General features: G+C 54.9%; 32 protein-coding genes and 1 tRNA gene. 15 read left to right on the top strand and 18 right to left on the bottom strand.

Going from position 1 to position 40,566, the window contains the following annotated elements:
* Nucleotides 1–511: 511 nt before the first annotated feature.
* Complete coding sequence (locus tag M0Q23_08955; protein ID MCK9528748.1) at nt 512–1,321, top strand: DUF4292 domain-containing protein; 810 nt, start codon at nt 512–514, stop codon at nt 1,319–1,321.
* A gap of 45 nt (nt 1,322–1,366) precedes the next feature.
* On the opposite strand, the gene ybgF is transcribed toward M0Q23_08955, so the two are convergent.
* The 6 genes from ybgF to tolQ form a co-directional block, all read right to left on the bottom strand.
* On the bottom strand, nt 1,367–2,146 hold the full coding sequence (gene ybgF, locus M0Q23_08950; GenBank protein MCK9528747.1) for a tol-pal system protein YbgF: 780 nt from the start codon (nt 2,144–2,146) through the stop codon (nt 1,367–1,369).
* Between the two features lie 24 nt (nt 2,147–2,170).
* Entirely contained in the window at nt 2,171–2,725 is a 555-nt protein-coding gene (gene pal / locus M0Q23_08945; GenBank protein ID MCK9528746.1) for a peptidoglycan-associated lipoprotein Pal, read from the bottom strand.
* A 106-nt stretch (nt 2,726–2,831) separates the two neighbouring features.
* Nucleotides 2,832–4,211 carry a Tol-Pal system beta propeller repeat protein TolB gene (tolB, locus tag M0Q23_08940; GenBank protein MCK9528745.1) on the bottom strand — a complete coding sequence of 460 codons (1,380 nt, stop codon included), beginning with the start codon at nt 4,209–4,211 and terminating at the stop codon, nt 2,832–2,834.
* Between the two features lie 413 nt (nt 4,212–4,624).
* Entirely contained in the window at nt 4,625–5,368 is a 744-nt protein-coding gene (locus M0Q23_08935; GenBank protein MCK9528744.1) for a TonB C-terminal domain-containing protein, read from the bottom strand.
* A gap of 3 nt (nt 5,369–5,371) precedes the next feature.
* Nucleotides 5,372–5,788, bottom strand: a complete 417-nt coding sequence (locus tag M0Q23_08930; GenBank protein ID MCK9528743.1) for a biopolymer transporter ExbD — start codon at nt 5,786–5,788, stop codon at nt 5,372–5,374.
* A 208-nt stretch (nt 5,789–5,996) separates the two neighbouring features.
* Nucleotides 5,997–6,671 carry a protein TolQ gene (tolQ, locus tag M0Q23_08925; GenBank protein ID MCK9528742.1) on the bottom strand — a complete coding sequence of 225 codons (675 nt, stop codon included), beginning with the start codon at nt 6,669–6,671 and terminating at the stop codon, nt 5,997–5,999.
* Nucleotides 6,672–7,629: 958 nt separating this feature from the next.
* On the opposite strand from tolQ, the gene M0Q23_08920 reads away from it, so the two are divergent.
* Nucleotides 7,630–9,291, top strand: a complete 1,662-nt coding sequence (locus M0Q23_08920; GenBank protein MCK9528741.1) for a peptide-binding protein — start codon at nt 7,630–7,632, stop codon at nt 9,289–9,291.
* Nucleotides 9,292–9,293: 2 nt separating this feature from the next.
* Here the strand turns inward: M0Q23_08920 and thrC are convergent, their stop codons facing one another.
* Nucleotides 9,294–10,697, bottom strand: a complete 1,404-nt coding sequence (gene thrC, locus M0Q23_08915; protein MCK9528740.1) for a threonine synthase — start codon at nt 10,695–10,697, stop codon at nt 9,294–9,296.
* A 727-nt stretch (nt 10,698–11,424) separates the two neighbouring features.
* Here thrC and selD point away from each other — a divergent pair.
* Nucleotides 11,425–12,375 carry a selenide, water dikinase SelD gene (gene selD, locus M0Q23_08910; GenBank protein ID MCK9528739.1) on the top strand — a complete coding sequence of 317 codons (951 nt, stop codon included), beginning with the start codon at nt 11,425–11,427 and terminating at the stop codon, nt 12,373–12,375.
* Between the two features lie 185 nt (nt 12,376–12,560).
* Here selD and M0Q23_08905 read toward each other — a convergent pair whose 3' ends face one another.
* The 9 genes from M0Q23_08905 to M0Q23_08865 all read right to left on the bottom strand — a co-directional run bounded on the left by M0Q23_08905 (nt 12,561) and on the right by M0Q23_08865 (nt 23,575).
* The gene (locus M0Q23_08905; protein ID MCK9528738.1) at nt 12,561–12,830 is read right to left on the bottom strand and encodes a zinc ribbon domain-containing protein; all 270 of its coding nucleotides are present in this window, start codon (nt 12,828–12,830) and stop codon (nt 12,561–12,563) included.
* A gap of 27 nt (nt 12,831–12,857) precedes the next feature.
* Nucleotides 12,858–13,403, bottom strand: coding sequence for a hypothetical protein (locus tag M0Q23_08900; protein MCK9528737.1), 546 nt, complete (start codon nt 13,401–13,403; stop codon nt 12,858–12,860).
* A gap of 598 nt (nt 13,404–14,001) precedes the next feature.
* On the bottom strand, nt 14,002–15,432 hold the full coding sequence (locus tag M0Q23_08895; protein MCK9528736.1) for an MCE family protein: 1,431 nt from the start codon (nt 15,430–15,432) through the stop codon (nt 14,002–14,004).
* Nucleotides 15,433–15,504: 72 nt separating this feature from the next.
* Nucleotides 15,505–16,251, bottom strand: coding sequence for an ABC transporter ATP-binding protein (locus M0Q23_08890; protein MCK9528735.1), 747 nt, complete (start codon nt 16,249–16,251; stop codon nt 15,505–15,507).
* 38 nt (nt 16,252–16,289) lie between these two features.
* Nucleotides 16,290–17,069, bottom strand: a complete 780-nt coding sequence (locus tag M0Q23_08885; GenBank protein MCK9528734.1) for an ABC transporter permease — start codon at nt 17,067–17,069, stop codon at nt 16,290–16,292.
* A gap of 36 nt (nt 17,070–17,105) precedes the next feature.
* Complete coding sequence (locus tag M0Q23_08880) at nt 17,106–18,185, bottom strand: D-alanine--D-alanine ligase (protein MCK9528733.1); 1,080 nt, start codon at nt 18,183–18,185, stop codon at nt 17,106–17,108.
* Between the two features lie 74 nt (nt 18,186–18,259).
* Nucleotides 18,260–19,333 (bottom strand): D-alanine--D-alanine ligase, encoded by a 1,074-nt coding sequence (locus tag M0Q23_08875; protein ID MCK9528732.1) that lies wholly within the window; start codon nt 19,331–19,333, stop codon nt 18,260–18,262.
* A 27-nt stretch (nt 19,334–19,360) separates the two neighbouring features.
* Nucleotides 19,361–21,319 carry an alanine racemase gene (alr, locus tag M0Q23_08870; GenBank protein MCK9528731.1) on the bottom strand — a complete coding sequence of 653 codons (1,959 nt, stop codon included), beginning with the start codon at nt 21,317–21,319 and terminating at the stop codon, nt 19,361–19,363.
* A gap of 12 nt (nt 21,320–21,331) precedes the next feature.
* Nucleotides 21,332–23,575: an adenylate/guanylate cyclase domain-containing protein gene (locus tag M0Q23_08865; GenBank protein MCK9528730.1), complete on the bottom strand. Its 2,244-nt coding sequence runs from the start codon at nt 23,573–23,575 to the stop codon at nt 21,332–21,334.
* Nucleotides 23,576–23,724: 149 nt separating this feature from the next.
* Here M0Q23_08865 and M0Q23_08860 point away from each other — a divergent pair.
* The 8 genes from M0Q23_08860 (at nt 23,725) to M0Q23_08825 (ending at nt 30,107) form a co-directional block, all read left to right on the top strand.
* A tRNA-Thr gene (locus M0Q23_08860) sits at nt 23,725–23,800 on the top strand.
* Nucleotides 23,801–24,556: 756 nt separating this feature from the next.
* Nucleotides 24,557–24,907: a hypothetical protein gene (locus M0Q23_08855; GenBank protein ID MCK9528729.1), complete on the top strand. Its 351-nt coding sequence runs from the start codon at nt 24,557–24,559 to the stop codon at nt 24,905–24,907.
* Between the two features lie 484 nt (nt 24,908–25,391).
* On the top strand, nt 25,392–26,126 hold the full coding sequence (locus tag M0Q23_08850; protein ID MCK9528728.1) for a hypothetical protein: 735 nt from the start codon (nt 25,392–25,394) through the stop codon (nt 26,124–26,126).
* A 357-nt stretch (nt 26,127–26,483) separates the two neighbouring features.
* Nucleotides 26,484–27,044, top strand: a complete 561-nt coding sequence (locus M0Q23_08845) for a hypothetical protein (GenBank protein MCK9528727.1) — start codon at nt 26,484–26,486, stop codon at nt 27,042–27,044.
* A 130-nt stretch (nt 27,045–27,174) separates the two neighbouring features.
* The gene (locus tag M0Q23_08840; protein MCK9528726.1) at nt 27,175–27,969 is read left to right on the top strand and encodes a PD-(D/E)XK nuclease family protein; all 795 of its coding nucleotides are present in this window, start codon (nt 27,175–27,177) and stop codon (nt 27,967–27,969) included.
* Nucleotides 27,970–28,257: 288 nt separating this feature from the next.
* A complete protein-coding gene (locus M0Q23_08835) occupies nt 28,258–28,467 on the top strand; it encodes a hypothetical protein (GenBank protein MCK9528725.1) in 210 nt (69 codons plus the stop codon).
* A 243-nt stretch (nt 28,468–28,710) separates the two neighbouring features.
* Nucleotides 28,711–29,436, top strand: a complete 726-nt coding sequence (locus M0Q23_08830; GenBank protein MCK9528724.1) for a hypothetical protein — start codon at nt 28,711–28,713, stop codon at nt 29,434–29,436.
* A 152-nt stretch (nt 29,437–29,588) separates the two neighbouring features.
* A complete protein-coding gene (locus M0Q23_08825) occupies nt 29,589–30,107 on the top strand; it encodes a DUF4339 domain-containing protein (GenBank protein ID MCK9528723.1) in 519 nt (172 codons plus the stop codon).
* A 751-nt stretch (nt 30,108–30,858) separates the two neighbouring features.
* Here the strand turns inward: M0Q23_08825 and M0Q23_08820 are convergent.
* Nucleotides 30,859–31,218, bottom strand: coding sequence for a transposase (locus tag M0Q23_08820; protein MCK9528722.1), 360 nt, complete (start codon nt 31,216–31,218; stop codon nt 30,859–30,861).
* Nucleotides 31,219–32,007: 789 nt separating this feature from the next.
* Here M0Q23_08820 and tkt point away from each other — a divergent pair.
* From tkt to M0Q23_08800, 4 genes are read left to right on the top strand one after another with little or no spacing between them, the layout of a single operon-like run.
* Nucleotides 32,008–34,092: a transketolase gene (gene tkt, locus M0Q23_08815; GenBank protein ID MCK9528721.1), complete on the top strand. Its 2,085-nt coding sequence runs from the start codon at nt 32,008–32,010 to the stop codon at nt 34,090–34,092.
* Nucleotides 34,089–35,786: a hypothetical protein gene (locus M0Q23_08810; GenBank protein ID MCK9528720.1), complete on the top strand. Its 1,698-nt coding sequence runs from the start codon at nt 34,089–34,091 to the stop codon at nt 35,784–35,786. The genes tkt and M0Q23_08810 overlap by 4 nt, the downstream gene beginning before the upstream one ends.
* Nucleotides 35,787–35,835: 49 nt before the next feature.
* Nucleotides 35,836–36,462 carry a hypothetical protein gene (locus M0Q23_08805; GenBank protein MCK9528719.1) on the top strand — a complete coding sequence of 209 codons (627 nt, stop codon included), beginning with the start codon at nt 35,836–35,838 and terminating at the stop codon, nt 36,460–36,462.
* A gap of 22 nt (nt 36,463–36,484) precedes the next feature.
* Nucleotides 36,485–38,914, top strand: a complete 2,430-nt coding sequence (locus tag M0Q23_08800) for a homocysteine S-methyltransferase family protein (GenBank protein MCK9528718.1) — start codon at nt 36,485–36,487, stop codon at nt 38,912–38,914.
* Between the two features lie 137 nt (nt 38,915–39,051).
* Here M0Q23_08800 and M0Q23_08795 read toward each other — a convergent pair whose 3' ends face one another.
* Nucleotides 39,052–40,356 carry a pyridoxal phosphate-dependent aminotransferase gene (locus M0Q23_08795; protein ID MCK9528717.1) on the bottom strand — a complete coding sequence of 435 codons (1,305 nt, stop codon included), beginning with the start codon at nt 40,354–40,356 and terminating at the stop codon, nt 39,052–39,054.
* Nucleotides 40,357–40,566: the final 210 nt, after the last annotated feature.

The following is a 40,566-nucleotide window of genomic DNA, read 5'->3' as shown; positions in this document are numbered from 1 at the left end:
ATTTCGAGGAGCGAAGCGACGAGAAATCCTGATGATGGCCGTTAGTGAAAGATTTCTCCCTTCGGTCGAAATGACAAAAATGGCTGGTATTCAAGCTTACCCCTTGTCATTTCGAGGAGCGCTTTAAGGTCCGTCATTTCGAGGAGCGTAGCAATTTTGTCATTTCGAGGAGCGAAGCGACGAGAAATCCATGTCCCGAGCACAGCGAGGGATCTTTCAGACTTCTCACATGCGTTCGAAGTGACCTTTAAAAATGTCATTTCGAGGAGCGCAAGCGACGAGAAATCTTTCCTTGATATCGAAGTGACACAATCGACAGGTTTTAAAGGTCACGGCTTCGTAAAAGGTACCGGAGGCATGACTTCCGGCATTGGAACCGGAGGCTGCGGCGCGCCCCATGGACGCCTCATTTTTCAGGATGCGCGCTTCCTGTACGCGGACATTCCTACACGGCCACCGCGTTCGATGGTTTCGGCGATTTGTATTACAGCGAACAGGTGATTGTCACGTGATGAAAAATCGATTGTTCACGGTACTGGCGGCGTTCATGACCGTGCTTCTCATGGGGTGCGCGGCCATTGAGCGGACACGGTACCACGAAGTTCCCCTTTCTGAAGAGCAGGCTGTTTTTTCCAGGGTTTTCAGAACCGACGTGACGGGCGCCGAAACCCTCCGGGGGATTGCCCTCTTCAGTCTCGAGCAGTCATCGGGCGGCAGGCATTCGCACCGGTTCGCGATGGCGGTGAGCCATCCCTCCGGTCTGAGGCTCGAGTCTGTACCGTCCTTCGGCATTCCGGTCTTTTTCCTGTCACTTTCCGGCGGCAGTTTTAAAGTCTATGTTCCGGGAAACAACAGATTCTACTTCGGCGACGCCACGCGGGACAATATCTGTTCTTTTTTGAACATACCTCTTGGGGCCGAGGAAATTACGTCCCTTCTGACCGGCATGCCCCCGATGGAACCGTCGCCGGAAGAGGGGCGCTACCCGGCTATCTACCGGAACGACAGGGGGGAGTACCGGATCGATCTTCGCTCTCCCGGCGGGGCGCTTCTTCAGTCACTGAGAATAAACGATGAACATGACATGACGGGGCTCGAGGTGTTCGGCGAGAATGGCAGGCGCCGCTACGAGGCATCCTTTTCACGACACCGGCGTATGGAAACCGGCTCATATCCGGGACATATTTCCGTGAGGATCGAAGACTTCCAGCCCACAGTCCTCGAGGTCGATCTGTCGGACATGACGGTCACCGCGGGTGAGGACCCTTCGTTTTTTGACCTGTATGCGCCTGCAGGGGTTGAGATAATCCGGATGAATTGAGGTAAGGTGGCGGGAGCTTCACTCCCGCCCTCCGAACACCTTGTGTCATTTGATTTCAAGAAGTTTTGCCCGGGCCGATTCCGCCGATGTGGTACCCGGGAAGTCCCGCACGACTCGCTGCAGGAGCAGCTTCGCGCTTGCCGTTTCCCCCAGTTTGTCAAATGACAGGGCCTGCTTCAACAAGGCATGGGATATCCTGCTGCCCTGGGGATAATCCTGAATCACCTTCTGGTACTCCAGGATAGCTTCTTCATATTTTCCTTCGAAATAGTAGCTTTCTCCGATCCAGAACCGGGCGTTACCGGAATACTCGGTATCAGGAAACAACTCGAGGAATTCACGAAAACCTTCTCGTGATTCCTTGTACTTACCGTCCTTGAACAACCCGTAGGCCCGGGCATACAATGCCTCGCTATCTCTCGGCCGATCGACGGCTGTAATCTCCGGAGCAACCTCGGGTACGGAAATATCGAGACGGCTTTCCAGCGCCTGCAGACGCACTTCCATGTGCTCCAGAGCACGCTGCAAATCCCCCCCTCCCAAAGAACCGGACTGCGCATGAGCCTGCAGAGTCTCCTGGGCTCCCCGCAGAATTTGAATTTCATCCCTCAACGTTATCAGATCGGCGCTCAGGTCCGCCTGGGTTTTTCTCATCCGGGCGATTTCATCCTGCGCTGACCGTTCCATGGCGACCAAGTTGTCCTGGACCGCCTTGATTTTCGTGTCGGCACTGCGGCTGACATGCCTCAAATCGTCCTGGGTGGCACACCCGACGACAAGCAGAACCAGGCATAGCACGACGATTGTCCTCAAAACGTTGTTCACTGATCAGGATGCTCCTTGTATCGCTTACCAGCCGGCGGGAGACACGTTGAACCGGCCACGCCTGTTCTTGGCCCAGGCCTCTTCGTTGCTTCTCGGGTCGAGCGGCCGCTCTTCACCATAACTGATAGTCTTCATTCTTTTTCCATCTACACCGAGGTTTGCGAGGTAGGTTTTTGCCGCATTGGCTCGACGCTCGCCCAGGGCAAGGTTGTATTCCGCAGTCCCCCGTTCATCACAATGCCCCTCGATGACGACATGAAAATTCCCGTTCTTCAAAAGCCATGCTCCCAGGTTGTCAAGAATGGCCCTCGCCTCCGGTTTCAGTGAATACTTGTCGAAATCAAAATAAATGTTTTTTGTCTTGAAGTCTTCCGCCTCGGCAATTAACGCTTCCCGAAGCAGCTTCGCCTTCTCTTCCTCTGAAAGCACAGGCTTCTCAGTCGGTGCAACCGTTTCCTCCGCCGGAACAGCCGTCTCCTTGACCACGCTTTCCTTGTATTTCGCACAGCCGCTCAAGGCGAAAACCAGAAAAAAAAGAACAAACGCTACAGTGTACCATCTCCGCCAGTCCCGCTTCATCCCACGCCTCCTCTGATACTGTTGATTTCATTATTGAAAGATTCGCAACCCTGAAGTGAATCGCGAATCTGACCACGTTTTAGCTCATGTCCGGTCTTCGATCATATCAATACATATCCAGGAAGGGAGACCAGGACGGGTTCTTTGCCGAAACACCCCCTCCCACGCTGCCGATAAAACGAAAGTTTAATCCATTCGAATTGATAATGCAAATACTTTCAGTGCCTCCCTGCCGCCTGGTAAAGACGATATACCGGCCGTCGGGAGACCAGGAGGGTCCCAGGCTTTCCTCCGACCCGTAAGTGAGCTGCGTGGGAGTTCCGCCGCGGGCACTTATGGTGAAGAGCTGAAACAGCCCGTCGGCGGCACCGACGTAAACGATGGTGTCGCCTGCCGGAGACCACTGGGGGGATGTGTTGTAGGAACCGTCGAAGGTTATGCGGCGCACGTTCTTGCCGTCGGCATCCATGACGAACAACTGGGGGGCTCCGGACCTGTTGGAGACAAACACAATTTCTGACTCGTCCGGGGACCACGAGGGAGAAACGTCTATGGCGGGTCCATGGGTAAGCTGCCGCACCGCCTTCGTCGTCAGGTCAAGCTCATAAACGTTGTTGTGACCGTCCTTGCTCAGAACCGTAAGTATTCTCTTCCCGTCATTGGACCAGTCTGAAGGCATGTTCAACCCGGGAAAGTTCGTCAGAACCGTTCGCTGCTTTGTTGCCAGGTTCAAAAGATATGAGTCGGAATTATTCCCTATGTAGGAGACGAACGAGAGCTTTCCGCCATCGGGCGACCACCGCGGAAGCAGGGTAAGCGCCTGATAGTCGGTTCTTTTCTCAAGACCGGAACCATCGAAGTTCACAGTATACAGTTCTGAAATATCCCCCTGTTTCGCCACGAAGGCGATCTTCGTGCCGAAGACGCCACGAAGGCCCGTCAGTGCAAGAATCACCTCGTCGGCGAACTTCATGACCATTGCCGTGCGGTCTTCCAGACCTCCCCAGTACTTCTTCCCGGTGATCAGGCTCCCCCTCACCACGTCAAAAAGTCTGAATTCCGCTGAAAGCCGGCGGCCATCAAATTCAAATCCGCCTTTCACGAGAAAGTCGGCACCGATTGAAAGCCAGTCCCCGAACCGTATTTCCGGCGCCGTGATTCCCGCCGTGGCGCGATCTTCAAGAAAGGCCGCCCGGTTGATCACCCTGAAGTATCCTGTCAAACCCAAGGCGTTTCCCATGTGGTCGGCAAACCAGAGGGCGTTTTCACCGGGATCCTCCCGGCCGTCAAGCACGGTGAAATCCTGAACGGCGATGGGAAATTTCTGAAAAGCCGGGGAGTCAATGTCTATATAAACCTTGCCCCACGCGGAGACACCGACGGAGAGCAGCAGTATGGCGAGGACGGCACCGATCGTACGGCACACTTTCATTGTTTTCCCTTTCTTGTCGAGACCTTCAGGTTTTGCCATTGCGAGGAGTGTCATGGCGGGGAATCTCCCCATGAGACCTTTAATCCTATCGATTGTGTCACTTCGACCTCTCCCCTGTCACTTCGAACGTTCCCCCGTTACTTCGAACGCTCCCCCGTCACTTCGAACGCATGTGAGAAGTCTGAAAGATCCCCCGCTGTGCTCGGGACAGGGATTTCTCGTCGCTTCGCTCCTCGAAATGACGGACCTTAGGATGCTCCTCGAACATAATCGCGACGCTCCTCGAAATGACAAGGAGAGGTTTGAATACCTGCCATTTTTGTCATTTCGACCGTAGGGAGAAATCTTTCACTAACGGCCATCATCAGGATTTCTCGTCGCTTCGCTCCTCGAAATGACAAAATCGCTTCGCTCCTCGAAATGGCGGACCTTGAGGCGTTCCTCGAAACGACAAAATGAAAGGTCTCCTATTGATACTCGGACGAATGAAACCGGATTCCCACGTCTATGTAAGGTTCGTTCAGCCACCCCGGAAGTGCCGGGAACGGGGACGCTTTCTGAACCGCCTTTTCCACCGATTCGTCGAAAAGACGGTTTCCCGACCGCCTTTCAAATGAAAACCGCTCCATCGTGCCGTCCCGACGGATGGTTACCGCCAGAACCGCCTCCAGCCGTTCCCCGGCGTGAACCACTTCCGGCAGGGCCCACTGTTCCTTTATTTTCACCCAGAGGGCGGAATAATAGGGACTCATGCGATCCTCCCGGGCACCGCTTTCCCGCGCGGGCGGCTGCGGTGTTCCCCGGGGAGATGGTGTTTCCGTTCCTTTCGCGGCGGCAAGCCGTTCCTCTATCTGCCGAATGGCATCATCGACCTGGGCAGGAGCTTCCCTCCGCTGAACCCTGATTCTCTCAATGGGCACCACGGGCGCGGCCTCGACAGTTCTTCTCGCGACCACCGAGGTATCCCGGGGTGTGACTCCGATGTCCTCGCTGAAGGGAATCCGGGCAGGCCGCGCGCCCGGATCGCTTGCAGGCATGCTCACCAGGTCGACGCTATAGGCCGGCCCGAAGGTGCGCTTTGGAGTGGGAAGCGACGGGGAAAAAAGGATAACGAACAAAATCAGGGCGTGCAGAAGGGCTGAAAGCACAATCATGCTGTTCAGGCCGGCACCGTCAGTGCGCTGTCTGTGCACCTGGTCAAGGAGGGGCATCCTTTATTCCTCCGGCGGATCCGTAATCATTCCGAGTCGATCCACCCCAGCCTTCCGCACCTCCGACATGACTTGAACCACAAATCCGTAGGGGACCGTTTTATCGGCCCGCATAAATATCTCCCGGTCGATCCTGGCGGCGAATATGTTTTCCAGCTTCGCGTTCAAGTCGTCCAGTGAAGCTTTATAACGATTGATATATATTTCCTGGTCCGCGTTTATCGTCAGTACCAGCTTTTCCTCACCCACATCGACGGTCCGCGCCGTCACCCTGGGAAGATTCACGTCGATGCCCATCTGGAGCATGGGTGCCGCCACCATGAATATGAGCAGCAGCACAAGAATCACATCCACCAGTGGCACAACGTTTATGTCCGCGAGGGGCTTCCTGCTCCCCCGCTGGTTTCTCGAATATTTCATGGCAACTCGTCCCTGACTGAATCACTCCACAAGACCCTTGAATCGCGGCATTCCGGTGAACATCGCGACGAGAAATCTTTTTTTACTATCGATATGTTGCAAGATTTCTCCCTGCGGTCGAAATGACAAAATCGATACGGTCTTTCCACGATGGTTGCGTCAGCAGCTCCGGATAGATACCGACGGCCCGGAGAATCGCTGCGAACCCTCAAACCTGTTGCCTTTTCCGAACATAATACCGTTCAATGATGTTAAGAAATTCGGCGGAAAAATTCTCCGTCTCCACGGTTATGGACCGTATCTTGCTCAAATAGTAATTGTAGAATACCACGGCGGGAATGGCGGCGGCAAGTCCCGCTGCCGTAGCGATGAGGGCTTCTGAAATACCGGGCGCGACGACGGCCAGCGTCGCGGCTCCCCGGACTCCGATGCCCTGGAAGGCATGCATGATCCCCCATACCGTTCCGAAGAGACCGATGAAGGGGCAGGCGCTTCCGGTCGTGGCGAGAAAAATCAAGTATTTTTCAAGCTTTGTAGACTCACTGTCGCAGGCCCTGTTCAGGGTCCGCTCTATATTGTCCATCCCGCGGAGTTCGAGAGAAGACGGCTCGTCATCACCGGAAGAGCCGGGGTTTGTTTCCCGCTTGAGGGCGGCTATTTTACTGAGTTCGGTGTATCCCGCCCCGAACACCTCCGCGATGGTCGAATGATGATACTTTTTCGACTCCGGAAAGATGGTCGAAAGCTTGTTGCTTCTCATATAGGCTTCGAGAAACAACTCGTTTTCCTTCCGTGTGCGCCGGATTATCCTGTACTTCATCAGTATGATGGCCCAGGAAATAACCGAGAACGCAAAAAGCAGCAGCAGCACAAACTGAACCATGGGTCCGGCATCAAAAACCATTTCAAGAACATTGCCATGAAAAGGCCTTCCAATGTCGGCCGCTGTAACGGCTAACACTTCACTCACTATATGTCTCCTTAAAACCGCTGAATTAAACAGGACCCTCTTGCGACGCCCTCCCGCATCGAACCTGTTTCGAGCTTTACGCGGTCGTCAAAGGTCGATTTGTAGTTCAAACAGTAAGTCCCGCCACGATCCGTTTTCCACGAATGGCGTTTCAACATACCGCATTCATTTGGGTTTTTGAAAATGACACTCCCGGATCATCTTGACGCGACCGCCAGCCTTCACTGTCCCGCGCAGGCGCCTTCCGCTTCCGGTATACGGTGTACAGTCTGAGACCTTTACACCTATCGATTGTGTCATTTCGACCGCTCCCCCGTCACTTCGAACGTTCCCCTGTCACTTCGAACACTTCCCTGTCACTTCGAACGCATGTGAGAAGTCTTAAAGATCCCTCGCTGTGCTCGGGGCATGGATTTCTCGTCGCTTCGCTCCTCGAAATGACAAAATTGCTCCGCTCCTCGAAATGACAAAATTGCTTCGCTCCTTGAAATGACGGACCTTAAGGCGCTCCTCGGACACAATCGCGATACTCCTCGAAATGATACAATAAAGGTCCCGGTCTCGATGGCTTCGTACAATGGTACCGGGGGCATGCCTCCGGCATTATAACCGGATGTCTGATCGCGCTCCGGCCCCCGTCACCGCGGCGTACTCCGAAGTACGCCTCATTCCTCAGAACGTTCACGCCGTACCTGCGAAGTTTTTTACAAAGCTGTCCTCTATCAGACGTTTTTCCACTTCTTACGAGGCCGCCGACCTTGGGAAGCTTTATATCACACGTTCCGGCATATGAAAAAGAAAATAACGACACCCGCCGGGGTATCTCTGAAGCACGTTGACTTCGCATCAGACTGTGCTATGAATCTTTCTTATGGGTTCCAGAGCCACAACAGCAAGAATTCTCAGCGTCGCGACCCTTCTCCTAGCGCTCCTCGCCTGGGGTTGCGACAGCCCCCGGGATAAGGAAATCGGCGACGGAGAAGGGACCGCCCTATCGGACGAGGCCCCCGCCTACGGCGACATCCTTGTAGAAGGATCCATCGGCGACGCCTCGAACCTCATACCGATTCTTTCATCGGACAGTACATCCCACGGCATCGCCCGGCTCGTTTTCAACGGGCTCGTCAAATATGACAAGGATATAACCATCTCAGGCGATCTGGCCCGTTCCTGGGATATTTCGGACGATGGTCTTGTCATCACCTTTCACCTGAGGGATGACGTGACCTGGCATGACGGCGAACCGTTCACGGCCCATGATGTTCTCTACACCTGGCAGGTAACCGTCGACCCGAAGACGCCCACGGCCTACGCGGGAGATTTTCTCAAGGTGACCCAGGCGGAGGTGCTTGACGATCACACCTTCCGTGTCACCTATGATGAGCCCTTCGCTCCGGCACTGGCAAGCTGGAGCGCCGTCATACTTCCCCGCCACCTGCTCGAGGGGCGGGACATAACCAGGAGTCCCCTGGGGCGCCACCCCGTCGGAACGGGTCCCTTCATGTTCAAAGAATGGGTGACCGGACAGAAAATCGTCCTTGTGGCCAATCCCGGCTATTTCGAGGGCAGACCCCGTGTCGACGGATATATCATGAGAATAATTCCGGACATGGCCACCATGTTCCTGGAATTACGTGCCCAGGGCATCGACGAGATGAACCTCACGCCGCTCCAGTTCACCCGGCAGACTGAAACACCTCTCTTCCGCAAAAACTACAACAAGTACCAGTACCTTTCTTTTGGCTACACCTACCTGGGCTATAACCACGAAAACCCCCTGTTCCAGGACCGGCGGGTGCGGCAGGCCCTCAGTTACGCCATCGATACACAAGAAATCATCCGGGGCGTTCTCCTCGGGCTGGGGCAGGAAGCGACGGGCCCTCTCAAGCCGGGCACCTGGGCCTACAACCCCGATGTGCGCCGCTATCGTTACAACCCGGAAAAGGCGTTGGAGCTGCTCGCCGAAGCGGGCTGGACCGATACGACGGGCGACGGCTTTCTCGACCGGGACGGCCGGCGGTTTTCCTTTGAAATCATCACAAACCAAGGCAACGAGGTGAGGGCCAAGTGCGCCGAAATCATTCAGCGACGACTCGCCGAAATCGGCATCGACGTCAAAATCAGAATCATTGAATGGGCCGCCTTCATCAACGAGTTCATCAACAGGAAGCGCTTCGACGCGACGATACTGGGCTGGAGTATCAGCATGGACCCCGACATGTATGACGTGTGGCATTCAAGCAAGACACGGCCCGGCGAACTTAATTTCATTTCCTTTGCCAATGACGAGGTGGATGAACTTCTCGAACGGGGGCGAAGCACCTTCGAGCAGGAACTCCGCAAGGCCTGTTATCACAGGATCCAGGAAATTATCGCCGAGGAGCAGCCCTACACCTTTCTCTTTGTCCCCCAGGCCCTCCCCATCATCCATGCCCGTTTCCGGGGTATCGAACCCGCCCCTATCGGAATCGGCCACAACTTCATAGAATGGTATGTTCCGCTTCCGGAACAGCGTTACGTCATGACTTTCTGAATTCAGGCGTCGAGATTCCGCAACAGGTACTCCCTGAAGGTTTGGTAATCGGTGGGCAGTTCGACCGGCTCGCCCCGTCGCTCATCGATGCCGGCCATGCTTTCGGGCATGTCCGGGACGATCCCCAGCAATTCAATTATTTCATCGGGGAACTTCGCCGGATGGGCCGTTTCAAGGGACAGGCAGAGTGGAAAATCCCCGTTCGTTTCAAGCCAAGTCTCGAGTCCGCGCCAGCCTACTGCGCCGTGAGGCTCGAGTATCGTTCCGTAACGTTCGTAGACGGTCCTGATCGTATCCCGGGTCACAGCGTCGGATACGCCGACCGAAAAAATGGCCTTTCTCATCCGGTCCAGGTCGGGAAGGCTGTGCACTCTTCCTTTCCGGTCAACCGTTCCGCCGTAGAGATCGAAGAAGCGGGCGAGGTTGCTCGGATGCCCCACGTTCATGGCGTTGGACAGGCAGGCCCGGGAAGGAGACACCGCCTGGTAGTGCCCGCTTTCCAGGAACCGGGGAAATTCGTCGTTTTCGTTGGTGGGCATCACCAGCACACGCACGGGCAGGCCCATCCTCCGGGCGTACTCGCATCCCAGGGCGTTGCCGAAGTTACCCGACGGGACAGAAACGACCATCTCTTCACCATCGTCGCGGGCCAGTTGGGCATAGGCATAAACGTAGTACACCATTTGGGGGAGGATGCGCCCGAAATTAATGGAATTGGCCGAGGTAAAATTCAGGTGAACCAACCCCGGATCTGAAAAGGCTTCTTTGACCAGGTTCTGGCAGTCATCGAATTTGCCCTCTACGGAAAGGGCCCGCACGTTCATGCCGATTGTATCGAGCTGCTTTTTCTGCCGGCCGCTCACCTCGTTTCGGGGGTAAAGAATGTATACATCGATCCCCTCGACCCCCTTGAAGGCCTCCCCCACGGCGCTTCCCGTATCGCCCGAGGTGGCCACGAGTACGTTCAGCCGCCTCCCGGGTCCCTTGAAGTGGCTCATGAGGCGGGCCATCATGCGGGCGGCGAAATCCTTAAAGGAAGCCGTAGGGCCCCGGTCGAGGCGCATGATGTACTTCCGGTCATAAACCCGCTCCAGAGGTACGCCGAAGGGATAGGATTCTTCAACCACGGTCCTCAGGGATTCGTGATCGATGTCATGGCGGAGGAACGCTTCCGTCACCAGAAACGCCGCGTCGGGATAGGGTTTCCCCCGAAGCGACAGGATCTGCGGCAGTGAAATCCGCTGAATGGTATCGGGCATGAAGAGGCCCTCGTCGGGGGCCTGGCCCTGCAGGAGGGCCTCCGGAAAGGTGACCCGGCCGCTGAAAGGGGTGATACCCGCTTCAGCCATAAGGTTTCTGTTGGTGCTGTAATAACGGATCATGTTCCTGCCACTCTGCTCTCTCATCCAGGCGGGACCCCGGGACGTCCGCCGGTTATGGATGCGCCCTGCCGGCGAGGGCCGGGTGCGCCACGTATCCCCGCGGCTCGGTTGAAGGTCCCTTCATCGACAGGGCGGACCAAGCGTTCGACCCGCCGGAAGCTGACGTTTCATACCGACGACTTCATGGAGTCTGCATATCACAGGAACGGACCCGAAGGCAACAACCCCACCGGAACCGGCGGCCAGACGCCGAGGGTCCCGAAAAAACCTTTGGATTGTGTGATTGCATAGTGCCGGAGGCATGCCTCCGGTACCATTGTACGAAGCCGTCAGGAATGACGTCCTCGCAAGAAGTCGAAATATGGCGAATTTTGAAAGTCGGACTCAATATTTCCAATGAGTTACAACGCTGCTTCCGGGAAATTCGGACTTTTTACGGGACCGTCAGGAATGAGTTTGACACAGACCTCACTGTCCGATACAAAGGGTGACAAGATCGTTCGATGGTATTGTTGTGAGGAGCGTTCAAGGTACCGCCATTGCGGGAAACGTTCAAACTGACACAATGGAGAGTTTTTCACGGATCTCAGGACGAACAGCAAGCGCCGTCCATGATCATCAGGGGATAGTCCCCGCCGGAGAAGGTATGAAGGAAAAAAACCCCACCGCGATACGGCTGACCCAAACGGTCAGGGGAGCCGGGTGAGCCTGCAAGATCGGTCCGGGCGACCTGAATAAAGCTCTCAGTGGACTGCCGCTTACGTCCCATCCGAACCTGCTCGCCGGAATCGAACACGGCGAGGACGCGGGGGTGTATAAGCTCACGGAAGACCTGGCCCTGATCCAGACAGTGGATTTTTTCACCCCCATTGTCGATGATCCATACACCTTCGGCCAGGTGGCCGTGTCCAACGCCCTTTCCGATGTCTATGCCATGGGCGGTATGCCCCTGACGGCCATGAACATCGTCTGCTTCCCCGCGAACGACATGGACTTTTCGATCCTCCACGATATTCTTCGGGGAGGGCTCGACATGATGCGCGAGGCAGAGGTTCTCCTCGTGGGGGGCCACACGGTGGACGACCGGGAGATCAAGTACGGTCTTTCCGTCACGGGAACCGTCCATCCGGAGAGGCTCCTGTTGAACCGGGGAGCCCGACCGGGGGACGCCCTGGTGCTGACCAAACCTCTGGGGACGGGCATCGTCAACACGGCGCTGAAAGCGGGCATTGCTTCCCCGGATCTGGTCCGGCTGACCACACAAACCATGATCGAATTGAACCGGAAAGCTGCCGGGATCATGCTGAATTACACCGTGCATGCCTGCACCGACATCACGGGCTTCGGGTTCCTGGGCCATGCCTGCGAGATGATCGAGGGAAGCGACACGGGCATGGTGATACGCTCGTCACAGGTCCCCGTCTTTCCCGGAATAGGCGAATTTGTGGAACAAGGGATGCTGCCCGGCGGCCTCCACCGCAACAGATCGTACCGAATGCACATGGTTCGGCAGGATCCCGCCTGCCCCGAATGGCTCATGGATGTGTTTTTCGACCCTCAGACATCGGGCGGGCTTTTCATAGCTCTGCCGGTGGAGGAGGCGGTCCGCATGGTTGAACAGATGAAGAAGAGCGACATCCACGACGCGTCAATCGTCGGCCATGTCGAGGCGGAATCACCGGGAATAATCACGGTAATCTGATATTGAGACCTTTCATTTTGATGGTCCCCGTAAAAAGTCCGAAAGCCGTCCGATAGAGGACGGCTTTGTAAAAAAAGCTCCGTGAGGCACGGCGCGCGCATCCTTAAGGAATGAGGCGTACTTATGGTGCATCGTCGTGACGAAGAATGAAGTCCGACGCAGCATCCGGCCTTTTTACGATGCCGTCATTCGTGACCGTTTGCCTTTTCCGGTAGTGCCGAGCCGGTCGCCTCCGCTTCCGAAGCGCAGGTATCAGCGGGCTGTCCAGAAGGTTTCTTTCCGCCGTAATCGGTCACGTACCAGCCGGTGCCCTTCAAATGAAAGGAACTCAGGGACATCTGTTTTCGTACCCTGCCCTTGCAGAACCGGCAGGCCGTCACCGGCGGATCGGATATTCCCTGGAACACTTCAAAGTCTTTGCCGCAAACGTCACATTTGTACTCGTAAATCGGCATAATTACAATCCTCCATCCCCATGATCGTCAGTTTCCCGAAGCTTCTTCCCCGGTAAAAATATCCCCCACGTGATAATCGCTCCTGAAGCAATCGATAACGAGGTTCATGTCCCGGTCAGCGTGGGGTTTCAGTATGGTCCGTGTTATTTCATGGACCTTTTCTTCTTCTACCACCTTTTCTTCCAACGATGCATCGAAGTCGGCCTCACCACGGCTGAACCGTATCACGTGAATCAGTTCGTGGATGGCTATGTAACACATGAGCGGTTCCAGCTTGACGAAGGACGCGCTCCGCTCGACGGCGTGGAGTATTCTTCCATCCTGCAGGCAAATCTTGAAAAAATCGTTGTCTCCCGTTGGGTCCTCCCAGCCGGGCCTGCGGTACTCATACCTCACCAGGTGGGCGAAGGCGCGATCGTCCACCTCGTGATCGGCCAGGAAAAACCGGGTCTTGACATCGTAACGGTTCGTACTGAACGCGTCCCGACCGAGATTGAAGTACCGTTCGGTCAGCCTTTCCGCTCCGCTGAAACATCGCCCGACGGCGACTATCTGCTCTCGTGAAAAGTACATAACGGAAAAAATCGCTCTCCCTGGCCGGTATCAAGCACCTAAGACCGTTAAAGAGCCATCTTTTGTGCCATTACGATCGCTCTTCTTCATCGTTTCGACCGCCTCCGTCGTCATTTCGAGCGTCCCCCCTGTCACTTCGAACGCCCCCCGTCGTCATTTCGACCGGAGGGAGAAATCTTTCACGATGACGGTTGAAGAACAAGATTTCTCGTCGCTGCGCGCCTCGAAATGACAGCGCTTTGAACGCTCCCCGCTATGGCGGTACTTTGAACGCTCCTCGCGAGGACGGCACCTCGAGTGCTCCTCGGAATCACGGTGTCCTGGGCGTTCCCCGGAATGACAAAATTCAGGGATCCCGCCCTTCAAAAAACCGGGGTCGCTCTCGGTGATGACGCTAATATATTTATACAACCTTTTCTGTCAAGTCCCGCTCTGCCGGGGTAATGTATCATATCTTGTGTCACTGACGAGAAAGGGGTACCACCGATGATATTCCAAAACCCCAAAGGAGGTACCCCCATGACCAAAGCGATAGTCGTAGGTAGTCTCTCACAGGCGTATGAAGTAATCAAGGAAATGAATCTGCCGGGCAGTCATGTCAGGGGGACGTGGGAACACTGGAGAGTATGTACTTGAGATCCCGATCCTCGAAGTGGATGGAAAGTCCGAGAAAGGGTGAGGAATTGCCGTGCTTGCTGATGAAATCATCCCAGCCCGCCGTGAGATGCACATTCCTGAACAACTGGTAGGCCGCGTAGACTTTCAGATGGGTCCGGCGCTCGTCGTCAAAATCAAAGGCCTCCAGGGTAACCTTCAGATTGTCATTGAGGGTGTAAAAATCAGCGGCTACACCGCCGGTGGATTCAAAAATGCCGCCCCGCAGGGCCAGGTCCTTGAACCTCTTGCCGATCTGGGCGTCAAAGAGAAGGCCGCTCTTGTCATATTCCTCGATGCGAACGGGGAGGGCTCCGCCGATGCTTCGTTCTGTGATGGTCCTTCTGCCCCGGGGATCAGACACCAGTCCTAGGATGTAGAACATATCCTCCCGGGGCTGAATTCTGACCTGAAAGTAGGATTTCGCCTTGTCGCTCCTGGTGAGATATTCCCCCCGATAACCTACAAAAGTCCGAAACTGTTCCGTTTTTGAAATATACCGGTTGATACTCTCCATGCTCCGGTCGATGCTTTTCAACCCCAGGTTGATGTTCTCCACGGTCTCATCTTCGTATATCAGCTTTCCGATGGTCCCCTCGCCGGTGCTTATCTGATCCGTGATCTTCTGAATGGAAGCGACCGTCGTGGTCAGGTTGTCGAAGAGCTCCCTGTTCTCAACGAGTTGGCCCAAGGTTCCCTCGCCGCGGCTGATCCGCTCTGAAATATCGCTGAGGGCCGTAAAGGTTCGCTGCATCTCCCGGGATGCCGCTGTCAGGCTTTCCGACAATTGTCCGAAGCTTTTATCGCTCCGTTCCACCACCCTGTTCAGGTTCACCATAAGGTCACGGGTATTTTCAACAATGGAGCGCAGGTTGGCCTCTCCCTCATCGCCGCCGATAACGTGCCTCAACGATGCCGTCACGGCCATGACGTCATTGGCTATGGTTCCCAATTCACGGAGCAGCTTGTCCAGATCGGCCGGCATTTCCACGTAGACTATCTCGCCGCCTTCAGGCAGGTAGCCCGATTCCGGGGTTCCCGGGGCGATATCGACGTACTTGTCCCCCAGGATGCCATAGGTCCTGAGAGAGGCCGTGACGTCCTTTTCGAGGCGGACCGATGGAATAATCCGCATGACCACCTCGGCGCGGCCGTTCTTGAGGGAAATACGCTCCACCCTGCCGACCTCGACACCGGCGATCTGCACGAAGGCGTCACGCTTCAGCCCGGAAACACTTTCGAAAACAGCCGATACGGTGTAGCCTTCCCTGAGTCCGAATCCGTATTCACCCACCCGGAAGGACATGTAGGCCAGGATGACCATGGCCACAAGAACAAATATCCCTACCTTTGCCTCAGTGCTGATTGAACGCATCCCCTGCCCCGTTTGATTCGTACCTTGTCGGCATAGCATTAGCGTTACGACAAAACAACTGTTTTCATACACCTACATGATGCTGATGGGGCCCTCGAGGCTCCCCGCCAGAAATTGCTGGACAACCGGATTGCTCGATGCCTTCAGCGCTTCCGGAGTCCCGTATTCGATAATCCGGCCGTCATACAGCATGGCGACCCGGTGCCCCACGGCAAAGATGGACTTTATATCATGGCTGATGACGACACAGGTAAGATTGAAGTTCCGCTGCGTTTCAAATATGAGCCGGTCAATCGCCTCGGTCATGACGGGATCGAGACCGGTGGTGGGCTCATCGAAGAGGACAATCCGCGGCTCCATGGCCAGGGCCCGGGCCAGCCCCACCCGTTTTTTCATGCCTCCCGAAAGCTCGGAGGGCATTTTTTCCTCCACCCCCGAAAGTCCGACGTCCTGGAGGCGGGACCGCACCCGGTCCCTGATTTCCTGTTCCTTCATCCTGGAATGCTCCCTCAACGGAAAAGCCACATTCTCGAGAACATTCATGGAATCAAACAGGGCCGCCTCCTGGAAGAGCATGCCGAATTTTTTTCTCACTTCGTTCAGTTCACGGTCGCCCATGGCGGTAATGTCGTCGCCGTCCACGACGATGGTTCCCCTGTCCGGCTTGAGCAGCCCGATGATATGCTTGAGGAGAACACTCTTGCCGCCGCCGCTGCGGCCGATGATGATAGTGGTTTTGCCTTCCTCTATCTTCAGGTTCAGTCCGTCGAGCACGATATGGTTCTTGAAAGACTTGTGTATGTCCCGCAGTTCAATCATGATGAACTCGCAAAAAGTCGAAAAACGTCACCCGCCCGCTAGAACATGAGGGCCGTCAGGAAATAATCGCTTATCAGTATGGTGATGGCCGATATGACCACCGCTTCCGTTGTCGCCTTGCCCACGCCTTCGGCCCCGCCGGTGGTGTTGAATCCCTTGAAGCATCCCACGAAGGACAGGATCAGTCCGAAGAAGGCCGCCTTGACCAGACCGTTGTACAGGTCGTACAGGTCGACGAACCTGGGTATGTTTTCCATGAACATGCCCCTGTTGATGTCCAGTATGATGACTCCCACAAAATAGGACCCCACGATGCCCGTGAAGACGGATACCACCGTAAGCACGGGGAGCATGGTGACTCCGGCGACAACCCTGGGCACGATGAGGTGTTTGACGGGATTCGCCGCCATGACATAGAGGGCGTCGATCTGCTCCGTGACACGCATGGTCCCCAGTTCCGCGGCCATGGCCGATCCCGCCCTGGCCGTCACCATGAGCGCCGTCAGAACAGGACCCAGCTCGCGCGTCATGGCAAGTGCCACCGTCGACCCCACCAGCGTTTCGGCACTGAACATTCTGAACCCGTAGTAACCCTGAAGCGTGGTGACCATCCCTGTAAAAAGCCCCGTCAACACAACGACGAAGATGGACTTGACGCCCACGAACTCCATCTGTTTTATGATAAGCCGGATCTTGAACGGGGGCCGCGCGGCCCAGGAGAGGGTGGAAAGAAAGAGCAGAAGCATGTTCCCCATCTCTTCCAGGGCGGCATAGACAGACCGCCCGAACCGGTCAAGAAGAGCAATCGCTTTACTCACCACGGTCTCCTTATGTCAGGGCGGAATCAGCCGCGTTCACAGGGGGCCCTTTTTCTTTTCGTGCGCTTCGAGCGAATAACGTATGATCCGGTCCATGAGATCGGACTGGTTGATGCCCGACTCGGCGGCCTGGTGAAAAAGCACCGTTGCGGGCGTCATGCCCGGAAGGCTGTTCGGTTCCAGGACCACCACGGCGCCGTCTTCCCTGACGAACATGTCGATGCGGGCATACACCTTCAACCCCAGGGTGACAAAGGTTTTCAGTGCCGTTTCCCTGACCCGTTCAAGAATATCCGGTGTCAGGCGGGCAGGCGTCTTGTTTTCGCCCTGACCGTAGAGAAACTTGTCCTCCAGGGACAGGATGTCGGCCGTCGGAATCGTTTCCGACGGTGTCAGCGCCCGGGGATCATCGGTGCCGATAACACCGCAGGTAACTTCCATGCCCCGAATATACTCTTCGACAAGGATATCGGCGTCCCACTGCAGGGCCGCCTCGATGGCGGGACCCAGTTCATTCCGCTCCGTCACCCTGCTGACCGCCGTGCTGCATCCCTCGCGGGTGGGTTTTATCACGCAGGGATAGCCGATGTTCTCTTCTATGTCGTCCCGGACCGGCTCCTCGCCGGCGGCCCAGTCTTCACGCGAAACACGCAGGGTTTTCGGCACGCCGATCCCCGCATGGGCAAGAAGCTGCCGCGACACGTACTTGTTCATGGCCAGGGCCGAGCCGAGTACCCCGGAGCCCACGTAGGGAACCCCCAGGAGCTCGAGGAGTCCCTGGAAACATCCGTCTTCGCCGTATTTCCCGTGCAGGGCGATATAGACGATGTCCACGATGCTTTTGAGCTCTTCATAGGGAATCCTGCGCGCCCCGCCGTCAAGATCCTCCTCGATATCGGCGGTGGCGTTTCTCATGAGATGCTTCAGGGGGATATGCCAGAGCCCGCCCCGGCGGTCCATGAAGACAGGAAGCGCTTCGTAGCGCTCTTTCGGAAGCTTTCCGAAGATGTTGCGCCCGCTTTCGAGAGATATTTCCCGTTCCGACGAGATTCCTCCCATAACGACAGCCACGCGGGTCTTTCGTGGCGGAGAATCATTCCGACCAGTTTCTGACATAGGAGACACCTGCTCAACTGTAGTGTGTATGAGAAGGCTTATACTGATAAACTCCGGACCTGTAAAGCCCTTTATCAGATCTGGAGCGGGTCCCGCCCGGCCCCATGAACCGAAAGCGCTATCTCTATCAGCCGTGACAGAATATCCTGGGGCAGCATGCCCGCCTCAGCGGCCTGCTCGAAGAAAAACGACGAGGGTGCCATGCCTGATGACGAGTTGGGATCGGTTATAAAAATGTCGCCATTTTTGAGATAGAATCCGTCGATTCTTCCGTAACACCGGAAACCGAGCGTTTCAAAGGCCCGGACTACGTCCCGTTCTATGGCCGCCACCGCTTCAGGCGGAATCGACCTGGGAGGCGTGAACTTCCGGCACTGGCCGGGCATGTACTTGTCATCGTAGGTAAAAAAAGCGCTCCGGGGCTGAATCTCCGTCACCGAAAGCGGACGGGGACCTTCTTTTTCTTCAATGACGATGCAGGAGAATTCGATACCATCGAGATACTCCTCCACCAGCACGGCCCGGTCCAGGACCAGGGCGCTGTCCATGCCGCCCGCAATCCCCTCCCGGTCGCGGACAATGGTGACACCGAAACTTGACCCTTCGCGGGTCGGTTTCGTGACAAGGGGAAAGCCGAAATCCGATGAGAGTTCCTCCTCCACGCCTCCCGGGTCACGGTGCCACCGGTCCTCGCTGATGACACAGCTGCGGGGCACGGCAATGCCGGATCGGACGAAGAGTCTCTGCTGCAGGTCCTTGTCCATACCCAGGGCGGAGGCGAGCACTCCCGAGCCGGTATAGGGGATTCCCAGCAGTTCCAGCATCCCCTGGACGCAACCGTCATCGCCGTACTTCCCGTGAAGGGCGATGAAGGCCAGGTCGATCGTTTTCCGCAGATCCTCGTAGGCTATGCGCTCGGCTTCTCCGACAAGCCGCTCCATGATGTCAACGGTGGTATTCTGGGAAACGAGTTTCCAGGGAAGTATCCAGAGCCCCCCCCGGCCGTCCATGAAGATGGGGATGGCCTCGTAGAGCTCCCGGTCAAGGTTGTCATACACGTTTCGTCCGCTGTTGAGCGACACCTCGCGTTCCGACGACATGCCGCCGAAAATCACCCCGACCCGAAGCTTTTCATGTTTTTCCGTCACAACGATTCTCCGTCACCGCTGAGCTGTTCACCGGGTCTGCAGGTCCCAGGAAAAGGTTACGCCACTGTTGGGGAATACCCATTCATCGTCATTGAGCCGCAGTGTCACCGATTCGCCCCGTCGTGCCGTCACTTCCGGATCGGTCTGCTTGCCGGCGAAAAAAGCGACTTCCCGCACATTGCGCAATCCCGCTCCGGTGTAGTCGAAACAGATCTCAAGTCCTCTGGTGGGATAAACCAGGTATACCGAAAAGGTATTGCTCGTTCGGAGCTTCTTCGTGCTGACTTCGATTTCGACCTTCACCCGGCGGTTCAGACTGCTCCGGAGACCCTCGCCGCCGCACCAGACCTCAAGCCCCCGGTTCGTGTTATCTTTACTGATAATCGGGACCTCCCGGCCGTCGATCCGAACGCCGTCAACCATAAAATCTTCCTCGCTGAAATGATCGGGCCTGGAGGGCAGAATCCACCGGTATTCACAGCGTTCCTCGGCGAACAGCGCCGAGAGCTGCCGGTTGTTCAGGGCGCAGCCGATGAGAAACACCGGATGCCGCAGCATCTTGGTGTACCGGACGCGGGTGGTCACACGGAAATGGTCCCGCTCTTTTTTCCCGGCGGTCAGCCCGCCTTCGGCATCGGCGCGGATCCTGACCAGGTACTTGAATCCCGTCCGCAGCTCCAGGGGGCGGTTTCCCTTGCCGAAGAGCGTTTCGAACATCTCGTAGTAGATGGCGTCTCCCATTTCGACGTTCGAGGCCCGGGCCTGGAAACAGCTCCGTATGATCGCGTCGATCCGGGCGATGGATCGTTCCTCCTCGGGCAGGAATATTCTGCGCAGACGGGGTTCGACGGCATTTTCTTCCCCCCTGTTCAAAAACACCCTGGGGGCCCTCTTCCCCAGGGCGCAGACAACCTCGTAGCCTATGGTACTTGACTGTTCCGCTATTTCTTTCGCCGGGAGGGAAGCCGACCCCTGCCTCCCCAGGAGGACTACTTCATCACCGACGCTGCAGCCGGGAACATCCGTGACGTCAAGGGTACACATGTCCATGGAAATCCGCCCAACCACGGGAACCCGGCGTCCCCGCACCAGCGCCTCGGACCGGTTCGAAAGAACGGCTCCGTACCCATCGCCGTATCCCACGGGAATCGTGGCGATCCGGGCGGGTCCTTTCGTGCGGTAGGTGCGACCATAGCCGATGCTGTACCCGGCGCCCACCTCTTTCATGAGAAGAATGGTCGTTTTGAAGGTCATGACGGGAATGAGATTCACCCTGGACCTCGTTTCCCGGCCGGGATGAATGCCATAGGTCATGATGCCGGGACGGACCAGGTTGAAGTGGTATTCGGGGAAATTTATGACGCCGCCGCTGTTGGACAGGTGCTTGAGGGGAATGTTTATTCCCCGCTTCTCCAGCTCTTCCAGGAGCTCCCGGAAGAGCCTCCCCTGGAGGTGATTGTAGTCGTCATCGATGCACTCGCTGACGGAAAAGTGGGAAAACACGCCTTCGATCGCCACGTGTTCGAGACCGGCAATCATTTCGATCGCCCGGACGGCGTCCCGGTAGAGCAGCCCCCCCCTCCCCATGCCCGTGTCCACTTCCACGTGGACCGGCAGGCGCCCGTTCCTGCCGGCACAGCGCCGGTCAAGTTCGCGCGCGAAGGACGGATCGGACACACAGGGTGTCAGGGAATACTTGATGATCTCGTCGACCTCGGAGCTTGTGGGGGGACTCAGGATGACAATAGGCGCGCTGATTCCGCTCACCCGCAACTGAACCCCCTCGTCGGCGTTGGCCACACCCAGGCAGAATACGCCGTTCTTCAGGGCCGCCCGGGATATCTCGATGGCCCCGTGACCGTAGGCATCGGCCTTGACGACCTGCATCACCCGCACCCCGCCGCCAACGAGACGGCGTATCTCGTTCCAGTTGTGTCTGAAGCTGTCAAGGTCGATCTCGACCCAGTTCCGGTAGTTTCTCGTCATATCAGCCGACCGTCACTTGGTGGTCATTTTAAAGACGCAATCCCATCCCTCTCCCGGAGGATTCTCCCGCAGGGTCTCGCACCTCGTGATGTACATCCGGGAGGGGTAATCATCGGGTTTCATGTCGAGCACCCTCCCGAAGGAGGCAATCGCCTCATCCCACCGGCATTGCCGGTACAGGGCCAGCCCCTCTTCAAAAACGGGAAGGAAGGCATAGTCCCCGACACCGATGGGGCCCAGCAGTTCATAAATCCTGACGGGAAGCTTTTTCCCTTTCACCTGCACGGCGTCCAGTTCCCGGCACAGCAGTTCGTCCTGTATCCTCTCATGGGTAAACTCGCTGATGACGATATTGGTCCCGTATTCTTTGTTGATACCCTCAAGTCGCGCTCCCAGGTTCACGCTGTCACCCATGACCGTATAATCGAAGCGCATGTCGGAACCCATGTTGCCGACCACCATGTCCCCGGTATTGATGCCGATGCCTATATCCATGGAAGGCTTTCCTTCGACGGTCCACTTTGCCTGGAGCACTTTCATCTCGTCCATCATGTCCAGCGCCGTGAGACAGGCCCGCAGAGCGTGATCGGGCTGTTCAAGCGGCGCCCCGTAAACGGCCATGATGGCATCTCCCATGTACTTGTCAAGCAGGCCCTCATGGTGAAAGACTTTCCCGGTCATGGCCGTCAGGTACTCGTTGAGAAGATGTACCAGCTCTTCCGGCGGAAGCATTTCCGATATGGACGTAAATCCCCTGATATCGGAAAAGAGCACCGTCAGGTCTTTCTTGTCTCCCCCAAGCTTAAGCTTGTCGGGGTTCTTCAGCATCTCCTCAATGACGGAACCCGTCAGATAATACTGGAAGGCACCGCGGATTTTCTTCTTCTCCCGCTCCTCGCTGATGTAGCGGTACAGCGTAACCCCCACGTAGATAAGCAGGATGGTCACCACGGGGTATACCATGTTGATCCAGAGATTGTACCGGGCAAAGAGATAATAGTTTACAATGATCCAGGCCGCGGCAAGCAGGACAGAAAAAATAAACCCGTAGAGAGCCTTCATTCTCGAAAGAACGGGGACCATGAGAAGCCCGAGGAGAAGGACCGCCAGCAGATCGGCGATAAAGGTCCAGTCGGGCCGTTTCAGGAAGTCTTCGTGAAGAATGTTGTCGATGACGGTGGCATGGATCTCGATACCGGGATAGACGGTGCTGAAGGGCGTGACCCGGAGGTCGTAGATTCCCGTGGCCGTTGCCCCCACCAGGACGATCCTGTCCCTGAACAGCTCCGGATCCAGGCGCCCCGCGACAATATCACTGATCGAATAGTGGGGAAATGTTCCCCCGGGCCCCCGGTAATTGATGAGCATTCTACCGGCGCCGTCAACGGGAATGATCGTCTCGTCAAAAACAATCCGGTCCACCCCCGCGTCGGAGATGATCATGGCCGACAGCGGCCAGTCCCGGTACACCATCAGCGTGGCAAGAGCGAGAGAGGGGTACATGGCGTCATCGTAGCCGATGGCCAGGGGAGACCAGCGGTTCGTTCCGTCCGGGTCGGGGAGGGCGTTGAAAAACCCCGAGGTTTCAGCAACCTCCGAAAGGACCGGGATATTCGTCGCCGCCGCGAAGGCTTCGATCATAAAGGAACGCCGCGGGGTGCCCGTGTACCGTACCGCCTGGTACTGGGACCCCATGAGGTTCTCCGCTCCCGCCCGCACGGCCTCGGCGGAAAGGTGAGCCGCCTCCTGTTCGCTCGTGTAGAAAAAGTATCCCAGCGTCACCTTCATGGCCTGTTCAATGGCCCGTGCCAGAACCGTATCCGTGTCGGCAGCCTCGATGCGTTTTTCCAGGACCCTGGCAACAGGGTGATCATCGAGGCCCATGCTCTCGATTTCCCTGGCCACTGCTTCCAGCGCATCGATGCTCCCGTGCTCGTCGGGTTCGGCGAAAACAATATCGAAACCGATGGCCTTCGCCCCGTATTCGTCCAGGCGTCCAATAAGATCCGCTATGACCGTCCGCCTCCAGGGCCATCGTCCCAGCTCGGACAAGCTCTTCTCATCGATGGCGGCAATCACCGTTTCTTCACCGGGAACTGCAACGCCCCGGGAGACAAACCGCAGGTCAAGGGTCTTGAGTTCCATGAACGTGAGAAAGGGAACTTTCAGGAAGTAAAAAAGAACCATTCCGACGATGACAAGGATGGCAATTTTGAAAGGAGACGCGGCAAACAGCCTCTGCATCGGGTTATTCACGAACACCGTTCCTTTTTGGAAGATAGGAAATAGTATCAAAGGAGCATTCAAAGTCAAGGGAAAGCAACGGGATAGAAGATCATCCCCGCTGATTAAACTTGACAACGAACCCGCCTTGCGATAAAGAATCCTGCCACCACACAGAAAAAGCCGATGTAGCTCAGCCGGCAGAGCAACTGATTCGTAATCAGTAGGTCAACGGTTCGATTCCGTTCATCGGCTCCAGATATCAAGGGGTTACGTAACTTGCGATGTAACCCTTTTTTCATACTATGGCCCGTGTAACCGCAAACTAACCAATTGGCCTTGTATTAATGCCATTTTGACATAATGGAATGAGAGGTGAAACAAAGCGAATCGGGTTGTCAGGGCGATCATAAAAGTCCGAGCTGGCTCTTTCTATTGAGTCCGTCTTGAAAGTGAGATTTTCTTCGTCATCTGTCCCATGCCACTTTCAAAGACAAAGCTGCACCATGAGCATTCGGGCAAGGCCACTGAATGCGGTTTGAACTGTTCGAGCGATGTCTCATCCTCCAATATTTTAAAAACACCTTGCAATTCCTTTCCTCTTTTGCCATAGATTTGTCTGAATCTGCAAAAAACTCGCATTCTTGCCAAAACCGATAACGACAACGGCGACGGCGATACAACCACAGACACATCAAGCTGCGCCGAGCGCATACAGTATCAGCTACCGACCCATGACTGCAGAGACACGCTCCGAGAGAGAGGACTGGTCTGCCGTGGGAAAGGTACTTGAAAAAAAGAAGTATGTCCTACATTCGGCTGCCGTGGAGAATGATGCAACGCGCCGGCGACAGCCCAGGCTGCTCGATCGCATGCGTCAGGCATTGAGGGCACGCCACTACAGTCGAAGAACGGAAGTATCGTCGATCGGCATCCGGGGTATATGCCGCGATCGGACAAGCGCGGCGTCTTATAAAGAAACCGTCTAAACATTGGTTCGCAAGAGAAATAAAGATGACAAAAACAGATTGGAATCTAATAGTTCAGGGGAACATATCTTTATTATGGTGTGAGTGGAGCATGGAGCCCGAGCATCAGGACAAACTGATGAAAGATGTCATTGAAGAGTTCAAAAAGAAGTTCAGCAATGTGTTGCCATTGAATATAGGAACTCTTTTGATGGCCAGCTACATTCTGTTTGTTTATCCACAGCAAACTGAATTCGATGCAATCGACTTCAGTCAAATAAACACCGGTAAATTCGTCGTTCATGAAGGTACATCAAGTACAGAAAAAACGATTTTGCAGTCGCATAAGGAATGGATTAACACACGGACGCTTCATGTTAAATGGCGACCAAATTGAACTTTGTGACCAGAAAAAAGATGGGAAAGATCCGTTTCGATCAACAATTTCTATTGGTGCATTTGGGGAATTTATCAATGAATTTATGCATGAAGTCAAGAACCAGCATTTTTAAGTAATAGAACTGCGAACAATTTAATAAAGCGGATGCAGAAAAACCGCACCGCTTATCAAGGTGTTAGCGGTAAAAAACGAAGAGGGGAAGAGAATATGAGAATAGCGATATTGTTTCTGGTGATTGTTGCCTTTGTGAGTGGCTGCGCAACTAGCAAAAAACGTACACCTCTGACGGCAGGGAAGGATACAGCATAAACTGTTCCGGTAGCGCCTTAAACTGGGGCATGTGCTATGAAAAAGCCGGAGAGCTTTGTGGAGCCAAAGGCTACGAAGTCCTCGAAAAAAGTGGCGATACAGGTGCTATGGTCACCGCAGGGCAATATGGACTTTTTGGCGGCTCCGTTATCAATAGAAGCATGATAATAAAATGAAAAGATTAAACGAAAAGCCCGTCGGTCGATGGGCCATTAATATTGATTTAGAAGGCTTTGGGCATTTTTACGGCAAGGAAAATCTTGTCCTGTTGTCACTCGGCGAACTTATGGAGGGAATCTTCCGGATTGGTACTCAACACTATCCTGAATCCCCTGATAGAATTTTTGCTCATCAAATTGGCGATGGTTTCGTTATAGTCAGCGATTTCCCGGAAGAAACTTTTTTAAGACCTTTATCAATAGCCATATCCTTGCTTCGACATGTTGCACATTCTGGCCATTATGCCAAGGCTACCATTTCAGGCGGTGATTTTGCGGATATTTTATCTTGCTATCCTTTATCCGTAAGAGACGCAACAGATCCCGACAAAAGAATACGTCTTGGCAGAGGAATCATGACTCTTTTCCCAGTAATGGGGACGGCACTAATTCGCGCTATTTCTGTTGCCAAGAAATGCCCGAGTGGCCCGCTGCTGGCCCTGGCCATCGAAAATCGGGAAAGAATTCCTGAAGGACTCATTGTTCATGAAGTTCCGGCGCAGGGTATCCTTTTGGTTGATTGGATTCACTCGAAAGATGAACTGGCCAAGGATATTGCCAAAAAATCAGATTTGCATTCGCCGGATTCCTTGATGCTATCAATGCACCTGAGAGAATATTGTCAAACGCATCAAGTCAAAGAGGAATGGAAAACAAGCGTACATGATTTCCTTGGAGTATCGATGTGAAAAGCCGCTAACCATCAAATTCAGCGGACACAAAGGGTCGCGCCGCTGATTTAAACGTTGTACGCAAAATTAATCTAAATTTATAGGAGGGCTTATGGCGACTTACAATCTTGATCTGCGCTTCTTCGACCCGAAAAGAGAGGGTATCCCGGCTGCTCCGATTGCAGAAATTTATGTGAAGACCTACTCAGTGGATGAAAAAGACATGATATGCATTAGTCCTCGGTGTGTATCGTTGCACGAGATAGAGTATGAATGTGATCGACTTATGAAGGAGATTGAAGCGATACGAAAGAAGGCTAGACGGAAATTTGTCTCTAAATGATCCTCAATATTGAGGCTTGACGGGAGGGATCCATGAAACTTCACGTAAAGTTTTTGTTTATTCCTTTCTTATCTCTTTGTTTCCTATTACCCAGTTTTGCTGAAGCGGCGGACAAAATCAAATTTCAGTCAGACCCGCTACAAAGGCTTGATGTTCGCTTTCGCTTATTTAGAACTGATAACATGTGGTCATATCTCTTATTAGATACCAGCGATGGCAGGCTTTGGCATGTCACCTATACGACAGACAAAGAGAAAGGTGCCCGTTTAAAAATACCGATCAACGACAAACCATTTGCGACGAAGAATTCTTCAAAGAATGGCAAATTCACTCTTTATTCTACAGATAATATGTGGAATTTCATCCTGATAGACCAAGATGACGGGCGGGCATGGCAGTGTCAGTTTACAATGGAGGCGAAGGAAGAATATCGTTTTTGTTTGCCTATTCATGAAATTAGCGGTCTGCTGGGGAAAAGGTCTGCTTTAGAAAGTGAACAGAGTTGTGAAGATGCGTGCCTTGATATGTTTCTAAGAGGTCAACTCAAAGAGGGGTTTACGGTCCAAGACTGTATCACAACTTCATGTAAATAGGTAAATATTTTTAATAAATGCAGCGTACAACAATGCCATCGAGACCGACGCCGAATGTCATCGGTCGTTTTTCCGTAAAGCGTTGTGGCGGCGCGGCTCATGGCCAGCGTTCTGCACAAAGGAATAAGGAATGGAAACAGTATTCAGTCATATTATTCAAAAGAGACTTTCCCAAGAAAATGAGAATATAGCTATGGAGGCGCTTGCCTTCATCCTTCGATCGTACGACGCTGCTCACTATGGCATGATGAAGCTTCTTCGTGGAATTGACCCACACATGCCACACTTGTGGTTTCAAACCCAGCAGGCTGACGGTGATAATCGCCCTGACATGCAGGGCTGTGAGGATGAAGGACGAATACATATTCTTGTCGAAAACAAGTTTTGGGCGGGTCTCACAGAGAATCAACCCGTATCTTACCTTCGTATACTGGCCGAATACCCTCAACCGACAACCCTCTTATTTGTTGGTCCTGAGGACCGCAAGGAGACGTTGTGGCGTGAATTGCATCAAAGACTGATCGAAAATGAGATGTCAGCTACAAAGGGCGCAACTGTTGGTATTTTTCGCATCGTTTCGACCAGTGCTGGTCCAATACTCGCGCTTACGTCTTGGAGAGCGTTACTTGATGCCTTGGAACCAAGAGTTGCCGATGATAAGGCTGCGAGAAATGACCTCCTCCAGTTGCGCGCACTCTGCGAAGCGGCTGACAGTGACGCCTTTATACCGGTGTCGTCAGCGGAGGTATCTGACCAACGCACCCCTGCGCTTATTCTTCAGCTATACACCGTTGTGCAGACTTCAATTGACTTGGCTGTCAATCAAGGACTTCTTACCGTAAACGGTCTCCGACCGCAGGCAAATTGGGAGCGGATAGGGCGTTATGCGAGATTTGGATGCGACGGTGGTCATGTCGGCGTATAATTTGGAATTCATTTTGGTTATTGGAAAAAGCACGGCATTAGCCCACTTTGGCTACTATTCCACGGGGACTGGGGTTGCGCTCGTGAGGTGCGGCCCTTACTCGAACCGTGGGCTACAAGAGAGAATGTCTTTACTGCCTTTCGCAATGATGAATTGGCGGTCGCCATTGACGTTGCCTGTGGCGAAGACAAAGACCAAGTGGTCAAAAAGGTGATGGATCGTTTCAGAGGGGTTGCCGAGACCGTGAAGGTGCTGAAATCGAAACGAGTTGCACCTGATGATGTGTAGTTGCCCGACTATTTGCAGGAGTTCGTCGCCTCTTCGAAGTGGACTTTCGCCAAGACCATGCCGGAATGGCCCCACGAATACATTGTTCGAGACCGGGTCGACAAAGCGCTATTTGAAGCCCTGGTTCTTCACATCCGTCAATACGGTTTCGAAGGTCGCTTTTACCAGCGTGTTTTCACCTACTTTGCGGAAGGCGGATTTCTTTACTAGACAATGGGAGAATCAATTGAAGAGACGATAATCATTAATCGATGCAAGGAGGAGGGGTCATACGAAAGCCGCGTCAGGAATGGGACACTTCCACATAGTAATCAAGAAACAGAAAAATGATGCAGAACCAGTCATTCCAGCCGACCGAGCAATATGGGTGGTCAATTTCCGAAGAGGCCTCGGGTGCTTATCTTTGGTGCCGCCCGGTGGCTGAATTCTTCGTTCGCTGATGGAAAATAAAGGATGCCTGAGAGAATAGCCCAATACTGTAATGCCCATTTGCACCTGCGAGATGCAGAACTGAGCGAGGAATACTACTATCACAGTCTGCCTTTTTGCATCATCGATGCTGTTTACTCCCTCGCCGCTAGGTACAGCTCGACGAGAAACGCCGTGATACACTTCTGTCATGTTACGGGATTGCAGCGATTGAGGCAACACGGTTCGCCTTATCCCGGCACTGCGGAACAATATTCAGTTCGCCAGTTCGAAGAATTCCTATCCGGCTACGATGATTACCGGCAGATTGCAACTGAAGTATTCGACAACCGTCAAAGGACATCCACCAAGAACGGGATACTCAAGGCTGAAGCCGTACATAGGTTTACCCGAGTTCTAGTGCGCCACAATGTAAACTATTTTCAGGACATACCAACGGTCATCCCAAATACACAATTCGAGTCAGACATCTGCGACATTCCAGGTCAGACGTACGGGACATCACTGAAGTACTTCTTTATGCTCGCAGGGGAGGAAAATATGGTTAAACCAGACAGGATGATCCTGCGATTTCTGTGGCGAGTCATTGGTAATCAGGCAAGCCAACAGAGTGCTCATGCCTGGTTGTCACAGGCACTGAAAATCCTTAACCGGACACACCCAACGCTGACGTTACGCAAGCTGGCCGGTTGTGCGGTGCCATCATTTTTTTCAGAACAGCTTCTTTACGCTCTTTGGAATATTGCATGATCCGATCCTCCTCCGCCCCCAAGGAAACTCCATTATAGAGAGGTTTAGATCATGCGACAACTATCCTGACACAGGGGGATACATCATATATTTAAAACTTTAAGATCCATGTCTGTACCTATGCTCACATATAATGCTGCAAGGAGGCGACAATGGAATTTCAGGACAAGAAAGAAGAATGGTATTTCGAAACATCTCTGGGGCGCAAGGGGCCTGTTACCATCGATACACTGAAGAAAGCATTTCTTGAGGGCCATGTCGACTTCAACACGCTAGTATGGAAAGAAGGTATGGAGAAGGGAGAACCAATAGTTCAATGCATAGACCTCTTCAGCCTACCCGAACAAAGTCTTAATAAAAATAAAACATTCGATACCGTTACGAACCATTCGCCAATCCCAATGTTCGAAACTCCCGCTTTGGCAATTTTTTTGTACTTTTTTGCAGTCATAGCTGTAATAACAGGATTTATAATGTTTTTCTATCTGTGGCCTGAACCTCCTCAACGCGGCTACGAACTGATTATGCAAGAAAGCGAGTGGCTAGCGATAGCATACATGCCATCAATAATTTGGCTCTCTTCAGGAATATCCGGAGCTATAATGGCTGTAATATTCGCAAATATTTTAATTTATCTCGATAAGATTGAGAAGAACACACGAGGAGTTTAGAGTTTCATGTTACCTATGAAGATCTCTGGGCTCAAATTGAAAAAATTAAACCCCTTTTATTCCTCCCCGTTCGCAAATCTGTCGTAAAGGACCTCGACACCGCCATTCCTATAATCAGCAATTCTCCGGATATCTCTTGCTCTGACAGCATCCGGGGTAATGAGCGACTCATAGCATTCATTGAGCGAGATCGTCCGGTAAAAGGGTGTTTTTGTGCGGATAAAGGCAGGATTTTTGATCAGGGATGACAGAATTATTGCTTGTAGGAAACCCCCCGCTTACTGAAAACCATGACAGGAATACAAGCAACGATGCAGGCTATTTTTCATTCTCCGCCCTCACATAGCGCGAAAAATCAGCAAATGCCCATCAAGAGAGAGCTAGATGTAACAATTTAACGTGCCCGCTCACCATCTTCGATTTTTATAAGAAAGTTCCCGCTGAAATGAAAATGACGATACCGACCGCCAATAATATAGGTCCACACGTTATAAGAAGAATAAAGTGGCTCGCCGCACTTATCAATGACTTCCCCCTTGCTCGCCCTAACAGTGACTGTGTTACTACCGCACCTGATCGTATTGGGGTAGGCTGGAGTAGCGGCGATAACGACTAAAAGAATTAGAGCGATACCGATAGCAGGCAATTTCATAACGCCTCCTTACATACAACGACAGACAAAACAATCAAGAAGACCAGCGGATGATTTCGTGGAAGTGGGCATGTAAAATAGCATCTACAATTGGTAACGTCAAGAGTTTTGTGTCACCTCTGTAAGAAAGGGTGTACCTGTTTGTTGTTTCATGTTTTCATGGGCGAACACGGCGTAGAGGATTCGTTCCATGCTGGTTGTATCGGCGAACACTCCCATGGGTCTGGTCCTCCGTTTGACTTCCCGGAACCGTCGTTCGATGGCATTGGTGGTTCGTATCGTCGGCCGGACAGATCGCTCGGCAATGCGCATGAACACAAGCAGTTCCTCCTCGTTTTGTTGTAATGCCGCTGCGGCTTTCGGATAGGGTGCTCCCCAGGTATGGGCAAACGTTTTGAGTGCCGACCGGGCCATCCGGAAGTCGATAACCTCCTTCGTTCCTTCGAAGGTGATGCCCAAGGCAACCAGGCTGTTCGTTTCACCACACCGGCGCCAGTCTTGCGCTTCAGCACCACACCATCATAAACAAGGAATCGATACTTCTTCTGCAGGGGACGCCGGTGAAAGGCGGCAACGACCGAATCCAGAATCCGGGCTACTCTGCTGACGGTGGCGGCACTCACCGATTCTCCCAGGATCGGCAGCAGGGCCTGGGAAACCTTGCGGGTGGAAAGACCAAGAACAAAACAAGACAGAATGATCCGGTCAACAGAGGCAACCCGCCGACTATAGGCACGAATCACCTCAAGAGCACTCCATCTACGCGTACGGGGAACAGCAATCTCGATATCACCCAACTCCGTCAATAAATGACGGGAAAAGGAACCATTCCGGCGATCAGACAGGGAACGACCCATCCGGGCAAGATACTGATCCCTCGAATCATCCATGCGGTCTCGTAAAACAGCAACCAGTGCCTGGCGACCGGCAGCCCGATAATCAGATTCCCAGTCCTGCGAAAGATTCATTTCCTTGATTACCTTATACGCCTGTGAGAGACTACGTACGACTATTGCTTTAGTCATGGGGGTACCTCCTTTGGAGTTTTGGAATATCATCGGTGGTACCCCTTGCTCGTCAGTGACACAAGATATGATACATTACCTAAACCGGAAAAGATGTTGCCAAATGAACCGATCCCTGCTCTAATCCCCTGACTGGCGGCCGGAACACAACATAATGCCCGCCGGCGAGGCACTGAGGAACGATTACACCCTACGACCGCACGAACATCCATGGAGGAGATGCATGAAAAGCCATGACCCCGCACTGATGAACGACATCATCAACACCCTGCGTTTTCTCGCCGTCGACGCAATCGAGAAAGCCAACTCGGGACATCCGGGACTTCCCATGGGAAGCGCCCCGCTCGCGGCGACGCTCTGGCTCAACCATCTCCGGCACAACCCCTCGAACCCCGGCTGGCACGATCGTGACCGCTTCGTTCTCTCAGCGGGGCACGGGTCAATGCTTCTCTACGGCCTGCTCCACCTCACGGGCTATGACCTTTCTCTGGACGACATAAAGAATTTCCGGACCTGGAAAAGCCCTGCACCGGGACATCCGGAGTATGGTTGCGCCCCCGGAGTGGAAGTCACGTCCGGACCGCTGGGTCAGGGAATCGCCAATGCCGTGGGCATGGCCATCGCCGAGTCCTTTCTGGCGGCACGATTCAACAGGCCCGGCTATCCGCTGATTAACCACCACACCTATGTTCTCGCCGGAGACGGCGATCTCATGGAAGGCGTCGCCCGGGAGGCCTGTTCCCTGGCGGGACACCTGCGTTTGGGCAAACTCATTCTGCTCTACGACGACAACAAGATATCACTGGCCGGGACGACATCGCTCTCTTTTACAGAAGACGTCGGAAAGGGCTTCGAGGCCGCCGGATGGCACGTGCAACACGTGGCCGACGGAAACAATCTTCCGGCCATCGACCAGGCCCTGGTCGAGGCGCGTTCGGAGGAATCCCGCCCGTCCCTGATAGCGGTCCGGACAATCATCGGATATGGATCTCCAAAAAAACAAGGTACTTCCGCAGTCCATGGGTCCCCTCTGGGAAGGGATGAAGCGGAGGCGGCGAAACGGCATCTCGGCTGGCCCCCGGCACCCGAATTTTTTGTTCCTCCAGCTGTTCAGGCCCTCGCGGCCGCGTTCCGTCAGCAGGGAGCAGAGCGGGAGTCTGAATGGCGGAATCTTCTCGATCGGTACCGGAAGGCTTTCCCTGAAGACGCGGCCGAATTTGAACGGATCATGGGCGGATGTCTCCCCGAGGGCTGGGAAGCGACCCTGCCGTCCTTCTCCGAAAACCGCGGCACGAGCATGGCGACACGGAAAGCATCGGAGAATGTCATGCAGCGTGTGGGGGCTCTGCTTCCCGAGCTGGTGGGCGGCACGGCGGACCTGAACCCGTCGACCCTTGCCTGGGTCAAGGGAGCGGGAGATTTCCAGTCCCCGGAAGCTTTTCCCGCCAACGGTGTCCAGGGATCCGCAGGAGGTCCCTGGGGGTATGGAGGAAGAAACATCCATTTCGGCGTCCGAGAACACGCCATGGGGGCCATTGCCTCGGGCCTGGCTCTTCACGGCGGCATCATCCCCTACACGGGCACGTTCTTCACCTTTTCCGACTACATGCGGCCTTCCATGCGCTTGGCCGCCATGATGGGAATCCGGGTTATTTACGTCTTTTCCCACGACAGCATCGGCGTGGGTGAGGACGGACCGACCCACCAGCCCGTGGAGCAGCTCATGAGCCTGCGGTGCATGCCCAACCTTTCGGTCCTGCGCCCGGCCGATGCCGCGGAAGTGTCTGAAGCATGGCGGCTTGCCCTGACCAGAACACAGGGCCCGACGGCCCTTGTGCTGTCCCGGCAGGGACTGCCGGTCCTGGATCGTGAACGCCTGGGAGCTGCCGACGGTGTCCGGCGGGGAGGCTATATTCTGTGGGAATCGTCAGGAAAACTCCCGGATATTATCATTATCGGAACGGGATCGGAGTGCGCGATCGCCCTGGCCGCCGGCGAGGAACTTGGGAAGGAAGGCCATGCCGTCCGGGTGGTGAGCATGCCCAGTTGGGATATTTTTGACAGTCAGCCCCGGGACTATCGGGACCGGGTTCTTCCGCCCGCGGTACGATCGAGGGTATCCGTCGAGGCCGGTTCCGTCATCGGATGGGAACACTACCTCGGGCATGAAGGAATCGCCATAGGGATGACGGATTTCGGCGCCAGCGCCCCGGCCGGAATCCTCTACGAGAAGTTCGGCATCACCGTTCGGAAAACGCTGGAAGCAGCGAAAACCCTGCTCGAGAAGAAAGGAATCCCGGGATCATGAAAACGACGATGCGCCTGTCCGGCTTCGACGGTTTCAGGCAGGTGATCGATGATAACCGGAGCCGGCTTCACAAAGAAACCGTTATCAGCCGCATCCTTCAGAAGGATCACACCGTCTGGAAGGCTGATCCCCCGGAAATAGCGAACCGCCTGGGATGGCTCGACGCGCACCGCTCCATGGCCGTCCATGTGCCCCGGATAAAGCGCTTTACCGACGCCTGCAGGCATGACGGCTTTACTGAGGCCATCCTCCTGGGAATGGGTGGATCGAGCTGCGCCCCGGAGGTTTTGCGGAAGACGTTCAGTTTCCGTCACGATTATCTCGATCTCTCGATACTGGACAGTACGGATCCGGGGGCTATTCTCTACCGTACAGCACACATGCCCCCGGCCCGGACCATGGCGCTTGTCGCCACCAAGTCGGGCACAACCACCGAAACCCTTTCCCTGTTCAGGTTCTTTTACAATCTTTTTTCTGAACAGACGGAATTCAAGACGCCCGGTTCCCACTTCACAGCCATTACCGACCCGGGGACACCGCTGGTAGACACGGCCGAACAGTGTTCTTTCCGTGACATTTTTCTGAATGATCCCAACATCGGGGGACGCTACTCGGCACTGTCTTTTTTCGGTCTGGTGCCCGCCGCTCTCTGCGGCATCGACATTTCTTACCTGCTGCTGCGGGGAGAAGCGGCGGCGAAACGTTTCGCCGCCGACGACCTGTCGGAAAGCCGGAACCCCGCAGCCCTTCTGGGACTTCTCATGGGAACCCTGGCAATGGAGGGCGTCGACAAGCTGACGCTTCTCCTGTCCCCTCAAATAAAGGCATGTGCCGACTGGATTGAACAGCTGATCGCGGAAAGTCTCGGCAAGGAAGGACGGGGTATCGTACCGGTGGTGCATGAACCCCCGGCCGGAGAGGATGCTTACGGTCCCGATCGTTACTTTGTCTGCCTGCGTCTCAGGTGGGATACGTCACTGGATGACCGCCTCAAGTCCCTGGAGGCGGCCGGCTTCCCCGTGATTGTCCTCGAAATGGAGGATCTGTACGAGCTGGGGGGACTGTTTTTTCTGTGGCAGGCCGCGACGGCGGTGGCGGGCTTCATTCTTTCCGTGAACCCCTTTGATCAGCCCGATGTTGAATCATCGAAAGCCCTCACCAGGAACATGGTTGAGGAATTCGTGAAAACGGGACGGGTTTCGGAAGAAGCACCTTCACGAACCGACGGCGAGCTTTTGTTTTTCGGAGACGCCCATGGAAAAACCCTCTCCGATGCCTTCAGGTCCTTTGTGGACGGCGCCGAACCATGCTCCTACATAGCACTCCAGGCGTACTTCCAACCCAAGACCGATACGGACCGGGCCCTTCCGAAGCTGCGGGAGGCTATCCTGCGCCGCACCGGCCGGGCTACCACGGCCGGCTACGGCCCCCGTTATCTTCACTCCACCGGCCAGATGCACAAGGGCGGGGGAGCGGCGCGCTTCATACAGCTGACGGCCAACGACGCCCATGACGTCCCCATCCCGGACAAGGTGGGGAAATCCGCGTCTTCACTGTCCTTCGGAGTTCTCAAGGCGGCCCAGGCCCGGGGGGATCGGGAGGCTCTCTTGAACGCGGGGCAACCGGTGGCGGTAATCCACCTGGGAGACGACAGCACGGCGGGCCTGCGGATCCTGGCCTCCGCGCTTTCCTGAACAGGCGTTCCTTCCTGCTCGGGGAAACGTGTGGAAAGACGCTTTGAGTATGGCTGAACCGATCAAATTTTTCGAGACAATCACCATTGAAACGCCCCGCGAAAGCATCTATCGGCGCCTGGGGTACCGAAAAAGCACGACCGTTCTGTCTTCCGAGGAAAAGCGGACCGTCGACAGAGTCATCGATCATGCCCGTTCCCTGGTCCGCCTGAAAGGGGCGGCCCTGCGCGCGGCCATTGAGGATCGGGATGAAAAAACCGTGGTTCTTGCAGGCGGCGCGCGCTTCAGAAGCTCCCGGTTAGCCGTTTTTCTTGAGGGCTGCGACGAATGTCTCGTCATGGGTGCCACCGGGGGCGGGACCGTCATGGAGGCCATCGCCTCCGACACCGCCCGGGACAACCTGACGGAGGCGGTCATTGTCGATGCCGCGGCAAGTGAAATGGTGGACGCTTCTCTTGACTGGATAACGCGCTACTACGCGGGTCTGCTCCGAAGGGAGAGAAAAGGGCTTTTAAAACGGCGCTACTCGGCGGGATACGGTGATTTCGCGCTGGAACACCAGCATATGATCTACGAGATGCTCGATCTCGCGCGGCTGGACGTTACGATCAATGAGCAGGCCCTGCTCATTCCGGAAAAATCCGTAACGGCAATTACGGGCATTCGAACACTATAAAAACGAAAACCCGGGAGATCTTGTGACACTGAAAGCAAACCATAGGATCCACGCAATTCTGAAAGACCGCTGTATCGTTCTTGACGGGGCGACAGGTACGGAACTGCAGAAGCGGGGAATGCCTCCGGGAGTCTGCCCGGAGGTCTGGTGCCTCGACAACCCCGACGTAATCCGCGACATTCATGAGGGCTACCTGAAGGCCGGCGCCGACATCATCTACACCTGCACCTTCGGCGCCAACCGTTTCAAGCTGGCCCAATACAACCGGTCCGACGTATACGGGATGAACCGGGATTTGGCCCGAATCGCCCGCCGGGCGGCGGGAAGGAAGGGGCTTGTTGCCGGGGACATCGGGAGCACCGGGCGTTTCGTGGAGCCCTTTGGAGACCTTGCCTTCGAGGAAGCCGTGGCCGTTTTCACCGAGCAGATTCGGGGTCTCGTCGACGGCGGGGTCGACTTGCTTGTCATCGAAACGATGATCGATATCCAGGAGGCCCGGGCGGCACTGCTGGCGGCACGGGAAGCGGCGGACCTGTTCACTCTGGTGACCATGACTTTCGAGGAGGGGGGACGGACACTCACCGGAACAGATCCTGCCGCTGCGCTTGTCACGCTCCAGAGCCTCGGCGCGGATGCCGTGGGCTGCAACTGCTCATCGGGACCGGCCGAAATGGTCCGCCTCATCGGGGCCATGAGCCCCGTGCGCGCCGTACCCCTGGTCGCGAAGCCGAACGCCGGCATGCCCCAGATGAGGGACGGGGAGACTGTCTTTTCCATGACACCCCGTGACTTCGCCTCCCACGCCCGGTCATTCCTGGCTCTCGGCGTCGCATTCCTGGGCGGATGCTGCGGAACGACTCCGGAGCATATCAGAGAATTGAAAGATTCCCTTCAGGGTCTGCGGCCGGAGGGACGGCTCCCGCACCGGGTAAGCGCCCTCAGTTCATGCCGGAAGGCCCTCTTCATCGAGCAGGGGAACCCTCTCCTGATTGTGGGAGAGGGAATCAACCCCACGGGCAGGCCGGCCCTCCAGGAAGAACTCCGCCGGGGCCGGACAACGATTATCGAGCGTCTGGGCCGGGACCAGGAAGACCAGGGGGCCGACCTCCTTGACGTCAATGTGGGCGCTCCCGGCGTGGACGAACCCGCCATGATGGTATCGGCCCTGAAAGCCCTGTCAGCGACCGCCACGCTTCCGCTCGTGATCGATTCGCCCGATCCGGCGGTCATTGAAGCCGGGCTGCGGATCTATCCGGGCCGGGCCCTCATCAATTCCATTTCCGGCGAGTCCTCACAACTGGAAGTCATGCTTTCCCTCGCGGCCCGCTACGGTGCCATGTTCATTCTGCTCCCCCTGGCCGAAGGTGGTGTTCCCGGAAACGCCGGGGAACGCAAGGACATCATACGATCTGTCTATCGAGAGGCGCGGCGCAGGGGATTCACAAAGGCGGACATCGTCATCGACGGGCTCGTCATGACCGTGTCCACGGACGCCGCGGCACCCCTTGAAACCCTTGCAACCGTCGAATGGGCGACCCGCTCCTTCAAATGCCCGACGATACTGGGACTGACCAATGTGTCCCACGGACTGCCCGCACGAAAGTGGCTCAACGCCGCTTTTCTCGCCATGGCCCAATCCCGGGGATTGACCATGGCCATCGCAAACCCGGCGCAGGAAGAACTCATGCACGTAAAGGCAGGCGGTGACGTTCTTACCGGCCGGGATCGGGACGGAGCGGCCTTCTGCGGACGATTCGCCGAAGGGACGACGGAAAAGAGACGCGACAGGTCCGGGGAGAACCGGCTTCCCCTGGAAGAAAAAATAGCACGGGCCGTCAGGGAGGGGTCCCGCGAGAGCATCGAAGCATTGCTGAAGGCGGCCCTCGACAACGGCATCCATCCCGAGGACATTCTGTCGGGCATGCTCATCCCCACTATATCCGACGTGGGAATCGGGTACGAACGGAAAGAACTCTTTCTCCCCCAACTGGTCGCCGCCGCCGAAACGATGCAACGGGGAGTGGCATACCTGGAACCGCTGCTGAAAAAGGACCGGAAAAAATCAGCGGCACCGGGAACGATCGTCATGGCCACCGTGGAGGGTGACATTCACGATATCGGGAAAAACATCGTTATCCTCATGCTCAAAAACCAGGGATACACCATCATCGACCTGGGCAAGGACGTGCCCGCCGAACGGATCATCGGAGAAGCACGCCGTGTCCGGGCCGACCTCATAGGCCTTTCGGCCCTCATGACGACCACCATGGTTTCAATGGAGAAAACCATACTCAAGGCGCGCTCTGAAGGACTTACCTGCCCCATCATGGTGGGAGGTGCCGTGGTGACATCTTCATGGGCATCCTCAATCGGGGCCCACTACGCCAGAGACGGCGTCGACGCCGTCCGCAGGGCCGACACCCTGTTGAGAACGACATCAAAAGCAAAATAAAAGAGAATCCCGTGGCATCACGGCCTCACCATGGCTGCGGGACTCGTACCGTGTCTTGATTTGCTGTTTCCCGGAACAGTGGAATCCGGAACTCCCCGTGGGAGAGGGTGGTCGGAGGAATTCGTTTTTACACGGGACTAGCGTGATGACTCGACGTATTCCACGATCTTTGAAGCGATTGTCTGCACCGTCTCCTCAAAGCGCCCCTCATCCTTCTCAAGGAGCGTCAGTCTGAACCCGGGAAGGGACGTGAAGAATGACGTAAGCGGCACGAGACAGATACCCGTCGCGGCCAGGAGATAGTACACGAAGCGCTTGTCGTATTCCATTTTGTCACTCATGATCGATTCCGCGTAATCCCGGATTGCCGGCTCGTCAACGGCAAGATTCTGCCTGCTGTTGAGCACGGCCTCGTTGAAAACGACGGTCATGTAGAAGGCGCCGTTGGTGCGGTTCACCACTATGTAGGGAACGTCTTTCAGAATCGAGAAGGCTGTTGAGGACAGTCTCTCATAGTGGCGATTCCGGGCTTCCAGGTAGGCGCCGTACTCCGGGTGGGTCATTATTTTGGGAATCGCCATCTGTGGAAGCGTGGTGGAACAGACCTCGGACATCTTCTGGGTAAGAATGGCCGCTATATACCGGGAAAAGGTCTCGTCCTTGTCGGCATTATAGACTTCAATCCATCCGCACCGCGCACCGGGCCAGGGAAATTCTTTCGAAATCCCTTTCATGCTCATGCCGGGCACATCACCGATGACATCGGAAAGAGGCAGGGTCTGCTGATCGTTATAGATGATGTTCCGGTAGGTCTCGTCGAAGATGAGGAACAGGTCGTACTCCTTGGCAATGCTCACGATCTTCTGAATCGTCTTGGGGGGATAGACAAACCCCGTGGGATTGTCGGGGTTGATCACCAGCGCTCCCACGATGGTATTGTGGCTTTTGACTTTCCGCTCCAGTTCGGCGATATCGGGATGCCAGTTGTGATAGGGGTTCATACGGTATGTATTGGGGGGGAACGAGGCGTGATGAATTTCCGAGAGAAGATGAGTGGAATAGGTCGGCTCGGGCATGATAATCCGCGCGTCTATTCTCATGGCACTGTAGGCGCGGGCAATGGCATCTCCTAAGCCGTTGAAGAATATGATGTCCTCCATATGAAGCTGGTACTTCCCGCGCCTGGAGACTTCTTCGGCAATGAACTCGCGCGTTTCATTGATACCCTTCGTTGGAGAATAGGCATAGGAGCCGTCATCGCGCATGAGTTCGATGAGCGTATCCTTCATCCAGTCCGGGACCGTTTCACCCTTTGCTATGGGATCTCCGATATTTTCCCAGGTTATCTTTTTCCCGTATTTCCGAAGTTTATCCGCTACACCGACAATGTTGCGTATTTCATAGGTAAGACCCGTTCCGCTCTTTGCTATATCGAATCTCATGGAAACCTCTCTCGAAAAGGATAATTATATATTATGAAGTGAAATACGTTTCATGTCAAAAGAAATATTATCATAAGCAAATATGATGGTCCCGTAAAAAGTCCAACTCATGTAACATTCTAAAATAATTTAGTATTTGCGCATTTTCTTCTTGACGTCTTTTCTGTAAAGTGGTATGAATCATGTTAAATATTAATGAGATAGGTGCTG

The organism is Syntrophales bacterium (assembly GCA_023228425.1).
In the GTDB taxonomy this organism is placed as follows: Bacteria; Desulfobacterota; Syntrophia; order Syntrophales; family UBA2210; genus MLS-D.
This window is presented reverse-complemented; position numbering and strand designations above follow the sequence as displayed.

Coding starts and splice junctions, on each gene's coding strand:
- M0Q23_08955 (MCK9528748.1), top strand. CDS start 512: ATGAAAAATCGATTGTTCACGGTACTGGCGGCGTTCATGACCGTGCTT.
- pal (MCK9528746.1), bottom strand. CDS start 2,725: ATGAAGCGGGACTGGCGGAGATGGTACACTGTAGCGTTTGTTCTTTTT.
- tolB (MCK9528745.1), bottom strand. CDS start 4,211: ATGACACTCCTCGCAATGGCAAAACCTGAAGGTCTCGACAAGAAAGGG.
- M0Q23_08935 (MCK9528744.1), bottom strand. CDS start 5,368: ATGCCCCTCCTTGACCAGGTGCACAGACAGCGCACTGACGGTGCCGGC.
- M0Q23_08930 (MCK9528743.1), bottom strand. CDS start 5,788: ATGAAATATTCGAGAAACCAGCGGGGGAGCAGGAAGCCCCTCGCGGAC.
- tolQ (MCK9528742.1), bottom strand. CDS start 6,671: ATGGTTCAGTTTGTGCTGCTGCTGCTTTTTGCGTTCTCGGTTATTTCC.
- M0Q23_08920 (MCK9528741.1), top strand. CDS start 7,630: ATGGGTTCCAGAGCCACAACAGCAAGAATTCTCAGCGTCGCGACCCTT.
- thrC (MCK9528740.1), bottom strand. CDS start 10,697: ATGAGAGAGCAGAGTGGCAGGAACATGATCCGTTATTACAGCACCAAC.
- M0Q23_08905 (MCK9528738.1), bottom strand. CDS start 12,830: ATGCCGATTTACGAGTACAAATGTGACGTTTGCGGCAAAGACTTTGAA.
- M0Q23_08900 (MCK9528737.1), bottom strand. CDS start 13,403: ATGTACTTTTCACGAGAGCAGATAGTCGCCGTCGGGCGATGTTTCAGC.
- M0Q23_08895 (MCK9528736.1), bottom strand. CDS start 15,432: ATGCGTTCAATCAGCACTGAGGCAAAGGTAGGGATATTTGTTCTTGTG.
- M0Q23_08890 (MCK9528735.1), bottom strand. CDS start 16,251: ATGATTGAACTGCGGGACATACACAAGTCTTTCAAGAACCATATCGTG.
- M0Q23_08880 (MCK9528733.1), bottom strand. CDS start 18,185: ATGTCAGAAACTGGTCGGAATGATTCTCCGCCACGAAAGACCCGCGTG.
- alr (MCK9528731.1), bottom strand. CDS start 21,319: ATGACGAGAAACTACCGGAACTGGGTCGAGATCGACCTTGACAGCTTC.
- M0Q23_08855 (MCK9528729.1), top strand. CDS start 24,557: ATGACAAAAACAGATTGGAATCTAATAGTTCAGGGGAACATATCTTTA.
- M0Q23_08850 (MCK9528728.1), top strand. CDS start 25,392: ATGAAAAGATTAAACGAAAAGCCCGTCGGTCGATGGGCCATTAATATT.
- M0Q23_08845 (MCK9528727.1), top strand. CDS start 26,484: ATGAAACTTCACGTAAAGTTTTTGTTTATTCCTTTCTTATCTCTTTGT.
- M0Q23_08840 (MCK9528726.1), top strand. CDS start 27,175: ATGGAAACAGTATTCAGTCATATTATTCAAAAGAGACTTTCCCAAGAA.
- M0Q23_08830 (MCK9528724.1), top strand. CDS start 28,711: ATGCCTGAGAGAATAGCCCAATACTGTAATGCCCATTTGCACCTGCGA.
- M0Q23_08825 (MCK9528723.1), top strand. CDS start 29,589: ATGGAATTTCAGGACAAGAAAGAAGAATGGTATTTCGAAACATCTCTG.
- tkt (MCK9528721.1), top strand. CDS start 32,008: ATGAAAAGCCATGACCCCGCACTGATGAACGACATCATCAACACCCTG.
- M0Q23_08810 (MCK9528720.1), top strand. CDS start 34,089: ATGAAAACGACGATGCGCCTGTCCGGCTTCGACGGTTTCAGGCAGGTG.
- M0Q23_08805 (MCK9528719.1), top strand. CDS start 35,836: ATGGCTGAACCGATCAAATTTTTCGAGACAATCACCATTGAAACGCCC.
- M0Q23_08795 (MCK9528717.1), bottom strand. CDS start 40,356: ATGAGATTCGATATAGCAAAGAGCGGAACGGGTCTTACCTATGAAATA.